General features: G+C 68.8%; 79 protein-coding genes (1 of these 79 cut by a window edge). 31 read left to right on the top strand and 48 right to left on the bottom strand.

All coding sequences use genetic code 11. The features are described 5' to 3' along the window. The 7 genes from AB0F17_RS34535 to AB0F17_RS34505 form a co-directional block, all read right to left on the bottom strand. Positions 1-419, bottom strand: the 5' end (the start) of a protein-coding gene (locus AB0F17_RS34535) for a hypothetical protein (protein ID WP_358031509.1). Its footprint begins 688 nt before the window's first position; the window shows 419 of its 1,107 coding nt (coding positions 1-419); its start codon is at positions 417-419; its stop codon lies off the left edge, out of view. Positions 420-553: 134 nt separating this feature from the next. Then, a complete protein-coding gene (locus tag AB0F17_RS34530) occupies positions 554-853 on the bottom strand; it encodes a WhiB family transcriptional regulator (protein WP_358031507.1) in 300 nt (99 codons plus the stop codon). Then, on the bottom strand, positions 850-1,215 hold the full coding sequence (locus tag AB0F17_RS34525; protein WP_358031506.1) for a hypothetical protein: 366 nt from the start codon (positions 1,213-1,215) through the stop codon (positions 850-852). The genes AB0F17_RS34530 and AB0F17_RS34525 overlap by 4 nt, the downstream gene beginning before the upstream one ends. Beyond that, complete coding sequence (locus AB0F17_RS34520; protein WP_358031505.1) at positions 1,212-1,853, bottom strand: hypothetical protein; 642 nt, start codon at positions 1,851-1,853, stop codon at positions 1,212-1,214. The genes AB0F17_RS34525 and AB0F17_RS34520 overlap by 4 nt, the downstream gene beginning before the upstream one ends. After that, positions 1,850-2,293, bottom strand: coding sequence for a hypothetical protein (locus tag AB0F17_RS34515; RefSeq protein WP_358031503.1), 444 nt, complete (start codon positions 2,291-2,293; stop codon positions 1,850-1,852). Before AB0F17_RS34515 ends, AB0F17_RS34520 begins: the two co-directional genes overlap by 4 nt. Then, the gene (locus tag AB0F17_RS34510; protein ID WP_358031501.1) at positions 2,290-2,574 is read right to left on the bottom strand and encodes a hypothetical protein; all 285 of its coding nucleotides are present in this window, start codon (positions 2,572-2,574) and stop codon (positions 2,290-2,292) included. Before AB0F17_RS34510 ends, AB0F17_RS34515 begins: the two co-directional genes overlap by 4 nt. Further along, a complete protein-coding gene (locus AB0F17_RS34505) occupies positions 2,571-3,806 on the bottom strand; it encodes a hypothetical protein (RefSeq protein ID WP_358031499.1) in 1,236 nt (411 codons plus the stop codon). Before AB0F17_RS34505 ends, AB0F17_RS34510 begins: the two co-directional genes overlap by 4 nt. Before the next feature lie 381 nt (positions 3,807-4,187). On the opposite strand from AB0F17_RS34505, the gene AB0F17_RS34500 reads away from it, so the two are divergent. Both AB0F17_RS34500 and AB0F17_RS34495 read left to right on the top strand, forming a co-directional pair. Next, a complete protein-coding gene (locus AB0F17_RS34500) occupies positions 4,188-4,709 on the top strand; it encodes a hypothetical protein (RefSeq protein WP_358031498.1) in 522 nt (173 codons plus the stop codon). A gap of 83 nt (positions 4,710-4,792) precedes the next feature. Next, positions 4,793-5,080 carry a hypothetical protein gene (locus AB0F17_RS34495; protein WP_358031497.1) on the top strand — a complete coding sequence of 96 codons (288 nt, stop codon included), beginning with the start codon at positions 4,793-4,795 and terminating at the stop codon, positions 5,078-5,080. A 214-nt stretch (positions 5,081-5,294) separates the two neighbouring features. Here the strand turns inward: AB0F17_RS34495 and AB0F17_RS34490 are convergent, their stop codons facing one another. The 6 genes from AB0F17_RS34490 to AB0F17_RS34465 form a co-directional block, all read right to left on the bottom strand. Next, positions 5,295-5,726: a hypothetical protein gene (locus AB0F17_RS34490; protein ID WP_358031495.1), complete on the bottom strand. Its 432-nt coding sequence runs from the start codon at positions 5,724-5,726 to the stop codon at positions 5,295-5,297. A gap of 100 nt (positions 5,727-5,826) precedes the next feature. Next, positions 5,827-6,168, bottom strand: a complete 342-nt coding sequence (locus AB0F17_RS34485) for a hypothetical protein (RefSeq protein WP_358031494.1) — start codon at positions 6,166-6,168, stop codon at positions 5,827-5,829. Between the two features lie 99 nt (positions 6,169-6,267). Then, complete coding sequence (locus tag AB0F17_RS34480) at positions 6,268-10,971, bottom strand: hypothetical protein (RefSeq protein ID WP_358031492.1); 4,704 nt, start codon at positions 10,969-10,971, stop codon at positions 6,268-6,270. Between the two features lie 346 nt (positions 10,972-11,317). Beyond that, the gene (locus tag AB0F17_RS34475; RefSeq protein ID WP_358031490.1) at positions 11,318-11,563 is read right to left on the bottom strand and encodes a hypothetical protein; all 246 of its coding nucleotides are present in this window, start codon (positions 11,561-11,563) and stop codon (positions 11,318-11,320) included. A 14-nt stretch (positions 11,564-11,577) separates the two neighbouring features. After that, a complete protein-coding gene (locus AB0F17_RS34470) occupies positions 11,578-12,126 on the bottom strand; it encodes a hypothetical protein (RefSeq protein WP_358031488.1) in 549 nt (182 codons plus the stop codon). Between the two features lie 173 nt (positions 12,127-12,299). Beyond that, positions 12,300-12,890 (bottom strand): hypothetical protein, encoded by a 591-nt coding sequence (locus AB0F17_RS34465; RefSeq protein WP_358031487.1) that lies wholly within the window; start codon positions 12,888-12,890, stop codon positions 12,300-12,302. 216 nt (positions 12,891-13,106) lie between these two features. Here AB0F17_RS34465 and AB0F17_RS34460 point away from each other — a divergent pair, with 216 nt between their 5' ends. From AB0F17_RS34460 to AB0F17_RS34385, 16 genes are all read left to right on the top strand, one after another. Beyond that, entirely contained in the window at positions 13,107-13,256 is a 150-nt protein-coding gene (locus tag AB0F17_RS34460; protein ID WP_358031485.1) for a hypothetical protein, read from the top strand. Beyond that, complete coding sequence (locus AB0F17_RS34455; protein ID WP_358031483.1) at positions 13,256-13,615, top strand: hypothetical protein; 360 nt, start codon at positions 13,256-13,258, stop codon at positions 13,613-13,615. The genes AB0F17_RS34460 and AB0F17_RS34455 overlap by 1 nt, the downstream gene beginning before the upstream one ends. A gap of 86 nt (positions 13,616-13,701) precedes the next feature. Continuing rightward, a complete protein-coding gene (locus tag AB0F17_RS34450; RefSeq protein WP_358031481.1) occupies positions 13,702-14,058 on the top strand; it encodes a hypothetical protein in 357 nt (118 codons plus the stop codon). An 87-nt stretch (positions 14,059-14,145) separates the two neighbouring features. Beyond that, complete coding sequence (locus tag AB0F17_RS34445) at positions 14,146-14,742, top strand: hypothetical protein (RefSeq protein WP_358031480.1); 597 nt, start codon at positions 14,146-14,148, stop codon at positions 14,740-14,742. A 90-nt stretch (positions 14,743-14,832) separates the two neighbouring features. Then, positions 14,833-15,672, top strand: a complete 840-nt coding sequence (locus tag AB0F17_RS34440) for a hypothetical protein (RefSeq protein ID WP_358031478.1) — start codon at positions 14,833-14,835, stop codon at positions 15,670-15,672. A gap of 110 nt (positions 15,673-15,782) precedes the next feature. Beyond that, the gene (locus AB0F17_RS34435; RefSeq protein WP_358031477.1) at positions 15,783-16,031 is read left to right on the top strand and encodes a hypothetical protein; all 249 of its coding nucleotides are present in this window, start codon (positions 15,783-15,785) and stop codon (positions 16,029-16,031) included. Continuing rightward, on the top strand, positions 16,028-16,978 hold the full coding sequence (locus AB0F17_RS34430; RefSeq protein WP_358031476.1) for an SPFH domain-containing protein: 951 nt from the start codon (positions 16,028-16,030) through the stop codon (positions 16,976-16,978). Before AB0F17_RS34435 ends, AB0F17_RS34430 begins: the two co-directional genes overlap by 4 nt. An 81-nt stretch (positions 16,979-17,059) precedes the next feature. Next, positions 17,060-17,878 carry an RNA ligase family protein gene (locus tag AB0F17_RS34425; RefSeq protein WP_358031474.1) on the top strand — a complete coding sequence of 273 codons (819 nt, stop codon included), beginning with the start codon at positions 17,060-17,062 and terminating at the stop codon, positions 17,876-17,878. A gap of 72 nt (positions 17,879-17,950) precedes the next feature. Next, a complete protein-coding gene (locus tag AB0F17_RS34420; RefSeq protein ID WP_358031473.1) occupies positions 17,951-18,223 on the top strand; it encodes a hypothetical protein in 273 nt (90 codons plus the stop codon). Further along, entirely contained in the window at positions 18,216-18,614 is a 399-nt protein-coding gene (locus AB0F17_RS34415; RefSeq protein ID WP_358031471.1) for a hypothetical protein, read from the top strand. Before AB0F17_RS34420 ends, AB0F17_RS34415 begins: the two co-directional genes overlap by 8 nt. Positions 18,615-18,686: 72 nt before the next feature. Then, positions 18,687-19,478, top strand: a complete 792-nt coding sequence (locus tag AB0F17_RS34410) for a tRNA(His) guanylyltransferase Thg1 family protein (protein ID WP_358031470.1) — start codon at positions 18,687-18,689, stop codon at positions 19,476-19,478. Positions 19,479-19,902: 424 nt separating this feature from the next. Further along, entirely contained in the window at positions 19,903-20,463 is a 561-nt protein-coding gene (locus tag AB0F17_RS34405; RefSeq protein WP_358031468.1) for a hypothetical protein, read from the top strand. A gap of 133 nt (positions 20,464-20,596) precedes the next feature. Continuing rightward, a complete protein-coding gene (locus AB0F17_RS34400) occupies positions 20,597-20,890 on the top strand; it encodes a hypothetical protein (RefSeq protein WP_358031466.1) in 294 nt (97 codons plus the stop codon). A 174-nt stretch (positions 20,891-21,064) separates the two neighbouring features. Then, a complete protein-coding gene (locus AB0F17_RS34395; RefSeq protein WP_358031464.1) occupies positions 21,065-21,262 on the top strand; it encodes a hypothetical protein in 198 nt (65 codons plus the stop codon). After that, positions 21,259-22,179: a site-specific DNA-methyltransferase gene (locus tag AB0F17_RS34390; protein WP_358031462.1), complete on the top strand. Its 921-nt coding sequence runs from the start codon at positions 21,259-21,261 to the stop codon at positions 22,177-22,179. The genes AB0F17_RS34395 and AB0F17_RS34390 overlap by 4 nt, the downstream gene beginning before the upstream one ends. Continuing rightward, entirely contained in the window at positions 22,179-22,889 is a 711-nt protein-coding gene (locus tag AB0F17_RS34385) for a DNA methyltransferase (protein WP_358031460.1), read from the top strand. Before AB0F17_RS34390 ends, AB0F17_RS34385 begins: the two co-directional genes overlap by 1 nt. 67 nt (positions 22,890-22,956) lie before the next feature. Here the strand turns inward: AB0F17_RS34385 and AB0F17_RS34380 are convergent, their stop codons facing one another. The 3 genes from AB0F17_RS34380 to AB0F17_RS34370 form a co-directional block, all read right to left on the bottom strand. Next, positions 22,957-23,379 (bottom strand): hypothetical protein, encoded by a 423-nt coding sequence (locus AB0F17_RS34380; protein ID WP_358031459.1) that lies wholly within the window; start codon positions 23,377-23,379, stop codon positions 22,957-22,959. Between the two features lie 288 nt (positions 23,380-23,667). After that, positions 23,668-24,492: a hypothetical protein gene (locus AB0F17_RS34375; RefSeq protein ID WP_358031458.1), complete on the bottom strand. Its 825-nt coding sequence runs from the start codon at positions 24,490-24,492 to the stop codon at positions 23,668-23,670. Between the two features lie 213 nt (positions 24,493-24,705). Beyond that, on the bottom strand, positions 24,706-25,158 hold the full coding sequence (locus AB0F17_RS34370; RefSeq protein ID WP_358031456.1) for a hypothetical protein: 453 nt from the start codon (positions 25,156-25,158) through the stop codon (positions 24,706-24,708). A gap of 156 nt (positions 25,159-25,314) precedes the next feature. Here AB0F17_RS34370 and AB0F17_RS34365 point away from each other — a divergent pair, with 156 nt between their 5' ends. The 4 genes from AB0F17_RS34365 (at position 25,315) to AB0F17_RS34350 (ending at position 27,353) form a co-directional block, all read left to right on the top strand. Beyond that, on the top strand, positions 25,315-25,791 hold the full coding sequence (locus AB0F17_RS34365; RefSeq protein ID WP_358031455.1) for a 6-carboxytetrahydropterin synthase: 477 nt from the start codon (positions 25,315-25,317) through the stop codon (positions 25,789-25,791). A gap of 24 nt (positions 25,792-25,815) precedes the next feature. Beyond that, a complete protein-coding gene (locus tag AB0F17_RS34360) occupies positions 25,816-26,400 on the top strand; it encodes a hypothetical protein (RefSeq protein ID WP_358031454.1) in 585 nt (194 codons plus the stop codon). After that, positions 26,397-27,035, top strand: coding sequence for a hypothetical protein (locus tag AB0F17_RS34355; RefSeq protein WP_358031452.1), 639 nt, complete (start codon positions 26,397-26,399; stop codon positions 27,033-27,035). Before AB0F17_RS34360 ends, AB0F17_RS34355 begins: the two co-directional genes overlap by 4 nt. Positions 27,036-27,173: 138 nt before the next feature. Then, on the top strand, positions 27,174-27,353 hold the full coding sequence (locus tag AB0F17_RS34350; protein ID WP_358031450.1) for a hypothetical protein: 180 nt from the start codon (positions 27,174-27,176) through the stop codon (positions 27,351-27,353). Positions 27,354-27,431: 78 nt separating this feature from the next. Here AB0F17_RS34350 and AB0F17_RS34345 read toward each other — a convergent pair whose 3' ends face one another. The 3 genes from AB0F17_RS34345 to AB0F17_RS34335 all read right to left on the bottom strand — a co-directional run bounded on the left by AB0F17_RS34345 (position 27,432) and on the right by AB0F17_RS34335 (position 28,342). Next, the gene (locus AB0F17_RS34345) at positions 27,432-27,740 is read right to left on the bottom strand and encodes a hypothetical protein (RefSeq protein ID WP_358031448.1); all 309 of its coding nucleotides are present in this window, start codon (positions 27,738-27,740) and stop codon (positions 27,432-27,434) included. Between the two features lie 70 nt (positions 27,741-27,810). Then, the gene (locus AB0F17_RS34340; RefSeq protein ID WP_358031446.1) at positions 27,811-28,104 is read right to left on the bottom strand and encodes a hypothetical protein; all 294 of its coding nucleotides are present in this window, start codon (positions 28,102-28,104) and stop codon (positions 27,811-27,813) included. Positions 28,105-28,120: 16 nt separating this feature from the next. Then, positions 28,121-28,342 carry a hypothetical protein gene (locus AB0F17_RS34335; protein WP_358031444.1) on the bottom strand — a complete coding sequence of 74 codons (222 nt, stop codon included), beginning with the start codon at positions 28,340-28,342 and terminating at the stop codon, positions 28,121-28,123. Positions 28,343-28,551: 209 nt separating this feature from the next. Between AB0F17_RS34335 and AB0F17_RS34330 the strand changes: the two genes are divergently transcribed. The 3 genes from AB0F17_RS34330 to AB0F17_RS34320 are packed head-to-tail and all read left to right on the top strand — an operon-like array spanning position 28,552 to position 32,410. Continuing rightward, on the top strand, positions 28,552-29,670 hold the full coding sequence (locus AB0F17_RS34330) for a tyrosine-type recombinase/integrase (RefSeq protein ID WP_358031442.1): 1,119 nt from the start codon (positions 28,552-28,554) through the stop codon (positions 29,668-29,670). Continuing rightward, positions 29,660-29,983 (top strand): helix-turn-helix transcriptional regulator, encoded by a 324-nt coding sequence (locus tag AB0F17_RS34325; RefSeq protein WP_358031440.1) that lies wholly within the window; start codon positions 29,660-29,662, stop codon positions 29,981-29,983. Before AB0F17_RS34330 ends, AB0F17_RS34325 begins: the two co-directional genes overlap by 11 nt. Before the next feature lie 15 nt (positions 29,984-29,998). Continuing rightward, a complete protein-coding gene (locus AB0F17_RS34320; RefSeq protein WP_358031438.1) occupies positions 29,999-32,410 on the top strand; it encodes a hypothetical protein in 2,412 nt (803 codons plus the stop codon). 61 nt (positions 32,411-32,471) lie between these two features. Here the strand turns inward: AB0F17_RS34320 and AB0F17_RS34315 are convergent, their stop codons facing one another. The 15 genes from AB0F17_RS34315 to AB0F17_RS34245 form a co-directional block, all read right to left on the bottom strand. Then, a complete protein-coding gene (locus AB0F17_RS34315; RefSeq protein ID WP_358031436.1) occupies positions 32,472-33,260 on the bottom strand; it encodes a hypothetical protein in 789 nt (262 codons plus the stop codon). Positions 33,261-33,526: 266 nt separating this feature from the next. Beyond that, positions 33,527-33,721: a hypothetical protein gene (locus AB0F17_RS34310; protein WP_358031434.1), complete on the bottom strand. Its 195-nt coding sequence runs from the start codon at positions 33,719-33,721 to the stop codon at positions 33,527-33,529. Positions 33,722-33,773: 52 nt separating this feature from the next. Next, a complete protein-coding gene (locus AB0F17_RS34305; RefSeq protein ID WP_358031432.1) occupies positions 33,774-34,175 on the bottom strand; it encodes a hypothetical protein in 402 nt (133 codons plus the stop codon). 48 nt (positions 34,176-34,223) lie between these two features. Further along, the gene (locus tag AB0F17_RS34300) at positions 34,224-34,610 is read right to left on the bottom strand and encodes a hypothetical protein (RefSeq protein WP_358031430.1); all 387 of its coding nucleotides are present in this window, start codon (positions 34,608-34,610) and stop codon (positions 34,224-34,226) included. Between the two features lie 39 nt (positions 34,611-34,649). Next, a complete protein-coding gene (locus AB0F17_RS34295) occupies positions 34,650-34,967 on the bottom strand; it encodes a hypothetical protein (RefSeq protein WP_358031428.1) in 318 nt (105 codons plus the stop codon). A 153-nt stretch (positions 34,968-35,120) separates the two neighbouring features. Further along, entirely contained in the window at positions 35,121-35,513 is a 393-nt protein-coding gene (locus AB0F17_RS34290; RefSeq protein ID WP_358031427.1) for a hypothetical protein, read from the bottom strand. A 94-nt stretch (positions 35,514-35,607) separates the two neighbouring features. Beyond that, positions 35,608-35,736, bottom strand: coding sequence for a hypothetical protein (locus AB0F17_RS34285; protein ID WP_358031425.1), 129 nt, complete (start codon positions 35,734-35,736; stop codon positions 35,608-35,610). A gap of 107 nt (positions 35,737-35,843) precedes the next feature. Next, complete coding sequence (locus AB0F17_RS34280; RefSeq protein WP_358031423.1) at positions 35,844-36,032, bottom strand: hypothetical protein; 189 nt, start codon at positions 36,030-36,032, stop codon at positions 35,844-35,846. A 76-nt stretch (positions 36,033-36,108) separates the two neighbouring features. Beyond that, positions 36,109-36,414, bottom strand: coding sequence for a hypothetical protein (locus tag AB0F17_RS34275; RefSeq protein WP_358031421.1), 306 nt, complete (start codon positions 36,412-36,414; stop codon positions 36,109-36,111). A gap of 130 nt (positions 36,415-36,544) precedes the next feature. Then, positions 36,545-36,787, bottom strand: a complete 243-nt coding sequence (locus AB0F17_RS34270) for a hypothetical protein (protein ID WP_358031419.1) — start codon at positions 36,785-36,787, stop codon at positions 36,545-36,547. Positions 36,788-37,684: 897 nt separating this feature from the next. Beyond that, positions 37,685-38,617 (bottom strand): hypothetical protein, encoded by a 933-nt coding sequence (locus tag AB0F17_RS34265; protein WP_358031418.1) that lies wholly within the window; start codon positions 38,615-38,617, stop codon positions 37,685-37,687. 482 nt (positions 38,618-39,099) lie between these two features. Further along, positions 39,100-39,423 carry a hypothetical protein gene (locus AB0F17_RS34260; protein WP_358031417.1) on the bottom strand — a complete coding sequence of 108 codons (324 nt, stop codon included), beginning with the start codon at positions 39,421-39,423 and terminating at the stop codon, positions 39,100-39,102. 181 nt (positions 39,424-39,604) lie between these two features. Continuing rightward, on the bottom strand, positions 39,605-39,874 hold the full coding sequence (locus AB0F17_RS34255; RefSeq protein ID WP_358031416.1) for a hypothetical protein: 270 nt from the start codon (positions 39,872-39,874) through the stop codon (positions 39,605-39,607). Positions 39,875-39,940: 66 nt separating this feature from the next. Next, positions 39,941-40,147, bottom strand: a complete 207-nt coding sequence (locus tag AB0F17_RS34250) for a hypothetical protein (protein WP_358031414.1) — start codon at positions 40,145-40,147, stop codon at positions 39,941-39,943. Positions 40,148-40,214: 67 nt separating this feature from the next. Beyond that, positions 40,215-40,595, bottom strand: a complete 381-nt coding sequence (locus tag AB0F17_RS34245) for a hypothetical protein (RefSeq protein ID WP_358031412.1) — start codon at positions 40,593-40,595, stop codon at positions 40,215-40,217. A gap of 163 nt (positions 40,596-40,758) precedes the next feature. Between AB0F17_RS34245 and AB0F17_RS34240 the strand changes: the two genes are divergently transcribed. Continuing rightward, positions 40,759-41,100, top strand: coding sequence for a PadR family transcriptional regulator (locus tag AB0F17_RS34240; RefSeq protein ID WP_358031411.1), 342 nt, complete (start codon positions 40,759-40,761; stop codon positions 41,098-41,100). Further along, complete coding sequence (locus tag AB0F17_RS34235) at positions 41,097-41,990, top strand: hypothetical protein (protein ID WP_358031410.1); 894 nt, start codon at positions 41,097-41,099, stop codon at positions 41,988-41,990. Before AB0F17_RS34240 ends, AB0F17_RS34235 begins: the two co-directional genes overlap by 4 nt. A 61-nt stretch (positions 41,991-42,051) precedes the next feature. On the opposite strand, the gene AB0F17_RS34230 is transcribed toward AB0F17_RS34235, so the two are convergent. Both AB0F17_RS34230 and AB0F17_RS34225 read right to left on the bottom strand, forming a co-directional pair. Next, complete coding sequence (locus AB0F17_RS34230) at positions 42,052-42,831, bottom strand: hypothetical protein (protein ID WP_358031409.1); 780 nt, start codon at positions 42,829-42,831, stop codon at positions 42,052-42,054. Between the two features lie 118 nt (positions 42,832-42,949). Beyond that, a complete protein-coding gene (locus AB0F17_RS34225; RefSeq protein ID WP_358031407.1) occupies positions 42,950-43,306 on the bottom strand; it encodes a hypothetical protein in 357 nt (118 codons plus the stop codon). On the opposite strand from AB0F17_RS34225, the gene AB0F17_RS34220 reads away from it, so the two are divergent. Then, positions 43,296-43,436 (top strand): hypothetical protein, encoded by a 141-nt coding sequence (locus AB0F17_RS34220; RefSeq protein ID WP_358031406.1) that lies wholly within the window; start codon positions 43,296-43,298, stop codon positions 43,434-43,436. The genes AB0F17_RS34225 and AB0F17_RS34220 overlap by 11 nt on opposite strands. Before the next feature lie 326 nt (positions 43,437-43,762). Here AB0F17_RS34220 and AB0F17_RS34215 read toward each other — a convergent pair whose 3' ends face one another. The 12 genes from AB0F17_RS34215 to AB0F17_RS34160 all read right to left on the bottom strand — a co-directional run bounded on the left by AB0F17_RS34215 (position 43,763) and on the right by AB0F17_RS34160 (position 49,882). Next, the gene (locus AB0F17_RS34215; RefSeq protein WP_358031404.1) at positions 43,763-44,137 is read right to left on the bottom strand and encodes a hypothetical protein; all 375 of its coding nucleotides are present in this window, start codon (positions 44,135-44,137) and stop codon (positions 43,763-43,765) included. A 19-nt stretch (positions 44,138-44,156) separates the two neighbouring features. Next, positions 44,157-44,612 carry a hypothetical protein gene (locus tag AB0F17_RS34210; protein ID WP_358031403.1) on the bottom strand — a complete coding sequence of 152 codons (456 nt, stop codon included), beginning with the start codon at positions 44,610-44,612 and terminating at the stop codon, positions 44,157-44,159. An 88-nt stretch (positions 44,613-44,700) separates the two neighbouring features. After that, positions 44,701-45,225, bottom strand: coding sequence for a hypothetical protein (locus tag AB0F17_RS34205; protein ID WP_358031402.1), 525 nt, complete (start codon positions 45,223-45,225; stop codon positions 44,701-44,703). A gap of 79 nt (positions 45,226-45,304) precedes the next feature. Then, a complete protein-coding gene (locus tag AB0F17_RS34200; protein WP_358031400.1) occupies positions 45,305-45,688 on the bottom strand; it encodes a hypothetical protein in 384 nt (127 codons plus the stop codon). An 84-nt stretch (positions 45,689-45,772) separates the two neighbouring features. Then, positions 45,773-46,048, bottom strand: coding sequence for a hypothetical protein (locus tag AB0F17_RS34195; RefSeq protein WP_358031399.1), 276 nt, complete (start codon positions 46,046-46,048; stop codon positions 45,773-45,775). A gap of 199 nt (positions 46,049-46,247) precedes the next feature. Further along, positions 46,248-46,976: a hypothetical protein gene (locus tag AB0F17_RS34190; RefSeq protein ID WP_358031397.1), complete on the bottom strand. Its 729-nt coding sequence runs from the start codon at positions 46,974-46,976 to the stop codon at positions 46,248-46,250. An 84-nt stretch (positions 46,977-47,060) separates the two neighbouring features. Then, positions 47,061-47,435 (bottom strand): hypothetical protein, encoded by a 375-nt coding sequence (locus AB0F17_RS34185; RefSeq protein ID WP_358031396.1) that lies wholly within the window; start codon positions 47,433-47,435, stop codon positions 47,061-47,063. 112 nt (positions 47,436-47,547) lie between these two features. After that, a complete protein-coding gene (locus AB0F17_RS34180; RefSeq protein WP_358031394.1) occupies positions 47,548-48,246 on the bottom strand; it encodes a hypothetical protein in 699 nt (232 codons plus the stop codon). 46 nt (positions 48,247-48,292) lie between these two features. After that, positions 48,293-48,670 (bottom strand): hypothetical protein, encoded by a 378-nt coding sequence (locus tag AB0F17_RS34175; RefSeq protein WP_358031393.1) that lies wholly within the window; start codon positions 48,668-48,670, stop codon positions 48,293-48,295. 84 nt (positions 48,671-48,754) lie between these two features. Further along, complete coding sequence (locus AB0F17_RS34170; RefSeq protein WP_358031391.1) at positions 48,755-49,045, bottom strand: hypothetical protein; 291 nt, start codon at positions 49,043-49,045, stop codon at positions 48,755-48,757. Between the two features lie 142 nt (positions 49,046-49,187). After that, on the bottom strand, positions 49,188-49,346 hold the full coding sequence (locus tag AB0F17_RS34165) for a hypothetical protein (protein ID WP_358031389.1): 159 nt from the start codon (positions 49,344-49,346) through the stop codon (positions 49,188-49,190). A gap of 89 nt (positions 49,347-49,435) precedes the next feature. Next, positions 49,436-49,882 (bottom strand): hypothetical protein, encoded by a 447-nt coding sequence (locus AB0F17_RS34160; protein WP_358031387.1) that lies wholly within the window; start codon positions 49,880-49,882, stop codon positions 49,436-49,438. Between the two features lie 165 nt (positions 49,883-50,047). On the opposite strand from AB0F17_RS34160, the gene AB0F17_RS34155 reads away from it, so the two are divergent. The 3 genes from AB0F17_RS34155 (at position 50,048) to AB0F17_RS34145 (ending at position 50,991) form a co-directional block, all read left to right on the top strand. Continuing rightward, positions 50,048-50,341 carry a hypothetical protein gene (locus tag AB0F17_RS34155; RefSeq protein WP_358031385.1) on the top strand — a complete coding sequence of 98 codons (294 nt, stop codon included), beginning with the start codon at positions 50,048-50,050 and terminating at the stop codon, positions 50,339-50,341. Beyond that, a complete protein-coding gene (locus tag AB0F17_RS34150) occupies positions 50,338-50,628 on the top strand; it encodes a hypothetical protein (protein ID WP_358031383.1) in 291 nt (96 codons plus the stop codon). The genes AB0F17_RS34155 and AB0F17_RS34150 overlap by 4 nt, the downstream gene beginning before the upstream one ends. A gap of 120 nt (positions 50,629-50,748) precedes the next feature. Then, positions 50,749-50,991: a hypothetical protein gene (locus AB0F17_RS34145; RefSeq protein ID WP_358031382.1), complete on the top strand. Its 243-nt coding sequence runs from the start codon at positions 50,749-50,751 to the stop codon at positions 50,989-50,991. Positions 50,992-51,157 lie beyond the last annotated feature (166 nt).

Here is a 51,157-nt window from a genome sequence, read left to right as displayed (position 1 = left end):
GCCGCCGCCTCTTCATACGAGGTATCGCCCGGCGCCGGCCGCGCCGAGCCGGGCGGACGCCCGTCGGCATCCATGAAAACACGCGCCATGCTGGTGGGCTCGCCGAGGCGCGCCTGTCCCTGAAGCGTCTCCACATCGATGCTGGCCTGCGACGGAGCGCCGTTCGGGTGTACGGCGACCACGCGCCCGTACTCACCGTTGCCGAGCACCACCACGGAGCCGACGCTGATCGACCGCCCGTCCGCGTCGGCCGCTGGATGCAGCTTCCCGGTGGCCGACGCCTGGCCGGGCCCGTCCACCGGAATCCACCCGTGCCAGTACCGCTGGCCCGGCTTCGGCACCCGGCCGGCGCTTTTGGCCTCCGGCCCGGCCGTCGCCGTGAACCAGATACCGTGTCGCCGCCACTGCACAGTCCGCATGACGGTGCGGTGTAGCCGTTCTTGAAGCTAACGTCCTGGCGGGTCGCCGGCGGAGGGTGGAAGCCGTACGACTCGCGCCCCCGGGCGTTCGGCCCTCCGGGCCGCCTTAGCGTGCTCCGGCGAGGGAAAACGTCTCAACTGGCCCAGGCCAGCCCGTAACCCTTGCGGCGGGTCAGGTCCCGCCGTTCGCGAGGGTTAAGACCGCCCCACACCCCCCAGTGCTCCTTGTGGTGCAGCGCCCAGCGCAGGCACTCTTCGCGCACGGGGCAGTTAGCGCAGATCGCCTTGGCGAGGTCCTCACCAGCCAGCAGGAACACCCCGCCGTCGCCGTCGTCGGTGAGGTCGGTGTCGGCGTAGAACAGATCGGCGTCCTCGTCGTCGCATGCGCTGAAGTGCCACCAGTTTCGCCGCTGCTCCACAGGCAACTCGGTCACGACGCAGCACCGCCCTCTTCAGAGGCAACCTGTGGCCACGTCACCGCATCCGACGTGACCACCTCCGCGTCCGCACCCCATGAGCGCAGCAGCACCGCCCTGCGTTCCGCCGCCCGCTTGGACAGGAACTGGCGCGCCTTCGGCCACAGAAAGCAGCCCTGGCCGTCGATCTGGCCCATGCCATGCTCTCGTTCTTCCTCTTCCACGTCGCAGCAGTTCTCGGCCGGATCCCACACACACGGCGTCGACGTGACCCAGTTGGTGCAGTGCTTGTCGTGCCAGCCGGGAGGCCGCCAGCCGGGCTGGCCGGATCCCTCCGGGTAGGTCACGTTGAGGCGGTGGACACGCGTCGGGCGGGTCACCTCTCACTCTCCTCGTTCTCGTTCGTGGCGCCCGCGTCCACTGCGGGCAACGTCAACATGCGGCCGAACAGCGCTGCCAGAGCGCCCCGGGCGTGCGCGTCAGCCAGGACCTGCTCGGCGTCGACCGACGGCGTGAACGTCGGCGCGAGCACCGCGACGTTCACCTGCACGCCGGGCACGTTCATGAGCTCACCCGTGCGCGGGTGCACCAGCTTCAGCTCTCGCCGGGCCGCGCCGGACGACTCAGCCGCCTTGCGCAGCATCGAGAAGAACGCCGGCCGCACCCGCTGCTTGGTCTCCACCTCGGTCGCGAACCCCTCAGCGAGCGCCCACGCGGCGAACCGGTCCGGGTCGCTGATCGTGATCGACAGCCGCCGCGCCGGTAGCGACACGTCCCCGAACTTGCGACCGCCCACGTAGGCGCCCATCCGATCGCCTTCGCCCATGACCGGCCGTCCGTCCGGCCGCGTGGAGACGAGCGCTCGCTTGGTGAGCTGGTCGCGGCGGGTGATCGGCCCGTGCTTGCTGTTGAGCCAACGCATGATCCCGAACTCGTCAACCGCCTGCGACGCATCCAACGGCGCAGGCGACGCGCCCGCGCGGCCGCTCGCGTCGTCCACGTCGGCGGCCTCGCTCATGTTCCGCTCGCGGCCACGCGCACGACCGTGATCGGATACCTGTCCTCGGCCAGAACGACCAAGCGCCCGGCCTCGTCGTCCCAGCCGATCTGCCGGTCGATGGCCACCCGGTCGTCGCGGCCCGGATGCCACGGCCGGGTGACTGTCGCGCACGTCAGCCGCCGCATCAGCTGGTACAGGTTGGTGAGCGCCTCCTCCTGCGTCAGACCGTGGCCGGCAAGGTCATCCATGGCGTGAGCCGGATCATTGATGGGAAGGTCGGCGGCATCACAGCCGTCGAACTGCGCGGTGTCCACATCGGCCAGATGGACGCTCCACCTGGCGATGCCGCTGTCGAGCGGCACCGTTGCGGTGATTGTCAATGTGGTGAAGCCGGCAAGCGCGTCAGCGGCGGCCGCGACCACGGCGGCCTGGGTCGGTGCTGGCGGTGACGTCGTCATCGCTTTCTCCTTCGAGGTGGGGTGAGGCGGCGCAGCAGCGTGCACGGCGTGCTGGCCGGATAGGTGCGTTCGATGCCCTGGAAGGGGCGGTCGCCGACGTTGGAGTCCGTCAGGGCGACCATCGGCGTCCCCTCGTACGTCCACGAGCGGACGCCGATGAGGGCGACGTCGCGGGAGCCGATCACGCCGTCGCTGTCGGCGACGCGCACCTCGAAGCCGAGATGCGCGTCGGTGAGTTCCCTAACCGAGGCGGGAGGCGGTTCACCGGTGGGCGAGGTCAACTGCCGACCTCCTCGGCCCGATGCTGCTGCTGGTCGGCCTGCTCTTGCGCCCTCAGCTCCGCCATGCGCGTCTTGTACGCCTTCTCCAAGCGCACCCGATCGGCCAGGGACACCTGTCCCTGCTGGCGGGCAGAGCGCACCCGCTCGGCCACGGTCTGGAGGGCGCCGACGGTGTCGGCGGCCTCGATCCCCGCGCCCAGTTCGTCGATGACGTGCGGGTCGCTGATGGCGCGATCCTCGGCCAGCCGTGCCAGCAGCCTTCCGAACTCTTCCTCGCGGCGGTGCTCGTTGGTGACGAGCAGGCCATGAAGTGGCGCGGCCTCCTGGTACAGCTCCGACAGCCGCTCCCATGAGGTGTCCTCGTGCAGGGCTTCGGCGATGATCTCGTCTGGGCTGCGGTCCGGATGCGGCGCCACCACCATCGGCACCGCCGCAGTCGTGGTGTCCAGCCGTAGCAGGTCGAACACGAGCTGCTCGAGCGACCAATTCTCGTCCAGCGGCGGCAACGCATTTGGACGCGCGGCGACGGGGGAGTTCAGCGCGATGATCTGGGGGAAGCCGTCAGCGGTCAGACGGAGCCACAGCGTGGCGACCGACCCGAGGCCCCAGTGGGTGTCGAGGACGTATTCACGGGGGCCGCTGACGGGCTGGCCCGTTTTGTCGGTGGGGGAGACCCAGTGGCCGCGGCCCGTCATGACGACGATGCCGGGGATGCGGCGGAGAGCCGCGACGAGGGCGGCATGCACGTCGTAGGCGTCGTTGCGATGGTGTCGGCTCACCTCGATGTCGGCGTCGCGATCCTGCGCCAGCTTCGCCTGGGCGGCCTTGTTCCGCACCGAGCGCGCTCGCGCCCAGTCCGACAACAGCCGCCAGATGCCGACCATCGTGATGATGAGGACCACGGGGCGTTCGCCAGCGGCGTTGGCGTCTTCGGCGACCTGCCGGATGCCGTCCAGCGCGGCCATGATGGAACGCACGCTTCCGTCATGCACGACGACCTCGTAGTCGGCGCTGTCGACGGCCGCGTAGTCGTCCTGGCGGCCATCACCGACGTCCAGCCAGAAGGAGTGCCCAACGCGAGGACTCGCGGTGAGCTGGGCGCACGCGTGGTTGATGGCGCCTCCGTCTTCGTTGCCTCCTTCTACGAACAGCACGGGCCACGAGGGGCGGCCAGTGGGACGGCGCGTGGCGAGGCCACCGGGCCACCGCGCAGCGCTGGTCGCGATCGTCATGGGGACTCCGTTCAACGAGGGGGAGCCGGGTGCGCTACCGCAAAACCCCGCCACCAAAGGAGGCGGCGGGGCGCAGCAGAGCCTAAAGATTTCCCGGATTTGCATCTCAAAAGGTGCAAGATGGTTAGTTTGAGAACCGTAGCTTGGTGTTGCGTACACGGTCAACCGCCGGAGTTCGGACGCAGCGGCCGAAAGTGAAGGAGATGTGCAGGGCATGTGCGGCTTTCGTCTCAAGTGGGCTTACCAAACCACCGGCAACAGCTCTACGCTGTGGATCAGCTACTAACCGGCATCCATATCAACGCCGTCCGCAACCCAATGGCATTACCCCGACTCTGCTGGCGCCACTTCCCCCCAGACGCCACAAGGAGACCAGGCTTCATGCATCATCAGCCAGACGACCACGACTGGTTCGAACTCCACTCCACTCCTGCGCACGCCGGCGATGCCGGCGGCGAACTGACCGCCGCGCAGGTGGCTCGCCTGGGTTACGCGGCCGCGCTGGCCAGACTCGGCGACGAGCTCCTGCCGTTGATCGAGACCACCGGCGACAGTCGCCGCAGTGACGAGGACTTCGTCAGGGAGAGCATGCACCTGGTGCGGCTGGCCAGGCGGGCGGTTGAACACTCCATCACTCTGGCGCGTCTGCGCGGTGCCACCTGGGATGCGGTCGCTGATGGGCTGGGCACCGGCCACGACGCCGAAAGCGCCGCCGGCGAGTTCGGCGACCTCGACCTGAGCAACCTGGCCGACAGCCCGGCGGCGGTATGGCAGCGCATGCGGCCTCGCTGGTCTCCAGAGGACCCGCGGACGGGCGCACACGAGCTGGACGCATGGGCGCGCCGTCATGCCGACCCTCATGAAGTCGTCCGGGTGGACCAGCCCGTCTCGGCGGGCCTGTAATCCACACATTTGCTCAAATAATGCCGCTGTACTAATTATTCGGCATACGGGGTAGCGGTTCCGCCTGCTGAAAGGAACGCGCTGTGAACGACACCATCGCGCCCGACGTCCTCACCTCGACGGTGCCGCCGCCCCGCAAGAAGCGCCTTGACGTCATCGCCCGAGCCCTCACCCACATAGGCAGCACGCCGACCGCCGACCTGATCGCGCAGCTGGCAGACACCTCCATGCATGATCACCTGCGCGAGAATTCCGCCGCCCTGGCCGACTTCCTCCGCTCGATCACGATCTACAGCCACCCTGGACACGTGTTCGGCGGGTGGAAGGCCGCGCAGAAAGTCCTGCGCCCCGCCGGACTCCCGCACGACTGAACATCGGCACAAAGCAAAGACCCCGCTGGACGTCGCTTCCAGCGGGGTCTTCGTCGTGAAAGGGATGTGCGCGGACCGCCGTCGGATCATCGGGGGCAGCCTCGAGAGGCTGTTTGCGATCCCTACCTCAAGCGTCCGCGCACGGTGTCCTTCGCCCGGCCCATCCAGGAAAGTCAGGGACACGAAAAGGAACGGTGACCACTATATGCGACGATCAGCCGCCAGCGGAATCGCCGCCGTCGTTACCGCTCGGCGTGAGCGGACGCACGGCGTTGTACAGGCCCGACAGCACCGCGGCCGCGCCAGTCTGAAGCGCCAGCAGCCCCAGCGTCTGCAGATCGGCCGAACCGGCAGCCGCCACCGCTACCCCAGCGGCCACGATCGCGGCCGACAGAAGGTTCTGCCAGAGACTGCGATTGGCGCGCAGCGCCACGTCGCCCACACGGCCCCCACCAGCCGGGCGGACCAAGTTGTGCAGGTAGGCCAGGACAGCGGCCAGCGCGGCCGTGCCACCAGACATTCCCAGCGTCTTCAGGTCGGCTCCGTCGCCAGCCGCGGCCAGCGCGGGGCCACCGGCCACAACTGCGGCCGCCACGACGTTCTGAACCAGCGACCGGCCCATGCGCAGCCACGCCTGCGGGTCCATTGGACTACGGTGCATCATTGCGATCCCCTCCCACATCGGATGTCGCGACGGCACGCACCGTGACGTAAAACCGGCCTAACGTCGCGCCGCCCCGGCATGGTCAGCTGCGGCCGAGATACTGCAGCCCCCACCCGAGGACGGCCAAGGCGATGCTGATCCCCATCGAGATCCACACCGCCTTACGCTTCGACCACTCCACCAGCGCGGCCGCCGCCGCTCGCTCCTTCTCCCCGTCGGCGATGCGCTCGGCGTGCTTGTCGAGCTCGGCGCGCATCTCCCGGAACTGCATCGCCACCGAATCGGCCAGCTCGGCATGCCGCTGCTCGCCGGTTTCCGTACGCAGCAGCAGCAGCGCCAGCTGCCCCTTCGTCTCGGTGAACCCGACCTCGAGCAGGCGCCGCACCTCTGCGATCTGCTCCGCCAGGTTGCTGCCATCGCTCACGAACGCTCCCCGCGTTGCACCAGCCCTTGTCAGCGCGGCATCGTGGCCGGTCAGACGCCTAACGTCCAAGCGCGCAGCCAGAATCGTCGCGTCAGACGGTCACCTAATGTAGGAGCCGACCTTGCGGGCGGCGATGGTGGCGATCTCCTGCTCCGACTGACCGCGCTGAGGGTAGACGTTGATGGTGATCGGAGGCTTCTGCGCGACGGCGCCCTCGCGGGCGGGCTGCGGCCGGGCTGCCCGCCGCGCTGACGCGTACAAGGAGCCAGCGCCGCTGGACGTCCCGACCCGGGTACCGTCGACGACGCCGCCCGCGGCGAACCGGGCCAAAGAGCCACGCCGGGCGGCGGAGTTCACGCCGTTGATCCAGCCTTCACCCAGCCAGGAGGCGGCCTCAGGGCGCAGCCACGCTTCGCCCGGGGACACCGCAGCGATGGTGCCGCCCGCCACCAAGCCGCCGCTGGCCTTCTTCTGATCCGCTGGGGGAGCGGCGCGGTTGAGCCCCAGCCAGGAGATGATGCTGTCGATCACCGTGGCCGGGATCCGGCCGATGAGCCGGTTGAACCCGTTGCCGTTGCCGATCGCCTTCGCAGCAGTTGTCTTGAGCGGGTCCAGCACCTTGTGGGCGACCGCGGCGGCGCCCTTCTTCAGCCAGTCAGTCCAGCTGTCACCTTCGCCCTTGCCGACCTGGCCGCCGTTCGCGAAGCGGGGCAGCTGGCCGCGGCGGGCGGCTTCGTTCACCCAACTCACCCAGTCGGCGCCGAGCCAGCGGGTCGCCTCTGGACGCAGCCACGCTTCGCCTGGCGAAACCGCCGCGAGCATGCTGTCCCGGCCAGGGGCATACCCGGGCAGGACGCCGTAGGAGCCGCCCGGCACGATGCCGCCGCGCGCGAACCCCAAGCGAATCTTCGGCAGCGCCCCGAGGCCCACCTTCTCGGCGAGCCAGTTCCACATGGGCACGATTCCTTCGTTGTAGACCGTGTTGATCACGAAGCGGACCGGCGCCTTCGCGATCTCCTGCAGGCCGTCCCAGATCTTCTTCACAGCGGCGATGCCCCTGGTGAAACCGTCCGGGAGGGTCTTCGTGATGAAGTCCCACAGGAACGACAGGGCCGGCTTGATGACCTTGTTCCACGCGAAGGAGATGGCCGAGCCGATCGCGTCCATGGCCGGCTTCACGATCGTGTTGTGGAACCACATGAACTTCGGGCCGAGATCGTTGACGATGAAGTTCCGCAACGCCTGCAGGGCTGGCTGGATGTAGGTGATCCAGGCGGTCTGCACGGCCTTGGTGATGTTGTCCCACGCGGGCTTGATCACTGTGTTCCACAGCCAGGTGAAGACGGGGCCGAGGGTGTTCTTCAGGAAGCCCCAAATGGCGTCCCACGCCGGTTTGATCACGTTGTTCCACGCCCATTGGATGGCCGTGGATATCGCCTTCCACGCCGTGTCGACGGCGTTACGAAACCAATCCACGTTGTTGTACGCCCAGATCACGCCGGCGACGAGAGCGGCGATGGCGAGGACGATCAAGCCGATCGGGTTGGCGTTCAGGGCCACGTTGAGCAGCCACTGCACGGCCGTCCACGCCACGGTGGCGACCTTGATCACGCCGGTCGCGGCGGCCATCAGGAGCTGCTTGCCCTGCGCCAGCCCCGCCTGGAGCGCCACCCTGCCGTACGACACCGCCAGGCTGCCGAGCTTCACAGCACCCTGCACGGCGGCGCCTCCCACCGTGGACAGCACAGTGGACGCCTTCGACACGCCCGTCATCAGCGCGCCGCTGCCGGCCTTGGCCAACGCCACGGTGTACTGGCCGAGAGCGGTCACGCCAGTTTTGGCGGCGCTGGCGACCTTCCCGATGACGCCGCTGCTGTCGGCGACCTTGCCGACGCCCTGGGCCACCTTTTTGCCCGTGCTGCTCTTGGTGCTCGTTTTGCGGTGCTTGCCGACGCTGCTGGTCCGGCCGTCGCGGTCAGGCACATCGACGTCGACGTCGCCGCCGGTGCCGCCCCTCGTGCTCTTGGTCTTCTTCGTCGTCTTCTTCGACGTCTTGTCTGAGCCGCCATCGCACCCGCACCCGCAGCCGCCGCCGTGATCGGAGCCCCCGCCCTGCCGGGACGAGCCGCCGCGTGTCCGCCTCTTGCCGTCGCCATCGTCGCCGTCATCGCTGTTCGAGCTGCCGCCGCCGAACGACTTCGACGCGCCGGTCAGCTTCACGATCGCCTTGCCCGTCGCCAGCAGCGGCTTCAGCAGAAACCCCAAGCCCTTCTGCAGGAAGGACAGCTTGCCGACGAGCGTCGCGACGGCCAGGGCGAGGCCGCCGATCAGCAGGGTCCACTTGAGGATCTCGCCGATCACGGGCGTGTCGGCCCACTCGGTGAGCTTGGTGACGATCGCCTGCAGAACCCCGACGAACCAGTTCAGAGTGCCGCTGTTGACGATCTTCTCAACGAGGGCGCCGACGAACTTGACGACGCTGACCAGCAGCGTCCCGGCCTGCCGCAGCAGCGGCACCAGATTCGCGAAGAACTCGGCGAATCTGGCCTGCGTCTCCGGCTTGTTGATCCAGGTCTGGAACTGCTCGGCCGCGACCGCCAGGTCCTCCAGCAGCGTCCCTCCCGAGGGGGCCGCGAGCTTGATGATGCCGAGCAGGCCACCGCCGACGCCCTTGACGATCCGCCACAGTCGCGAGGCCGCTTCCCACGCGGCGTCGAAGTAGCCGGCCAGCTCACTGTCCTTGCCGCCCGCGCTGACGCGTTTCGTCCACTTCTCGAACCGTTCGGCCAACTTGTCGACGCCGTCCGCGAACCGGACCACGTACGGCGTGCTCACCCGGACGATCTTGAGGAGTCCGCCGAAGCCGGACACGGCGGCCCGTCCGAACGAGCCGGTCGCCTTGGCGTTGCCGTCCATGATGGCGGCGATGTCCAGCTTGGTCTGCGGGTCCGACACCAGGGCGGCGAAGTCCTCGCGGAAGACTCGGCCGATGGCGGCACCGGTCTTGGCCATGCCTTTCTCGACGGTCTCCGCCAGGCCAAGGGCCGCCTTCAGACCTGCCTGAATGCCGGGCAGCATGTTCCGCTGCACTGCGTCGCGGATCCCCTCGCCGGCGGGCTTCAGCTGGTTGACCACGAACAGGGCGAAATCGCGGCCCTCCTTGGTCAGCTTGCCCATGGCGGTGGCCGCGGCCGACGTAGTCGCGCCCTGCTGCTTGGTTGAGTCCCTGGCCGCTTTCTGTGCCTTGATCAACTCGGCTTGGGCGTCGGTGAGCCGTTCGGCTGCGTTACGCGCCTCACGTCGCGCCTGAATTACATCCTTTTCTGCCTCTCTAACCGATTCTCGTGCGGCTTGTTCCGCCTTGGCCGCGTCGACGGCCGCTCGCGCGGCCTGCTCGCGTGCTTCCCCCAGGGCGTACTCGGCGTCAGCGGCGGCTCGCTGGGTGTCCTTGATCCTTTCAAGGGCTGCCTGGACCTCGTCGCTGCCTTCGACGCCCTTCGCATCTGCCTCGGCCTTCTCTTCGGCGAGGTCCGCATTGCGTTCGCGTACCTCCTCCAGCCGCTGAATCGCCTGCCTGTACGCAAGATCAGCTTCTTGTTTGTCCAGGTCAGAGCTGTCGCCGTCCGCGAGGACCTTCTCGAGCCGCTCCTTGGCCCGCTTGATGGCGATCTCCGCGCCTTCTTCGTCCAGCGCCGCACCCTTTGTCGCCAGAGCAAGATCTTCAAGTCGCTCCTGGGCAGCGCGGCGTGCTTCGGTCAGCGCTTCCACGGCCCGCTGGCTCTCTCGATGCGCCTCCGCCACCCGCCGCTCGGCCAGCTCCACCGAGCGTGCCGCGTCCCGAAGTCGCTCGGCTGACTCCTCGGCGATCGCAGCGACCCGCTGGCGTGCCTCGCTGACGCGGTCCTGCGCCTGCTTGATCCGGTCCTGGCTGGCGGCCTCTGCCTCGGCGGCATCGCGGACGGCGCGGCGCGCGTTCTTGATTCGCTCGGCCGCTGCTTCCTGGGCCGCCGCGTACGCGCTGGCCGTCTGCCCGCCAGCGGCCTGCTTAGCGCCAAGCGCGGTGACCGCCTCGCCGATTCCGGAGAAGCCCAACATCAACGCGCCCAGCCCTTGCCCGGCCGCCGCGGCGATCCCCGGAAAAACTCCGATCAGGCCGATGGCCTGCCCGGCGCTGGCGGCCAAAGCGAGCAGGCCGCCGCCCGCGGCCGCTGCGGCCGCTGCGAGCAGGCCAAGCCCGGCGCCCTTGGCCGCCACCCCGGCGAGGCTGGTGATGATCGACAGAGCGGCACGAGCTTCGCTGCTATCCCGCACCGGGATGGTGATCGGGTTACGCCGGGTGTTCTGCCGCAGGTCGTCGATCTGCTTGCGCAGCGCGGCGATCTGGGCGTGCGCCTGCTCCAGACGCGCCTCAACCTCGACCGTCACCCGCGCCTTCGCGTCACGCGCGGCCGCTTCCACCTCCGCCCGCATGCGGCTGGCGTCCACGTCCGGCGTGACGCCGAGTCGGATCTCGCGGCCGGAGGACTCACGCAGCGTCCGCTCCAGATCGGAGCGCACTCTTTCGGTATCCAGCGTGGCCCGCAGCCGGATGTCATCGATGCGCGACGTCAGGTCCTCGGCCGCTTCGATATCGGCCAGCAGCCGCTTGGTGTCCAGCTTCGCCAGGACGTTCGCCTGGACCGCCTTCAGCCGGGTATCGATCTCCTGCTGGAGCTTCTTCGGCTTGAGCGTCGAGGTGTCCGCGACGACGCCCATGCTGATGACGCCGCCGTCGATCCCCTCGACATCGCCTGCATCGGCCATTGCACCCTCGCCCCCCGGAGGAAATCCGCAGGTGAGAGTGACCTATTCGGGGCCTTACGTCCCGCAGGGCCACGTTGCGTCGGGACGATGCGTCCCGCTGGAGCCGCCCCCGGCAGCAACGCCGAACGGATCTACTTTGTACAGGCGCCCAGCCAGGGCATTTAAGCCTGCAGACTTAAATGCCGTCAACCACGGCGACAACGACGCGGCAGTGACACAACGGTGATCATCAGCGCCGAAAGGCACACCGTCGTCCAGGCTGACGAACGCACGACCGGTTGTCCGTGAGACCGGTGTATTCAAGCCTGCAGGTTTGAATACACCGGTGAGGGCTCGCTCCCAAGGCTCAGGTGATCGTTTGCGCGCTTGCCGCCATGACGGCGAAAGCCCGATCCATGCCGGCCTGGCTCGATCCGGCGCGGGAGGCTTTCTTCACCCAGTCCGGCCGGCGGAACGTGCGCGGCTTCTTCCTGCGGTGATCCGCAGCCAGGACGCCGATCTCCTCGCCCAGCTGGGCGAGCAGCTCGTCCTTGCGGTCCCACGGGTCGGCCCGCTGATCGGGCGTTTGGTGGACGAGCGCGTCGTGCGGCAACCGGTTGACGAGAGCTAGGAAGCGGCGGACTCCGAGGAAACCAGGCTGGGCGGGAGCTCGCCAGAGTCCGCGGAGGTCAACGCTGGGGTAGTGGTGGGCGAAGTCGCTGTCGATGTCGTCCCACCGCTGGAGATGGCGGAGGACTTCGGGGATTCCCCCAGGCGGAGCCCATAGATGCTCATCAGGCCCTTGCCGAAGGCGATCACGTCCGGCAACGACGGGCGCGCCGCCAGAAATGCTTCGTATCCTTCGTCGCCCATGAGGCGGCGGCCGATCTTCTTGACGGCCTCCAGGACCTCGTCGGGCAGGCGCTTGTTCATCACCAGCAGGTCGATGACGGTATCCAGGACGGACACGGTGGCCGCGTCGGCGTCCTGGCCTTTGAACGCGTCGATCGCGGTGCGGAAGATGAGCGCGATGTCCACGTCAATCTCCGTCAGCGGCTCCAGCGCGTCCAGCGGCAGTTCCGGCGGCAGTGTGCAGATGATCTGGCCGCGGAATCGCAGCGGGAAGGGGTCGCCGGCGGCGGTGCGTTCGGCTCGGGCGGCATCCAGGTCGAGCATCCCCGTGAGCTCCTCATGTGCAGGCGGGAAGGTGGCATGTGCCGCTGGAAGGTAGAGATCGGCTGGGCTTACGTCGCTTCACCGCTTGGAGCCCACGCCAGGGGCCGTGACAAGGCGCCGCGGGCGTGAACCATCAGCGTTCACGCCCGCGATGTCGTGCTGCGGCCCCGGGGTTACGGAGCCGTGGGCGTCGGGTTGAACGCTGCCCACGACTCCGAGATGACGTCGTAGTACGGGGCACCGACATCCGAGCCCAGCACGCTGAGCCGCAGCGGCAGCGTGGAGGAGCTCGTCTTTTCAAAGGTCTGCTCCACGCCTTCGGCCTGCTCCGCGCGCGGGATCATGCGCCGCATCCGGCGCAGAGGGCCGTCACCAAGTTCCAGACAGGCAGCGACCTCGACGCGCTGGCCAATGGCGGGTGGGGTGAACTTGTAATAGGCGGTGCCGCCGCCGCTCGGCGTGACCTTCTCCACCGCTCCGCCGCCGTAGACCGCCTGAAACGACTGCAGCGTCCACTCCAAAAGATCAACTTCGAGTGTGGCGTTGTCTTCGGTCTGCCAGCGCTTCACCGGAAAGTTGCTCTGGTGGGCTCGGGTCTCCTCAAACTGCGGATCCGTTGACCAATTCAACGAATCCGGCGTAAACATTCCGATGTTGTACCAGCCGGTGGGCATCGCCACCGTCGGGCCGTCCGGAGCGACGGTGCCCACCGGCGCCAGCCACAGCCTGGCCACCTGCGCGGTAAAGACGTTCTCGGCGCCCACAGGGGTCCTCCCAGCCACTTGTCACGCCCGCCCCGCGAAGGGACTCGGCGTGTCGGGTTGGGGACCCGGCGTGCACAGTACGTAGCCGGCCGGTTTACGTCGCGGCTGCTCACTCAGGGGCGCGACGGGCCGGCCACCGGACCAGACGAACGGCAGCCGCAATGCTCTGACCTGGGTAATGCGACGTAAGCCGATGTTTCGGCTACATGTCCGGGCATGGTCACGACCATCGCCCTCGCTGCGCCGCCGCCTCGCTCCGCCCGGTGGCGCTGCATGCTGTCGTGCGTGTTGCGACGAAGCCGGCAGCCGGCCGCGCTCGCCGCCTGGCGACGCCACTACCTGACCAAGCACTGGGAGCGGCTGTGATGGCGGACCTGCCGGGCACGGACACCGCCGTCGCGCTGGTCCAGTGGGCCGTCGCGGTCATGCCGGTCGTCGGGGCCGTGGCCACGCTGACGTACCTGATCGGTGTACGCGTCGGACGGAGCCGTCAGGAGCGTGAGGTCAAGCGGCTCAAGGCGCGGCTGGCTACGTTCGCTACCGTGCTGGCTCCGCTTCCGGCGGCGATGCGGTCAGGGCAAGGTGGCGCATTCATCCGGCGCGACCAACTCGCGACGCTGGCGCTGCTGGTCGAACACGAAGGTCCCGACGGCGAACAGCTGGTTGAACTGGAGCGGTCGCTCGCTGATCCGCCTGCGCTACCGCCGAATGGACATGAGAAATAACTCTCCTGTACTGTCAGTCTCGTTGAACGGGGGATGCGATCCCTGATTCGACATTCGCCCCCTCCCCGCCATCGAAAGGGATCCTCGTGGTCTTCGAGCGCCTGCCGTTTCACGGCTACCTCGCGGTCGAGCTGAAAAGCCTCGGCTTCGACGACGGCGTCCGCGACATCCGCGCACGCGGCGATCTTTCGTCGCTGCACGTGGTCACGTACCAGATGCGGCACATCGAGATCGCCGTCAACGAAGACGACGGCAACGCCACGATGCGCCTGCACGACGAGAGCGACGTCGCCTACGAACGCGGCAGCGTCCCCGTCGCCACCTTCGACGTCATGCTCCCGCCGAAGGCGATCGCCGCCGTGGTCGCCATCGTCCGCGACTGCGAGGAAACCCGCGACCGCCACGAGTGGCTCATGGGACGACGCAGGGCCGCGCTCATGTAGCCCCGCCCCCACGTGTCGAACGGGCGGGCTGATCCCCGCCCCTTCCCGCAACGCCTTCCCTTTCGCCCTTCCCAAGGAGTCCCCCTCTTGAGCACCATCACAACCGACTGGATCAGCTGGCTGCAGGCAGACGCATGGGCCTACCCGTTCGGGTCGAACACCGCGCCCACGAAGATCTCCGACCTGCACCCTTCGGAGGCAGCCTCAGCCCTCCAGTGGATGACATGGAACGCCCAGCGCGCCGCCCGCGAATTCGCCTCCCTCACAATCCGTACCCCCGTCCCCGACGGAGTCGGCGAGTGGTGGCCGCGCTCGCCGAAGGACCGCACCCGCATCCGCAAGGCGTACGGGGAGTGGATCACCACCACGCCGCTCGCGGTGAAGCTGAAGAAGCGCACGACCTTCAAGGGCGACGCGTCCAAAACGTTCGAACTGAGGGACTCCGACGGCACGCCCGTAAGGATGACGTGGGGTGATCTGCGGCGCATCGCCACCAGTCAGCCCCCCGACGCCCTCGTCGTCCTCTCCAGCGACAGAGAAGGCAACAGCTTCCATCCGCTGATCGCGGTTGAGGTGTTCGCCCACTTCGTCGAAAGCAAGTACGCCACCGACAACGAGGTGCACGGCAAGGCTCAGCCCAAGAGCGGCAGCAAGCCCTGCATCGTGCTGTGGCCTTTCCACTAGCGCCGCCTTTCAGTCGCGCCGCCGTCGGCGGCGCGGCCACCCTTCCCCCCGCACCTCACTTCCGCACGCCTGAAAGGTCCCCTCCCTCCCATGAACTTCCTGTCGCTGCTCGGCCAAGCCAACGTGTGGCTCAACCGCCACGGCGACGCCGTCCCCATCGACGACCTGCCGACGGACGACGCCTGGGCAGCTTTCGGCTGGCTGCGCGACCACGCCGTCAGCCTCGCCGCGCACGTCCTCGATGAGTTGCTCGACCTGCCCGAGTGGCCGCAATCCGACTGGCTCCCCGCCTCGCCCGACGACATGATCGCGCTGGGCGGCAATGCGCAGCCGTGGCTGAAGGCCACGCCACTGGCCCAGAAGCTGATCAAGCACGGCAGCAGCCGCACCGAGACCATCGACGGCGAAACGGTGACCTTCCGCGCCCTCAGCATCGGCGGCATCCGCCGCTGGATCTTCACAGGCTGCATCACCGCTGGCGGCTACGCCTCCTGGCAGGACGCCGCCGTTGAAGCCAAGCTGCAGCTCACAGGCCAAACGCAAGGCAGGCTCGCCGCCCAGCGCGGCCACCACGTCGAGCGGAAGGTGCACCGCGCCAACTGGACCAAGCACCTGACGCCGCTGACGGAGAAGGGCTACAGCGGAGAGGTCGTCATGTTCTCCTACGATCTGCTAGCTGACGATTGGCCCCCGCGCCCGCCGCGCCGCGCCGCGACCCTGCTCGCCGCATCTCCCGACTGGGCCGCAGCACTAACCCAGAGCGACCACGACCCGTTCGGCGACATCCGCGACCTTCTCCAGCAGCGCGCCGAAGCCCAGCAGCGCGCCGACCGCTCCAAGCGGAAGGCCGACACCGCCGCCGTCGACCGCCTGTCGGGTGAGATCGCCGACGCCGTCGCCGTCGTCCTCGACGGATTCACCGAGCTGTAACGCCCCGCAGGCGGGAGCCCCGCGCTCCCGCCTGCCCTTCCCTCCCCTCATGAAAGGACCCTCATGCCCGACCCATGGGCCCGTACGGCGCGCCACCCCAGGCGAACCCGATGAGGGCGCAACTGCTCGTCGCCCTGATCGCGATCGCCATCGCCGCCGTCGCCGCCGTCGCGATCGTGTGGATCACCAACCGCGCCCGCAACGCCAGCGACACCCGCCGCACCCTCAAGCACGCCCAGAGCACGCTCGACGAGGTCTACAAGATCGCGCTGGCTGCGCTCGGCCTCGACAACACCGCCGCCCTCATCGAGGAGCGGATCCGCACCTACTACGACTCCCAGATCAAGGACAGCCGTTGAACCGCAAGCCCCTCCCGATCCTCGCCCTCGCCGCCCTCGCAGTCACCGCGACCGCCTGTGCCAGCGTCAACACCGAACCCGACGAGGTCGCCGTCGTCTACAACGGCGGCATGGGCTCAGCCACCAAGTCCAAGGGCTGCGCCGCGGTGTCCTCACGCAAATCCGTGGACCCGACGGACAACACCTGGACGTACCCGGCCGGCCAGCGCACCTTCAGCTTCACCGGTGAGAAGGACGCCGAGTCCAGCCCGATCCAGGTCGTCTCGAAGAACCACGTCCCGCTCACTATCAGCGGCTTCGCCACCTTCGCCCTCAACACCGAGTGCAAGACGCTGACGCAGTTTCACGACAAGATCGGCCGCAGCAAGAAGGCGTACCTGTACGGCACCGACACCCCCGCGAACTCCGACGCGCCCGACTACAGCGGCTGGCGGACGACGCTGAGCGTCTACTTCAAGGAGCCGCTGCGGCGCGCCATGGATGCCGCCGCCCAGGAGTTCGACGGCGAGCCGCTCTACAACGACCCCACCACCAAGGAGAAGTACGAAGAACGCGTCGGCATCCTGTTCTCCCAGTTCATGACGAAGGCCGGCGGCAACTACTTCTGCAACCCGAACTTTGCGGGGGCGGGCGAGTGCGGCCAGGTCGTGCTCACGCTGCAGAAGCCCATCCCGCCGCAGCGCTTCGCCGACGCGATGGCCAGCAAAGAGGCCGCCAAGCTGGAGAAGGCCGCCCAGGAGGAGATCAACGCCAAGGTCGACACCGAGGCGAAGGCCATTCAGCGGCTCGTTGACCTGCTCGGCAAGGACGGCGCCGTCGCCTGGCGTCAGGCCGACCTGGCAGAGAAGCAGAACGACCTGCTGAGCAAGGCCGTCGAGAAGGGCCGGGTCCCGGTGTACCCAGTCCCGCAGAACAACGCGCTCACCCTGCCCACGGTCAAGCCGTAACCTCCGCCCGGCCCGCCGCCCCGCGCGGCGGGCCGGGCCTCCGCCCAGTTCCCGTACGTACCAGCAGCGAAGGATGCGTCCTTGCCTTTCCCCCTCGACGAAGCCAACCAGGACAAGCTGAACACCCTCACCAAGTACCCGAGCATCCCCACCCACCACGTGATGGATCGCAGCAGCCGATCCGGTCAGCTCACCGAGACACCTACCGTCTACGACGGGCCTGCCCTCCTCAGTGAGAAGGCCGACGGCGTCAACGTCCGCATGACCCGCCTGCCCGACGACGACTGGCTCATCGGCCTGCGGGAAGAGTGGCTGACCGCACGCGGCGACCGGGTGCCCAGCCGCGACTTCGGCGCCGTCAAGGCCGTCAAGGACCTGGCGGCCCGGATCGAACCGCAGCCCGGTGTGATCGTCACGCTGTACGTGGAAGTGTTCGGCAGCAAGGACATGAACGCGTGGCAGAACTACGGCGACGGCACCACCCCATTCGTTCGCCTGTTCGACGTCTCCGTTATCGACATGGGCATGCTGGAGCTCGACCGGGAACAGCTGTCGCGCTGGCGGAAGAAGGGCGGCCAGCCGTTCCTGCCCGAGGATGACCTGCAGGCGATGGCGGCCCGCGTCGGCGTGGAACTCACCCCGCGCCTGGCAGAGATCGACGGCGCCGACCTGCCCGGCAGCGTGGACGGCATGCGCGCCTTCCTGGAGCCGTACCGAACCACCCGCCTGGCCGCGTCCGGCATTTCCGGATTCAGCGAGGGGGTCGTGATCCGGACCCCCGATCGCGCCGTCATCAGCAAGGCGCGCTTCCAGGACTACGACAAGACCATCCGCATCCGGGCCGAAAGTGACCGGCTCGCCCGCAAGCAGGATCGCACCGCCGCTCACGCCGCCTTCTGACCCGACTTCGCGCCCGCCCCTCGCCAGCGGGCGCGAACGCCATACACGTCCCACATTCGGGAGGAAACACACATGTCCGGGTTCAAGACACGCCAGCAGCTCGCCGACGCCTCCGCCGGCTGGGGAGCGCGCCTTCTGGTGCTCGACGGCATCTCCGCCGAGCACATGCCGAGCGACGACCCGGAACTTCGCCAGGCGTGGCAGAACCTCGAGGCGGCCGTGGCAGCCGAGCAGGAGGCGGCCGCCGCCGTGAGCCGTCTCCTGTCAGCCGCGAAGGCGCTGTCGCCAGCGGACGTAGACACGGCAGCTGAGCCGGAACCCGCCCGAGCGGCCGCCCGTGCCTGACCTGCCGGGCGGTGGGCCCGCGTCGCCGCTGGAGTTGGTGGCCGAACTACGCCGCCAGGTCAGCGGCCTCGTTGCCCACATCGACACTGCCAGCAAGCCGTCGCCGGATCACGCTGCGGGGCATCGCCTGCCGGGTCCCGTCTGGCATCCAGTGCCCGGGTGGACGGTGCGCCTTATCCACGACGAAGGCATGCCGGACTCGGTGTATGTGACGACCCCGCACATGTACGGCAGCAGCGACTTCGACGCCTACCGCGCGGCCGCTGTCCGCCGGATCGCGATGGCGATGCTCGCGGCCTGCGACGCCGCGGATGCCCGCATGGCCGGCGTGGCCGTGCTCGGCCGCGACCTTCCCGAACATGGCGACTGCCGCGAAGTCTGCCACGACTGAGACGGCCTGCGCCGCCGAGCTCTGTCTCTGCCCACGCCCCAGATCGACCCCCTTTTTTTGGAGAGCACCCCTGTGAGTGACACCACCGCCCTAGGCGACCGCATGAAAGCCTACGAGCAGGTCACCCGCACGATGCTGCCGAGACGGACGTACACGATCGTCCGCGTTGACGGCCGCGCCTTTCACACGTTCCTCAGGCATGCCGACCGCCCCTTCGACGACGCCGTGGTCGCCGCCATGGACGCCGTGGGGCAGACGCTATGCAAGCAGATGGCCGGCGCCGTGCTCGCGTACACCCAGTCGGACGAGTGCTCCGTGCTGATCACCGATTTCGCCACCCCGCGGACGCAGCCGTGGTTCGGCGGAGTGGTGCAGAAGATCGCCTCCGTGGCCGCGTCGATCGCGGCCGTGGCGTTCAACGAGCAGTACGGCCTCGACTACGACGACGCCATCGCGACCTTCGACGGCCGCGTCTTCACCATCCCGGACGTCGAAGAGGTCGCAGCGTACTTCCAATGGAGGCAGCGTGACTGCGTCCGCAATTCGATCACCATGGCCGCGCAGGCGAAGTTCTCCCACCAGCAGCTCCACGGCAAGAGAACGGGCGACATGCAGGAGATGCTGTGGTCGCAGCACGGCATCAACTGGAACGACTACCCAGCCGGAGTCAAGAGGGGCCGCGTGTGCGTCCGCCGCGCCGAGCCGGCGGACATCACCTACACCGACCAGCGCACTCAGCGGGAGACGACGAAACAGGTGACGCGCTCCAGGTGGGAGATCGAGGCCGCGCCATCGTTCACCGCAGATCCGACCGGGTGGCTTGCCGCGGCGATCCCAGCGCGTGCGCGTACCCCGGCTGCCTGAACGGCCGCACTAGGGTTTCGACGGCCGCGTCTTCACCATCCCGGACGTTGAGGGAAGGGCGCGATCTTGTCGGCGCCTCGGGATGCGCTCTGTTTCACTGGCTCGGCCCCTCTCCTTGCTGCCGCTTGGTCTGCAAACCGGACCAGATCCAGGCGGCTCCTCTGAGGCAACAGGGGAGCCGCCTGCAAGAGCGGTCACAAGCATTGCCCAGCTCGACAAGGCGATCCCCGAACGTCAGCGCAACCCTGGCCGGAACAACCGGGAGGCTTCTGAGGACTGCGGCCGCCGGCGTAGGGGAAAGGTGGCCTGCGCCTGCCAGAGAACGACGACCAATTCCTCGACAAAGTAACGCTCTTGCACTATTTTACAAGAAATAACGGGGGAGCGATCCCCGGCACCTCCGCCCATCCAGGAAGGACACGCCATGGTCCAGTCCTATCGTTGGCTCCTGCAAGACGCCGAAACCCCCGACGCCCGCGGCGAGATCGCCGTCATCCACCTGTCGGGATGCACGTGCACCCTCGATCCGTTCGCGCGGTCCGGCACCGTCCAGGCCGACACTGCCGCAGCGGCGGCCGGCCTCGCGGACCCTGCCATCCACGAGGCTGGCGCGGACGACTACGAGTACGCCGACTGCGTTCTGGCCGCCCTCGACGCGGTCGTCCCCGCCTATGCCGCGGACCTGGTGTCGGCCCTCGACGCTGTGCCCATGAACGCCAACGAGAAGGCGTCGGTGTTCCGGCTGTCACGTCACAGCCCCGACAGTGGCGCCCTGGCCACTCTCATCCGGCGCGCCCGCGGCCAGGACGATCAGCTGCGGAAGGAGTTCGCCGACATGGTGGCCGAATGGGACGAGCACGGCGATAAGGCCGCCGCGGCCGACGGGCGCAACGACCGGCAGGAAACCGTGAAGCACCTGTTCGCCTACGACCAGGCGGCCGAGCGCATCGTCCAGCGCCTCCAGCAATGGCTGGGCGCCGCCTGATCCGCGTTCCGCCTCCCGGCGAGCCCCGCATCCGTTCTCCGATGCGGGGCTTCGTCATGCAGGGGCCACCAGCTCACTTTCGAACACATGTACGCACAGCATCGCGCCGAATGCGGTGTGCGACCATAGTGTTATGGTCGCGCTCAACGTCACACTCGTCGTCCCTCCTGGCTGTACAGAAGACGAGGTACGGCAATGGTCGATGGCGTGCGCCACCGGTAAACACACCCCGTGTCAAGGCCGGGTGATCAACCCGGACCCGGACGCCACCGGCGAGAACACCACGCTGCCCTGCGGGTGCGTCGTCTGCCAGGACAAGCCGTCCCATAAGGACAACGGCAAGGGCGGCCGGCCCTTCAAAGACCCAGCGGAGGCCGCACGGCGGCGCGAGGAAGAATCCGGCACCGCCCCGGTGTACGCCGACTAACTGCTGAAGAACTGCGCCGCTGATGGCCAGCCCTGACGTCGACGCGACCTAAGCCGACCTGGCTGATACCTCTCCCGGCGTGAACACCCCGAACCCAAAGCCGCCGGGCACCGCCACAGCTTCCACACGCGCGCGACGGCGAGCCCACGCCACCAACGCCGCGCCGGTGACCGCATGAACAGCTCGCCCCTCACTGGCTGCGCGCTCGTCATTGACCAGATGGTCCGCCTGCTCGCCATCATCGCCCTGATCTGGTCAGCGCTGACCACCAGCAGCGCCCCGCTCGCGTTTCTGTGCTGGGCACTGACCAGCGTGTTCGTCCTGGCCGTGCTCCTCGGCCCGCTCGCCCGTCTGGCCGGGAGCAGCCGATGACCGAGCCCGCACCCAGCACCGCCACCCCGTTCACGGCCCCGGCGCCCACCGCTGTTGAACCGTACTGGTCCAGCGACACCGCCACCCTGTACAAGGGCGACATCCTGACCGTTCTGCCCGCCCTGCCGACCGACAGCATCGACGCCGTCGTCGCCGACCCGCCCTACTCCTCCGGCGGCGTCTCCGTCGCCGAACGCAAACGCTCCACCCGCACCAAATACGTGTCCGGCAGCGTCGGCGACATCGCCCACGAAAACCCCGACTTTCCCGGCGACCAGCGCGACCAGCGCAGTTGGACGTTCTGGTCCACGCTGTGGATGAGCGAAGCGCTGCGGCTGACCAAGCCCGGCGGCTCCCTCCTCGTCTTCACCGACTGGAGGCAACTTCCGTCGACGTCGGACGCCGTGCAGGCCGCTGGCTGGACGTGGCGCGGAGTCGTCAACTGGGTCAAGCCCCGCGGCCGATCCCGACCGATCCGCGGCGGCTTCTGGAACCAAGCCGAGTACTGCGTGTGGGCCGTGAACGGCTCCATCCAGCGCGACTACGAGGTGTACCTGCCGGGCGCGATCGAGGCCCGCGCACCCGTCGGCGCAAACCGCCTCCACCAGACCGAAAAGCCCGTCGACCCGCTGCTGACCACGCTCGTGCGCGTCGCCCCGCCCGGCGGCGCCATCCTCGACCCGTTCGCTGGCTCCGGCTCCACCGGCGTGGCCGCCCAGATGCAAGGCCGCCGTTTCACCGGCATCGAGATCACCGACCACTACGCCCGCGTCGCCGCTGAACGGCTGTCACGGCCCGCTCTCGCCCCCGGCGGAAGCGTGGGCGTCGAACCGGCCCACGAGGAGGGCGCGGCCGCCGAACCGGAGCCCGCCGAACCTGCGCAGCTATTCGCGCCCGAGCACACGGAGAACGGCTGATGTTGCCCGCGCCCTACTACGAAGACGAGCTGGTGCAGCTGTACCAGGGCGACGCGCTGGACATCCTCGCTGAGCTCGGCCCGGGCGACGTCGACCACGTGGTCACCGACCCGCCCTACCAGACCACCGGCACGTCCTGGGCGACGAAAGCGTCCTCGTGGGCGGACACGATGAACACGGCACACTGGTTCACCACCTGGTACCGGCATGTAGCCCGCATCCTGCCCGAACACGGCAGCTTCTGGTCCTGCTGCAACTGGCGCACCTTACCGATCGTGCAGCGCGCCGCACACGACGCCCGCCTCGACATCACCTCAGTGGCCGTCTGGCACAAGGACGCCATCCGCACCGGCAGCCCGCGCGGCCTTCGCGCCGACCACGAGCTCATCGCCATCATGGCCAAGGCAGGGTTTCGCATCACTGATCGGTCCGCCGGCGACGTGTGGACGATCAAAACCGGCACGCGTAAACCACACGGCCACCCGGCGGAGAAGCCGGTCGCGCTGCCGGCCCGCATCCTCGAACTCATCCAGGCCGTGCCCGGGCAGACGATCCTCGACCCGTTCGCCGGATCCGGCACCACCGCCGAAGCGGCCAAACGACGCGGCCACAGGGTGATCGCGATCGAGGCCGACGCCACCTGGTGTCAGACCATCGCCACCCGCCTGGCCGCCGTTCCGGCGCCCGCACACGATCGCGATTCCCCCTGACAGCTCCGTCGTCGTTGCCTCCACCTGCGATGGGCCGCGAACGCGGCCCATGCGGCCCGCTGGAGGCTCAGCCTTCGATGGGGCGCAGCTCCCATCCTGTGAGGATGTCGTCGCCCTCGTGGATCAGGCGGTAGCCGGGATGGTGCGAGGTGGCGAGCTCTGGGCGGGCGCGGATCGTGGCTAGGAACACAGCCTGGTCGCCGTTGCGGGGGCCGCCGACGAATGCGGCGGTGAAGTTCCGCTGCTCCATGGGGCGCTCAAACGTGCCGATGTGGACGAACGCCCACCCGTCGGGGCGATGCTCCGGCTGGTACCGCTCGATGACGTCGTCGGCCTCGCTATGAAGAGTGCCTGGGGTGAAGTCCCAGGTCTTCCCGCTGTCGGCCATCTCCCGCAGCTCGTGGTCGGCGTAGTCCAGCCCGTTGACCTCGCCATCGAGGGTGCCGCCCACATAGCGCACGGGAACGATGCGGTGCTCCTGCCAAACCATGACGGCATCCTGCCACGAACAAGCCCGCCTGGACGCGGAAAAGCGACCAGCCCGTCGAAGGGCTGGGGACTGGCCACGCAAGATCTATCGTTCACAGCTACAGGAGTTCGCACACCTCTTCGTGCCGGTGAGTTTCCGAGTCGCCGGACTCGACATGGTCGTAGCACGTCACGCCGCATACGACCTGGCCGGACGCACTCCACCACTCGTCCCCTTTCTGCTCAGGGGAGCGGCGGCCGCAGCACACGCAGTGATCCACGTCCGGACCGGGGCAGGCCATCATCTGCTTCACTGGGCGCCGCCCTCGTGCACGAGCAGCCACCCAGCGACCTGGGCGACATGTTCTTCGTCGAGGGTGCCGTCAACGGCGACGAGCAGGGTCGGCGCCCTGTCCTCGTGACGCTGGTGCGCCGCGTCGGCGGCTCGGGCCGTCAGCGAGTTTGACGTGGCGAGACGGGCGTAGGTGACAGGCGGCTCGGGAGCGTTGGTGATGTGGTCGATCGCGCTGCGTACAACGCCGTTGACGTATCGGGAGTCTCTGTCGGCGCCAGCTTTTACCGGGAGGACGCCGATCGCCGGCAGGCCGATCGTCTGCTCCAGCCAGCGCACCGCCTCGGGCTCCCACGCGGTCGCCCACCGCACATCTGAGCCGAGAACCGGCATGACAACCACCGGCTCCGGGTGAAGCCACACATGCTGGCCCGCCGTGAGGGCACGAGTGTACGGCCCGTCGTAGACGGCCTCGCGCCAGCCAACGACCTTCGTTCGACAGACGAACAGCGCCGTGTCGAGGAACACCATCGGCCGATCAGCCGGTTGCTGGGCCAACTCCCGGACTGCCTCAGCCACTGCGCGGTTGAGACCGGCGTACGTTCCAGGGTGCATGTCGTGGATGTCGAGCCACCACCGTGCGGAGGTGTGCCTGGCGATGCTGCGGATGAGCGCCGCCTCCGCGACGGCGGCCTGCTTGGCCGGCCAGCGGGCCGACCAGTCGCCGACCGTACGGAGAAACTCGTTTCGGCGGGTCGTGGCCTGGGCGATCTGCTCTTCCGAGCCGGTCAGGGGCGGAAGCGTACGGAGCTGTTCCTCCAGGCTGGAAGGCTCGCAGGTCATGTCTCTCCTCAGGGCCGTGACGTATCGCCCGGCTGCCGTGGGCCGGGTCACGACCCCGCAAAGGCGGGGAGAGGCATGCCTACGTGCGCGAGAGCGGGGCGGTTCACAGCACTGCCGCGATTCATTTCCGCGGGTGCGGGATCAGCCGCGATTTAGATGCGCACGCTAGGCACGTCGAGCCTACTCCAGGCGCAACCCTCGCTGCGGCCCCGCTCAGAGCCCGATGCGGTCGTACATCTGTACCGCCATCTCGCGTGCCAGCCAGCCGAGTCGCTCGCCGGCGAACCGCGCGGCCAGCTCGTCCAGCAGCGAGGCCACCACGTGCGTCTCGTCGTAGTCCAGAACGGGAAGGCGCTCGCCGCGCTGGTCACCCATCATCCTCCGTAGGAACGCCTCGAAGTCATCGCGGCTCATCGCCTCCCCTGACGGCTGCTTCACCGACAGCATGACCGGCTCATCGGCATCGAACGGGAACAGCCCAGCGCGCCGGCCTGCCCGCAAGTACAGGGCCGCGGTTGCTGCCGCTTCGAGCCGCTCCTGCTCGGCCAGTTCCGACCATGGTGGAAGGCCGCTGAGGGGGTGCTCGACAGCGATCGCGTGACGTGCCTGGGCCAGACGGCTCGCGTGCTCGCGCTCGGTGTCGTCGGCGTACTCCCTGTCGGTCACGCGCAGCTCCTTCACATCTCGGTGAACGCGCCTCATTCTGCCGAGCGGTGTCCGCTCAGGTCTGCTGAATGAGCCGAAGCGACGTTAACTCGCAGATGTGTCACACTCCGCCCGCATTGCCCGGTCATGCCAGTACGAGGGGAGCAGACCACTCACGTGTTCACCACCGTGTTCACCCACCAATTCAACGCATCCCACCAGGTGCCGTACCTGCCCGGCGAACTCGCCGAGCTGCACGGCCACACGTGGCGCGTCTCCCTCACGGTTGCCGGGCCGTCGCTGAACGCCCACGGGCTGCTCATGGACGAGGTCGCGTTCGCGACGCCCATGCGCGACTTCATCTCCGCCCGCCTGGACAACGCCGTCATGGTTGGCGCTGGCGACCCGTTCGCCCCCATCTTGGACGCCCACGGCAAGAAGCTGTTCGTGTTCGGCAGCGACTACGACGGCGCCGCCTGGCCCACTAGTCAGGCCCTGGCGCTCATGCTCGCCCAGCACGGGCACGGCTGGCTCGCCGCCGCCTCCGACCGGAAGGACGTCCACCTGGCGTCCGTAACCGTCCACACCGCCGAGGACGTCACAGCGACATGGCGCAACCCGACGCTGCTGCCCGCCCTCACCTTTACCCGATAACCCCCTTGCAAGGAGATCCCCACCATGACCACCACCACCCCGAACGACATGGTCACCATCACGCTGCCGCGCCCCCAGGCGGTCGCACTCGCTCACCTGGCCGACGCCACAGCCACCCTCAAGCAGGCCCTGTCCGGCAACGCCGAGCAGACCACCCTGCCGGTCCCCGCCCTCGCTGCTCGCACCGTTCAAGACCGCGCCAGCGCGGCCGCCACGCGCGAGCGGATCCTGACGATGCTCAACCGGGCCGGAACCAGCGGGCTGCTCACCGCCGACATCGCCGCAAGCATCGGCAGCGTCGGACGCGCCACGTACGCGCTCGGCGTCCTCGAAGGCAACGGCCTCATCTACCGCGTTGGCGTCGGCCTGGCCACCTGGTATTCCAGCACCCACCGCCTGGCCCTCATCGCCGAACTGCTCAACCGGCTCCCCAACCACGACCTGACGATGCAGGAAGCCGGCGAGGTCCTCGGGCTGGGTGCCACCACCATCCGCACCCTTCTGGACAGCCGCAGGCTCTCCGCTCGCCGCGTCGGCAACACCACGATGCTGTACCACGATTCCGTGGCCGACTTCATCCGCCGCATAGGGAGCAACGAAGACGCATGACCGAACACCCGCCCGCCGGCGAACCCGCACCGAACCCCGGCAACAACGTACAGACCAGCGGCCCGGCCGAAGACACCAGCAAGCCGGCAGGCCGCCCCACCAAGCTCACCCCCGAAATAGCCGAGGCCCTGTGCGAAGCCCGCCAGAAGGGCCACAGCATCACCGGGGCGGCAGCCCTGTGCGGAGTGGGCAAATCCACCCTCATGCGCTGGCTCGCGGACGGAGAACCCGACGCCGCCCCGGGGGAGTTTCGGGACTTTCGGGACCGCTTTACGCGCGCGGGCGCGCGCGCGATTGGGTCGTTGATCAATGCGGCGTTCGAGGATGCGCTGGGTGGCGTGGTGGTGAAGACGGTGGAGCGGACGTTGCCGGATGGGTCGTCGGTGCGGGAGGAGCAGGTGACGCCGCCGAACGGGAAGGTGGCGTTGGAGATTGCGTCGCGGTTGGCGCCGGAGGATTGGCGGCAGGTGAAGGCGGTGGAGTTGACCGGTGCTGATGGTGGGCCGGTGGAGGTCGCTCATCAGGCGGGGATTGTGGAGGGTGTTGTTGCTCGGGTGGCGGCGGTGAAGGCGCGGAAGGCTGCCGAAGCTGCTGAAGTGGTCGAGGTTGTTGCCAGTGGCGATGACGGTGGGTGAGGTGCGACCTGCGGCGATGCTGCCATTTGCGTGACGGTGTGTGATCGTTTTGGTGGTGTTGATGGGTGCTTGTGTGTGGGGGAGGGGGGTTGGGTGGTTGCGCGTCGTCGGCGGCGGCCAGCGGGTGATGGCTGGCTGATGTGGTTGGGGCGTTGCTGGCGGGCCGCGCTCGCTGTGGTGGTGGGGGTGGCGTTGGGTGCGGCGTGGGCGGCGGCGGTGCACGCGGATGAGGTGATGACGCTGGTGTTCGTCGGTGTGGCCGGGTGCGCGGCGGTGTTGTGTCTGGCGTCGGCGGTGCTGGCGGCGGTGCGTAGGTGATGGCTGGGGAGCGGGTTAGCCCTGTGCGGAGTGCCGTGATCACAGTGGCGTGAGCGCCCCCCGGGGGTAGCCGTTTGGTCAAGCGGGCAACAGGGGCCGGATGTCCACGCTCGGGTCCAGGTCGGCGAGGTCGATCATCGCGCCGAAGTAGGCGGCGCAGGCGTTGTGGTGAGCCGCTCGGAGGGCGGCGATGGCGGGGCTGGCCTCGGCCTTGAGGTCGGCCAGGCCGAGTACGAAAGCGGTCTGCGCGCTGTCGGGGACGTCGAGCGCGTGGCGAAGGCGCTTGGCGGCGGCAAGGAGGTCGCGGCCGGTGATGCGGGCGGCGAGCCTGGCCTCCCAGAGGAGAAACTCTCGGGTGTAGGTGCCGTCGGGATTCGTGGCAGGCATCGGTCTCCTTGGTGCGTGGCGGGCCGGGGAGGGCGGCGGGTGTTGCCGCCCCCCTTTCTGCGTTGGGGTGTCAGCGGTGGGTGCGCTCGCAGTCGAGGGCGAGGTCGTACAGCCGGTCGACCTCGTTCTCTCCGAGGAGGTCGACCGCGTCGTCGGTGCCGTTGGTGAAGAGGGATTCGGCGTGGTCGCTGGCGGCTTGCTTGTCGAGCGCCTTCAGGGCGGGATCGATGAGGTAGCGGGCGGGGTAGTGCTCGCGGGCGTAGGCGCGGCCTTCGGTTTCCATCTTGGCCAGGTGGACGAGCGCGGCGCCCTTGTCGGCGTCGGGCATGTCGTCCCAGGTGGGTAGGGGGCTGGTGTCGGGCATGTGTTCTCCGGGTTGGTCAGGCTGTGGTGGGTGGGGTGACTTCGGTGAAGCCGCCGAAGGCGTGGACGATGCGGATGCCGGCGGAGTCGCGGCCGTGGATGTCGTAGAAGCCGCGGCAGACGGCCTGGCGGGCTGCGGGGGTGCCGCCGTACGGGAGCGTCTTGTGGCAGATGATCCACGAGTTGTTCGCGAGGGCTTCGGCGACCATGGCGTTGCGGCGGCTGGGTTCCAGGTGCATGAGGTTGCCCGGACGGAAGATGCAGGTGTTGCATTTGGACGCGCGACCGGGCGGAATTGCATCTGATGCAAGATCGGCGGGGATGTTCCTGCAGGAGCGGTTGTGAGCCTAGAAAGTAAAGTTCCTCGGATCAACCCGTTGTGACCAGCGGGTTCGCACTACCGTCTGCATCTGATGCAAGGAATCTGCACCTGAGGGACGGTGATGCGGTGCCTCGGAACCCTTCGGAGCCGATCGGTTCGGCTCGGCTGGAGCTCGTCGAGGGCGTCCATCTGCTGCATCCGGAGGATGCTGTCTTCGAGGCGATGCTGCGGGGCTGGGAGCGCCAGCAGCGGGGTGGGCGCAACCTTCAGGCCAAGACGATCAACGACCGGATCGGTCGCGTACGACAGTTCATGGCGTTCACCAACGAGTACCCGTGGACATGGACAGCCGGGCACATGGACGAGTGGATGACGACCTTGGTCTCCGAGGAGGACAAGGCCGAGTCGACCATCCGTAACTACCAGCAGGCCATCCGGCTGTTCTGCGACTTCTTGATCGACCCCAACTACAGCTGGGGTGAAGAGTGCGTCGGCCGGTTCGGAACACATCCGGTCCAGATCTGCCACGAGTTCAACACCGTCGCCCACCTGGTGGCCTACGAGGGCAAGGCCGGGCGGCGGCCCTTCACCCGCAAGGAACTGCAGCGCTTCTTCGACTACGCCGATGAGCAGGTCGATCGGGCGGTGAAGCTCAAGCGCAAGGGCGCGCTGGCCGCCTATCGAGACGCCACTTTGTTCAAGGTCATGTACGCCTGGGGATTACGGCGCACCGAGACGGCGCGGCTGGACATCGTCGACTTCCGCCGCAACGCGCACGCGCCGGAGCTCGGCGACTTCGGGTTGTTGCACGTTCGCTACGGCAAGCGCACCAGCGGGTCGCCATGGCGGCGGCGGACGATCCCGACCGTCATGCCCTGGGCGGTGCCCGTCGTCGAGGACTATCTGACCAATGTCCGCCCCAAGTTCGGCCTGGAGGAGCACCCCGCGGTCTGGGTGACCGAGCGCGGGGGCCGGTTGAGAGGCCGGGAGATCAACGATCGCTTCGCCGCCTATCGGGATGCGCTCAACCTGCCCGCGGACTTGGTGCCGCACTGTCTGCGGCATTCGTTCATCACACACCTCATCGAGGACGGCGCGGATGCCAAGTTCGTGCAGGCCTTGGCCGGCCACGAGTACGCGTCCAGCACCGCGATCTACACCTCGGTCAGCGAGGACTTCATGAACACCATGATGCGCAAGGCGCTCGACCGGGCCCTTGCCCTGGAGGACGATCATGACAGCTAAGCTCGACTACCGCTGGCGGCTGCGGCAGGTCATGGCCAGCCAGGAGATGTTCAGCACTGCGGCGCTGCGCCCGCTCCTGGCCGAACGCGGCATCGAGTTGTCCGGCAGCCAGGTCTATCGGCTGGTCACCGAGCGGCCCGAACGCCTCAGCCTCAAGGTGCTCATGGCGCTGCTCGACATCTTGGACTGCTCGATGGAGGACTTGATCGAGCCCATCGAGGCGGGCGCCGCAGCGCAACCGCGCAGGAAGGCGGCGGGCGCCGAGGCCGGAATCGGAGACCTGCGTCCCAAGCGGGCCAACATCGTCAGCTGACCGAGGCCGAACGCCATGCGCGAAAGTGATGCCCCGCCCACCCCGATCGCTCAAGCCCTGCACGAAGCGGTCGACGTCGTGATGCGGGTTGAACCAGATCTGGGCCGCACCGACATCGACCACGCCGTGCGCCGCGCGGCGAGCACCAGGGCGATGCAGCGCCGCCTGGCCCAGGCGGTCACCTCTCAGCCGGAACTGCTGACCTGCGGCCGCCCCGACGGGCCCATCGTCGTCGACAAGCTCATCCACCAGCTGCTCGCCGCCGGCGGCCGCCGGGTGGTCGCTCCGCTCTGTCCACGCTGCGGCAAGCCCACGCCCTTGGGAGCACGCGACGGGACCACCCGCATCTGCTATCCCTGCGACACCAAGCGCCGCCTGGAGGGAACCACCTGCGCGGAGTGCGGCCGCCCGGGCTTCCTCGGCCACCGCAACCGTCAAGGCGCGCTGGTCTGCCGAAGCTGCCGGCCACGTCTCGACGGCGACCCGGTGGACCTGGTCTGCGCGAACCTGAAGAACCACCCCTTGGGCCTGTCCGGCGAGGTGCTGCGCGAGGCCGTGATGAAGGTGTCCAAACAGCCCTACCACCTGCTGCAGCTGGCTTGGGAGCTGGAGGATCGGCCCAGCCTGCTGACCGGTGAGGCCGCGCACGGCTCACCCCGCCTCATCCGACTGATCGCCGAGCTGCTCATACGAGGGGCCGCGCGCGTCGTCATGCCGCCCTGTCCCCGCTGCGCCGGGGATCGCCCGCTGGCGCACAACAAGGACGGCCTGCGCATCTGCGCCGCCTGCTACAAAAGGGCGGCAGGTCCGCGGACATGCTCGGCCTGCGGGAAGCAGGACCGGCCCGCCGGCCGGGACGCGGCCGGCCAGCCGCTCTGTGACCGCTGTTGGCGGCAGGATCCGCTGCTGCAGGAGGAGTGCGTCCGCTGTCACGAGATGCGCTACGTCGCTCAGCGCACCCCGGAGGGTCCGCTCTGCAAGGCGTGTCACCGCCCGGGGATGGCGATCTGTGTCCTTTGCGGCAAGCTGCGGCCCTGCATCGCGGCATCGACGGGGATGCCGAGATGCCAGGCATGCAGCCAGAAGAAGTGGCCCTGCGTCCGCTGCGGAAAGACCCTCCACACCGTTGCCAGAACCCCTGAGGGGCGCCTCTGCAAGACCTGCTACGAACGGGACCCGATCTCCTTCAAGACCTGCTCGAGATGTGGTGCCGTCGAACGGCTGCACCACTTCGGGCTTTGTGCTTGCTGCGTGGTGGACGAGCGCACCCGTGACCTTCTGACCGGTCCTGACGGAACGCTCCGGCCCGAGCTCGAGCCTCTTCAGCAGGCTCTGGTCAACGCGCGTTCAGACGCGATGCTGGCCTGGCTGGACAAGTCGGCTGGCGCCACGATCCTGCGCGAGATCGCCGCCGGAACCTGCCCGCTGAGCCACGAAGCGCTGGAACAGCGGCTCTCCAGCCGGGCGGGCCTTCACCTGCGCGAGATCCTGGTCAAGGTCGGGCTCCTGCCCGCGCGTGATGAGCACCTCGCGGCGCTTGACAGGTGGATCAACGCCAAGCTGGAACATGCCCTCCCCGGGCGCAGGAAGATGCTCCGCACGTTCATGACCTGGAACCAGACCGGGCCGTTGCGACGACGGCTCGGCGGCCGCCCGGCGAACTACACCCAGGTCGTCGCCATCAGGTCCGTGCTCAACGCGACGCTCGCGCTGCTTGGATGGCTCGATGAGCAGGAGATCGCGCTGGACGCCTGCCGCCAGTCCGACATCGATCGCTGGCTTGCCGCAGGCAACAGCACGCGTCATCGAGCCCGCGCCTTCGTGCAGTGGGCCGTGAAGCACCAGCACGCGCACCGCATCGTGATTCCGGACTGGAAGAAGAGGACCCTGCGCGATCCCCTCGGGGCAGAGACCCGGTGGGCGCTGGCCCGTCAACTGCTCGGGGACGACACCATCCCGGTTCGGGAGCGCATCGCCGGGCTGTTCGTCCTGCTCTATGCTCAGCCGCTGACCACCGACCATCTCATCGTCCACGACCACGAGATTCACGTCCGCTTCGGGCAAGCTCCGCTCCTGTTGCCCGGCCCGCTCGCCGATCTCGTCCGCCGGCACCTCGGCACGCGCCGCAGCCACGTGGTGGTCGGGCGAGACGACACCTCGCCATGGCTCTTCCCCGGCGCCCACAGCGCCCGGCCGATCAGTCCCACTCACCTCGGCAAGCTCCTCCGCGACCTGGGCATCTACTCGGTCCCCGGCCGACAGGCTGCCCTGCTCGACCTCACCACCCAGATCCCCGCGGGCGTCCTGCAGCGGCTGCTCGGCCTCAGCGCGAAGACCGCCGAACGCTGGAGCTCCCGCACGGGCACCTCCTGGGCCGCCTACGCGGCAGAAGTTCAGCGGCGAGGAACCACGTGGTCCAGCGGCTGAGTGCCTATGAACATTCGCTCACGGCTCGTCACACCGTCACCGGCGGCGTCGACCACCTCCACTATGAGGCGGTCACGATGCTGCGCGGCCCGGGGCGCAGGGACCTCTTAGTCTCGGTGAAAGACAGCAAGCCGCGCTCGCCCAGGTGGTGGATGGCCGCATTGACCCTAGGGCCGGACCACCCGAAGGTCGCCCCGACTTCTTGCCAGGTGGGGCCGATCTTGCGTCGGGCGACAAACTTCGCGACGAACGCGACGACCTCGTCTTCCCGATCAGCGAGATCGTCAGGCACTTGAGATCCCTGAACCATGGCCTCCTGCTCGACGGCCTCCAGAGTGGGCAGCTCACCGCGGCTGACCACCGCCTGCCAGGCCAGTACTTCCCGGCGGGTGACGTGGCCGATGCGCTGAACCCACGGCGCTAGTCGATCGATCTGAAGCAGGGTCACCGGCTGCCCCAGAATGTCCAGCCAAGCCATCGCCACGGCCAGACGCGGCAGCTTGATCACGCGCTGGCCGCGGCCACGTCCAATCTGCATGACCTTGGCAGCCCACTCCTCCGGCTGGGCTTCCCCCGCGCGTCGCGCATATTCGGTCAGGCACGCTGTCCAAGCGGCCAACTTGTCGTCGATGGTCTCGGGAGTGGGCATGATCCCCTTGCGGACCAGGCACTCGACGGCCAAGGACTTCCAGGAACCGCCCGGACAACTGCCCGCGTGCTCAACCACGGCCGCCACCAGCTTCGGCGTCGGGTTGGTCACCCCCGCGCAACGCAACCAGTATCGGGCATATCGCCGTCGCTCAGCAGGAGATTCCGAGCGCCGCTGATCGTCCGAACGCAAGTTCATCATGAGCCTCACACCTATCGAACCGGGGCTGCTCCTTCACAGCGACACGCCGTCCATGGGCGCCCATCAGGGGACTGTGACACGGGCTTTCCGCATCTTTGGATAGCCGATCCTGCCAGTCACAGGCGGGGCTGGCCGGTCGCGGGGTCGATGATGCCAGCGGGGTCGTCGTCGATGTCGTCGGTGTGGGGCATGAGGGGTGGGTTCTCCGTCGAGGGCAAAGAGAGGGACGGCGGGGGCGGTGGCAGCCCCCGCCGTTGTTCGGCTGGTCAGGAGCGCGTGGGGCGAATCCTGCGGGTGAGGCGCAGGGTGACCGTGGCGAGTGCCTTGGCTCCTTCGACGAGGGCGGCGGTCAGCGCGAGAAGCAGGTAGCCGATCCAGTAGAGGACGTACGCGCCGAAGCCGAGGATGAACGCGCCGCAGAAGATCATGTAGAACCAGTGGCCGAATGTTTCGGGGGTCATGTCGTCGTCCCTTCCGATCCCCATCGCTTACAAAGAAAATAGTACAGGATAGTTAATTGAATGGGAAGTGGGTGGTGGTTGCGGGCGCGGTGTGGCGGTTGTCGCCGTTAATCTCCCATGACTTGCACCCCCAGCGGCACGGCTTGCCGCGGTCGGCCCGGCAGTACCGGCAGCTGAGCGGGTAGGCGATGACCGGCTCGGCGCCTGGGTTGTCGCGCAGCGCTTCCTCCTGGTAGCGCTCGTACGCCCCCTGGAGGATGGCGCCGGGGTGGACGCGGCCGCGCGCTAGCCGGTGGAGGAGGTCGGTGATGGTGTCGCGGGCGATCTCGTCGAGGTTGCCACCGTCGAGGCCGCGGTCTTCGGGGTCTCGGGCGATGACGGCGTATGCGGCGAGGGCGGTTTCGCCGCGCTGGCTGCGGTCGGTGTTGGTGGGGTTGTTCGGTGAGATGCGCACGATGGTCCTTGTGTGGCGGCGGGTGTGACGGCGTGGGCCGGGTTGTCGTCAGTTTCCGAAGCTGAAGTCGAACGCCTCGTGCTCCTCGTCGGTGAAGCGGTCGAAGTCGTCGCGCCAGCGGGCGTGCTTGGCGGTTTCGTCGGTGGCGCCGAGCTCGTCGAGGATGCGGGCGACGTCGTCGAGGGTGGCGGTGTCGTTGCTGGCGAGATCGGCGAACAGTTCCGGTAGCTGGGCCCAGGCCGTGAAGTTGCTGCTGGTCATTTCGAGATTGAGCGGCGGCCCCCAGCCGCCGGTGCGGTTGGTGAAGCGGAGGTGCCACAGCCGCCCTGTGGTGGCGTGGTGGGCGCTGATGATGAGCGCCTCGGTTCCGCCGTTGCGCTTGTGGGACGGGGCGCGATGGTAGGTGAGGGTGGCGTTGTCGGGCAGGGCGGGCATGCTGGTCGCTTTCGATGGGGGAGAGGTGGGCGGTTGCCGTCAGCTGCTGGTGGGGGTGCTGGCAAGGGCGGCCACCTGTTCGAGACGTTCGAGGGTGAGGCGGTGGCCGGTGTCGAGCCGGATGCCGTGCTTGCGGAGTGTTGCGGCGGCGGCGCTGCGCCGTGCGTTGTGGCCGGCTGTCTCGGCCGTCTCGATCCACTGGCGGCGGAAGGCTTCGCTGGCGCGGCCGTTGTCTCGCCGGAACGTCTGCCTGAACATGAGGTATTCGACGGTGAGGTGCTCGTCGCCGGCTTTGGTCACTTTCCCCGGCCAGCCGTCTTGCGGCTGCTCCATCCAGGCGCCGTCGGTGTCGAACACGCGGACGTCATCGCCGATTTTGAGGTTCTGCGTCGGCGTCGTGTCTTGGCGTGTCGCGGTTCTCCTTGAGCCTGCTGGGGGCTGGTTGGAAGGCGGCGCTGGGCGGCGGGTGCGTCGCCGCCCAGCGGGGTGCGCGCCGCGCGGGGCGCGGTGTCAGCCGTTCCAGGTGAAGGTGCCGACGAGCGCGGCCATCTGCTCGAGGTGCTCGTCCGTGAGGCGGTGTCCGAAGGCGAGGTTGATGCCGTGCCCGCGAAGGGTCGCGTGGATCTCGCCGTTGCGTACCCTGCGGGCGGCCTGCTCGGGCGTCTCGATCCGCTGGTGGCCGTACTTGTCGTTGACGGAGCCGTCTTCCCGCCGAAACACCTGCGTGTACCCGTCGTAATTGCCATATCTGACGGTGATCAGCTTTCTGCCGACCTTGACAACCTTGCCGACCCAGCCGTCCTTCGGCTGCCCCATCCGCGCGCCGTTGACGTCGATGACGCGCACTTCGTCGTCAACCTTGAGGCTCATCGTCGGCGTGTCGGGGGTGGCGTTCTTCGGCATGGTGCTTGATCTCCTTCAGGTGTTGAGCGGGTCGGCTTGTGCTGGTCGGGGTGAGGGCTGGGGCGGCGGGTGCGTCGCCGCCCCAGCGGGCGGGCTATCGGCTCTCGCGGCGCAGGATGAGGGCGGTCGCGGTGATGGTGGCGAAGGTGAAGAGGGCGGCTCCGATGACGTAGGCGGGGGTGGTGTAGAAGGTCACGGCGGCGTTCATCAGCAGGTCAAACATGGTTTCTCCTGGATTGACAGAGAAGGGATCGCATCCCCTTCTCTCTCTATAAATAGTACAGGATAGTTAATTTCATGTCGATTCTGCGTTGACGAGGGCGGGCGGGGTCAGCCGTCCTCGTCGGCGATGAGCCGGGCGAGGTCGCGCTTGCCGCGCCGCCGCTGGAGTCGGACCCACTTGCGCCGGTAGCGGCGGCCGGTGGGGGACCGGCTGAACATGGGGTCGTGGCCGGGGCAGCAGACCTCGTGGTCGCGCACGCGGCCGGCCATCGGCGCGTTGTTCAGGCTGCTGTTCACGGGTGTTCGCTCCTGTCTCTCTCGGTGGGTGCGATGTGACGGGCGCGGCAGGGCTTCCCCCGCCGCGCCCGCTCGATTACGTGGTGGCGGGGGCGGGGATGTTGCAGACCCGCGTGAGCAGGCCGAGCGTCGGCCGCGAGTGGAAGCCGTCCGTCACGCTCGGCCTGGCGAGCATCCACAAGATCAGCGCGTCCGCCTCGCCGGGGCTGATCGTGCCGCTGGAGGCGTCGGCGAGCCGCGCGGCGGCGGCGGCGTGGTCGGCGCGGCGCTCGCCGACGGCGGCGGCGTGCTCGGCGAGCAGTCGCATGCCGGGAAGTTGTGACCGCTTCTCGCCTACCTCGTTGCGGAGGTAGGCGGTCATGACGGTGACGGTGTCGCTCACGGTTTCTCTCCCTGGTCATCTGCGGGGATCGCGCCCCCCGTCTCCATGCAGAAAATAGTGCAGGATAGTTAGTTAAGTGTCGAGTTTGGAGTGGGTGCCCCGCCCCTATCGCGGGGCGGGGGTGGCGGGGTCAGGCGCGGCGGCGGTTGCGGTGGCTGGTGGGGTCGAGTGTGGCGGCTATGCCGAACAGCGCGGCGGCGGCGGCGAAGGTGAGCAGGACGACGGGGACGACTGCGCGGCTGAAGGTGGCGGCGGCCATGGCGGCGGTTCCGCCGTCGGTGCCGCCGCTGGTGGCGAGGTCGGGGAGATAGCGGGCGGCGGCGAGCGCGGCGAGCGCGAGGGTCAGGGAGATGAAGAACGAGCGGAAGGCCACGGTGGCCCCTTTCCTGGATCGGGGCGGGAGGATCGCACCCCTCCCGCCTGAGCACAAGAAAACAGTACAGGACTGTTAAAAACAGAGGCAAATCTACTCACCGACCCGCAAAGCCGCAGGCCAGACGGTACACCCGCGCCCGCATCAGACGCCGCGCGAGCGCGCCCAGCAACTGGCGCGAGCAGTCCGGCACCGCGCCGGGCGTCCGGCCGGGCACCGGGACCGGCCGGCGGCAGCTCGCCGGTGGGCGGCGCCCAGCTGGCGCCGGGGTCCTGGCCGTCCGCCCGGCTGCGCCAGCCGTGACCAGCGCAGCCCCCCAGCTCGCGAACCCTGCCGGTGCGCAACCGACCTCGAGGGCGCGCCCCGCGCAGCATGTCCGCCGCGCGGTGGGATGCGCGGGACGGCGGGCATGGCGGGCGCGTGCCGAGCGGGCGCGCCGCCACGGTGGCGGGGGCAGTGCGCGTCGCTGCGCGCTGTCCCTGCCGTCTCGGCTGCCCATCGGCGCGCCCTTGTGTACGAGCGACAGCGGGGCAGCCGAACCGCGCGGGGTCCCTCCCCCCGCGCCCCCGCTCGTCGCTGCCCTGTGGTCTGCCTCCGCATGGGCAACCTGAACGCCGCGCGACCCAACGACCGCGCCACCATGGCGGCGCTGTACGCGCCCGTGCGCGCCGCTGCCGCGCCCGTTCATGATCACCCTGCGCCCGCGCGGTGCCCGCTTCACAGACGCGTACAGCGCGCCCGACGCACCAGCGGCGGCCGACACGGCAAAGCCGCGAGCCTCGCCCGTGATGTCAGGCGCGAGGCTCGCGGCGGGAGGCAACAGGATGCCCCCGCGCCTGCGTGGGTGCGGGGGCTTGGGGTGGGTGCCCCCGCCCTGTGGGGCGGGGGCGGGGCGGGTTAGAGGGTTGCGGTGGGGGCGTCCTCGTCGCGGTCCTCCTTCTTGGTCTCCTTGTTCTTGTCCTCCTTGTTGTCCTGCTTGGTCTTGTGGTTGCGGTAGTGGGTGGCTGCTTTCTGGGCGATGAGGAGGAGGAGCGCGCCCGCCATGGTGTAGGCGATGAGGTTAAGGGCGTTGAGGGGGGCGGGGGTGGTGGCCATGGCGGCGGGGTCGAGGGCGGGGGCGGGGGCGGGGGCGGTGGTTTCTGGTGCGGCGACGACGACGGCGGGCGGCATGGTCGCGGTGTTGTCGCTGGTGGCGGGGGTGTTGTTGACGGCGGGGGCGTAGCCGTACGGGTTGGGGTTGGTGGTGGTGGTGGTCTCGGTGACGGTGGGGGCGGGCTTGGCGCTCGCCTTCGTGGTCGCCTTCGTGGTCGCCTTCGGCTTGGGGGTGGCGGTGACGGTGCGGGTGGTCGTCGGGGTTGCGGTCGGGGTGGCGGTGACGGTGGCGGTGGGGGTGCTGGTCGGGGTCGCGGTGGTGGTGACGGTCGCGGTGGGGTTGGGGGTGGGGTTGGCCGTCGCGTTCGGGGTGGCGGTGACGGTGGCGGTGTCGAGTTTCGCGCCGTCGCTGGTCAGGCGGACGGTGTAGGTGCCCGCCTGCTCGGCGGTGAAGGAGACGGCGAACGTTACCCCGCTGCACAGGGGGTCGGCGGGGCTGGTGCCGAGCGGGGCGCTGTCGCCGTTGGGGGCGATGGCGGAGATTTCGGCGGTGCAGGTGCCGACGGTGACGGCTACGGCTTCGACGGTGCCGCCCTGCTTGAGGGTGGCGGTGTTGAGGGTGAGGGTGCCGCTCGGCGTGGTCGCGGCGGCGGCGGTGGTGGCCGTGATCGCGAGCGCGAGGGTCAAGGTGACCAGCAGCGCGAGGAGCGCGGCGGCGGTGGTGCGGAAAGCCTTCACAGTGTGGCCCTTCCTGGATCTGGCGGGAGGATCGCACCCCTCCCGTTCGGACACATCAAACAGTACAGGAATGTTAATTGAAGAGGCAAATCCACACACGAGCAGGGGAAACGCCACACGCCCGCCCCGCCCGCGCCCCCACGCCGCTCATGCGTCCGCGTCCGCACCTGGCGAGTGCCGGGCGGTCGCCGCCCAGCTCGCCGCTCGGCATCTCTCCCCCTTCCCCCACGCGCGCTCGCGCGAAGGGAGCAGTCTCATCCCCTACAGAGGGCCCGCCGGGATAGGGGGTCCGACTTACGTCCACAGCCCGCCCGGCCAGGCCCGGCGTTGCGGCCGCACGCACCGGCCGGTACCGTCCACGCCCGTAGGGCACACAAGACTGGCCACTGAAGCGTCCCGGTCGAACAGGGCCTGCGCCGTTCCAGCGGCCAGCCCGAACGCGAAAGGCCTCCGGCGGATTTCCTGCCGCCGGCCTTTCGCTGTCACCAGGCCGGATCAGCCCGGCGCGACCAGCTCGCCCGCGGCCGGGGAACCGCCGGTACGAACGCGGCCCCGAGCGCGTGCACATGCGCTCTGATCGCCCGCTCGGCGCTGGCGCGCAGCTCGTTCGCGTCCTCGTGAACGTCCGGTTCGAGGATGACGGCGGGCAGCAGCGTCACCAGCAGCCACCGGCTCCTGCCGGGCGCTATCGCGAACAGCTTGACGCCGTTCACCCGGCCCTCCCAGATGTCGTACTTGCCGGGCGTCCACACGATGCGCTCGACGTCCTCAGACTCCGGCGCCGCACCTTCGGCGGTCATGGTCATGAACGGTTCGCTCCTTGTCAGATCGTGGTCATTCGTGAGGGCCGGAGATTCGGCCTGGCTTCGGGGAAGCATTGCTGGCTCCGTTTGGTGGGCCAAGACTCACTCCCGATCAAGTCCGCCAAAACCAGCACAGGTGGGGCCAGAAGACTCTCCCGGCCGGGTCCAACTCTCGTTCCTGAAATCACTCCGGCCAGAACAGGCGGTGGCACATGCAGTCGCACCGGTAGGTGTCGAACGGCGGAGTGAACCCGCTGCAGGTGTCATGGCTGCCGGACCGGCAGCCGTACCCGCGCTCCTCCCGATGCCGGAGCTCGCACACGAGCTCATGGCAGAGGTGGCACAGGAGTCGTCGACAGCCGTGACCGCACTCCACCGCGCCGGCGTCCAGCCCGAGGCGGCTGATGTCCGGCTCGGCCTGTTCGCCCGGCACGCGGGCAGAACGGACAGGCACCAAGGTTCCCTTCGAACGAACGAAGCCCGGCGGGCACCGCCACGAGCACGGCGCCCGCCGGGCGGGTTACATGACGGTCGCGGGCAGTCCCTGCACCTCGTCCGGCGGCGGGTTCTGCTCGACGTAGACGGCAACGACGGCGCCCGGGTAGCGGTCGGACAGCTCCGCCTCGCGCGCCCAGGCGTACACGGTCGCAAGGGAGTGGAAGGCGTTCGGGTCGTACCACTCCAGCAGGACGCGGACGCGCTGCCCAGTAGGTGGCGGGTGGGTCACTGGTCTTCCTCCCAGGTCGGCCCGTGCGAGTCCCACGCTGCGCATGGGGCAGCTCGCGGGCGGGAAGTCAGCACGAGAGACCGACGTTCCACAGCGGACCGGCCGGGGCGTCGAGGATGCCGCCGAGCCGGTTGAACGGGTTGCCGGCGTGGCCGAGTTGCCAGTCGCCGAGGGCGACGAAGCGGCGCACCACCGGCCAGACGTCGCCGAGACGGCGCGGGCCGCCGGTGTTGTGCAGAGGCCGCGGACCGGCCAGCCGGTAGCCGCGCTCGCCGGCGTCCCAGAGGGCGAAGTTCAGGTGCACGCGGCCGTTGTCCTCGTTCCACACCAGTTCGTACTGGTCGGCGGTGTCGCCGTGTGTCCCCGGATCAGTCCAGGTGAACAGCGCGTCGCCGCTGGTTTGCTCGAACTCCACATCGACGGTGGGGATGGCTGCGGCAACTTGCATGCGTTCCTCCTGTGGATGGGCCGACACGAGAACATCCCTCGTGTCACGAGAAAATCATATAGGACAGTTAATAGCGTGCCAAAGGGGGCGGGCTGCGGCTACGCCAGGGCGCCCGAAATAGCCGCGAAGATCGTAAACGCGCACGTCGCCCCAGCATGTGGTCGTGATGCCAACGGACGGGGCCGGCCTGGCCCCCAGGACTGCACAGGTCTTCCGTCTCTTCTACGAAGATCCCAACCGGGCCCGCTACGGCTACGACCTCATGAAGGTCACCGGCATGAAGAGCGGCACCATGTACCCGATCCTCGCTTTCCTCGAAAGCCAGGGCTGGATCGACGGACACCTCGAAGACATCGACCCGGTCAAAGCTGGCCGGCCACGCCGCCGCGGCTTCGTCCTCACGCCCGAGGGCTACCTTCAGGCACGCGACCGATTCCAGGTGCGCACCGACGCCTGCCCGCCGCAGGCCCCCTCCACCCGGCCCAGCCACGGCGGCCGCGCGTGATCAACGAGCTTCTCCTGACCGGCTTCGTTTACCTGCTCGGCGCCGTCACGTTCGCCGTCGTCGCCGTCTTCACCGTCGTGTGCACCACCTGCAGCGACCTCATCAAGCAGGAGGCGGCCACCCGCCTCGAACGCCTTCCCCTGTGGCTGCTGCACCGCATGGCCCGCGACCTCCCCGACTACACCCGCCAGCGAATCCTCGACGAGCAGTTGATCCCGGACCTGCTGTACGAGCTGCGCAGCACCGAGGGGCTGCCCCTCACCCGGCTCGTCCGCGGCACCATGTTCGCCGTCCATCTGTCGGGCGGGCCCGCCGTCGCCGTCGGCAAGATGCTCAAGCGTTCGCCGGCACCTGCGCTGGCCACCACCAACAACGAACCCGCGCCGGCCTCGGCCGACCTCACGCCCAGCCCCGTGCTTCCCGGCAGGACGTACCCTGGTCAGCAGTCCGTCTACATGAGTCACCACACGCCGGACGCCAGGTGCGGATGCCTGCCGTGCAAGGTGGGGTCCACCCTCATCTCTGCGCTTCTCGGAAAGTACGACGCCCGAGCGCGATGCCCGCTGTGCCTCGTAGATGCCACACCGCCGCTGGACACGGATGGCAGGCCAGCCCCTGTCGTCATTGCTGTGCAGGTAGCCACGCACAAGAGGCACAACGCGACCTTGAGCGTGACTCGCCGCCGGTCGGAGCGCGAACTGCTGCGCCGGAGCGGCGTGGGCGCTGTTGCTGGACTTCCGCAAGCTTGGTACCACGGGCCAAAGCTTTGCACGATGGCCGAGGTCACCCCCGAATGGGACGACATGACCCCTGAGGAGTGGAAACTCCTCGCGCGGGAGCACGTCTTCGTCGCCTACGCGACCTGCCCCGTCTGCCGCCGCCCGGCCTGATCAGATCAAACGCGCGATGGGCCGCCGACCATTGCCGTCGACGGCCCATCGCGCTGCCTGCCTACGCGCCGCGGGGAAGCCAGCCGGTCGGCCACGGGTGATCGCCGATCCCCATGATGGCCATGACCTTTCGTGCGAACAGCTCGGCCCCGCGAGCGCGTGCCGTATCCCTCGCCGCACGCGCGGGCCCGCCACTTGAGCGCTGGGCCATGGTGGCGCGCAAGTGCACGTCGTTCGCGTGCCCGTTCGTCTCCTGCAGCGCCGCTTCGAACACGTCCTTGCTGGCCCGGGCCGCGTCCAGAACCCGGTGCGCGTGCATGGCGGTGTACTGCCGGACGGCGATCTTCGCCCAGCCGCGGACTACGCGATCGGCCATCGCCACGCCGCGGGCCGACGTCACCAGGGCGACCATGTCCGCATCGGCGGCGTCGCCGTCGTCGAGGAACGCGTTCATCGCGGCGGCCAGCTCCACTTCGATGCGCGCGGACCGCTCCATGCCGCCGAGCCGGATCGTCACGCCGGACAGACGCACCAGCAGATCGCGCAGCGCCTCCATGGCGGCGTCGCGGTCCGCGTCGTCCAGCACGGACGCCGCGGCGTCCAACGAGCGGATGGCCTCCCTCAGCTGTTCCGCAGTCATGCCGTCGGCGTCGGCGTCGGCGCGCTGGTGAATGGCGGCGATCGCCTCCGCCACCCGCGGGCGTTCGGCGTCGACTTCCCTTCTCATGTACGACCACGCCTCGGGCGTGTCCAGGTTGAACCGGCGCGGCTTGCGCGCCCCGACGGGCAGCGCTCGGCGGGTCAGCGGGCCCGGCGGGCGGCGAGATCGGCCAGTGGGCATGTCGGTGATCCTTCCTCGAGGAGATCGGGGGAGAGAGGAACGGGGTCGGCGGTGCCGCAAGCGGCGGCGGGCGAGGCCGCCCCCGCTTGCGGACGGGGGGCGGCCGACGCGGGGGAGGTCAGGCGACGTTGTAGAAGCGGTGCGGAGCAATACGCGTCGGCGGCTTCGGATACCGCCACGGGCAGGACAGGTCCTCCATCGCGAAGATCTGCCACACCGCGACCTCTGCCTTCGCCCACCGCCGCATCGCGAAGCGGTCGCGATCCTCCAGCGCCTCGCCGACGACGCGAATGACAACGCGGGCGGCGGCGGCCTCGCAGGGCTCCCCCTCGTCCGCGACCGTTTCGGCGGCGACGATCAGGTCGCACAACTGCCGCGTCGGCACCAGATGCGCACGCGACGGCTGGACGGTCGTGGCGGCCAGGCGCTGCCGCGCCACGGGCAGGTCGACCATGTGGGCGTAGATGTCGTACACAGCGAACTCCAAGAACGTCGGGTCACACGATGTCGGGGGCTACTGGGCGGCGGCGCGGGCGCGCCGCTCCGCCCAACGGGCGGCCGCCCACGAGCGGATCTGGTCGAGGCTGCGCGGCTCCCACGTGTGATAGCCGCGCTCGGGCGACCACCTGGAGAAATGGGGCCAGTCGCCGCGCCGCACGCCGTGCTTCTGAGCGCCGCACCAGCGGCATCCGCCAGGCGGCGGAAACGGCGTGATAGCGGCCGGAAGGCGGCTGTCGATCATGGAGGCTCCTTGGGAGGCATCGCAAGAGAATCCCTCTTGCTCACAAGAAAACAGTACAGGAAAGTTAATTAATGATGCAAGGAGAAGAGGGGCGAACGCTCATACAACCCGGCCGTCCGGGCGGTGACGGCAAAGCAGAGGGGGTGCTGCAGGTGGGACTCCCGCCTGCAGCACCCCCTCTCGCCTGCGTCAGTTCTGCCCGGGGATGTGCCGCTGCTCCCAGTCGTCATCCCTTACGACCGCCTCATCGATCGCTCGCAGTACGGCGCTTGCGCGCTCCGACGGGCGTGGCCTCCATGTCCTCACCTGTTGCGCCTTCACCCGCGGCGCGCGCCGTACCGGAAATGGCGCCGGCATGGGCGCGGCCCGGGCGCGGAGGCGCTCGTTGGCCGCGTTCAGCGCCATCACGCCGGCGTCGGCCGGTTTGGGCAGGTCGGCGAACAGATGGGCGTTGCCCACCCGCCTCACATACCCCTGCGAGACCAGCTCGCCGAGCGCGGCCACCAGCGCCTCCTCCTTCACGGAGACAAGGTCGGCCAGCAGCTGGATCCACTCCTTGTTCATCAACGGGCTCCAATCAAAGTCAATCACCCAGCCGCGTGCACATGCTCCACGTTGGCGATGCCTGCTCCGGCGTGATCCCCAGCGCGTGCAAGGCGGCCTGCAGCAGCTCGTCCCACTGCCCGTCTTGCGGCGCCCGCGCCATCCACGCCGCATCGAGGGCGATCGGGTCGAGGTCCCATTCGTGCCGGAGCACGTACGTGGCCACGAACGCGGACAACCCGGCTGGTGCGCCGTACGTGCCGAACTCGACGCCGTACCGGCGGCGCACGAACGCTTTCGAGTCCGGAACCGGCGCGGCCTGGTCGGCGAGCTCGGCAAGGCGGGCCTCGGCCTGGCAGGCGAATGAGTTGTCGTCGACGTCGTCCTCCGGCACGATCTCGACGCCGTCGCGCAGCCAGCGCGGCGCGGGAGCGGTGAAGCGCCAGCGGTGAGGGTCGCCCAGGTGGATGCCGTAATACATGACGGATCGGGCCATCGTTGCGTTCATACCTTCGTTCGTGGCTTTGCGAGGGGCGGCCCGCCCCGCACGTTGGTGGTAGCGGGCCATGGGCGGGCGTGGACGGTCAGCCCGGCATGTAGGCGTGCAGGACCCACGACGGCAGCGCCTGCGTCGGCGTGATCTGGAGGGCGTCGAGGACAACGCGCAGCTTGTCGTCCCACCGTTCGGTTTCCGGCCGCATGACCATCCCCTTTGCGCTTACCAGCCAGGGCTTGTGGTCGCCGGTTATCTCGACCACGTGGGTTGCGAGGTAGTACGTGCGGTCGGAGTAGTAGTCGTAGTAGGTGAGGCTGACGCCGTAGTGCTCGCGCAGGACGGCGTCAGGGTCGGTGTTCGCGTACTCGGGTGGGGCCAGGGCGACGAGGCGCGCCTTCGCCTGGGTGATGAAGTCAGCCGCGTCTCCGTCGTCGTCGTCACCGTCGTCGTCTTCGGGGATGTCCGGGCGTTCGCGCTCATCGGCGGACTCGTCGCCGGTGCGCATCCATGGCAAGACGAGGTCGCCGTACTCGCCGGCCTCCTCGAGCGCCCATGCGATGCCGTCACTGAGGTTGAAGCCGTAGTAGAGGATGGCGTGCGGATGGTGGGACACAGCGCGGGGGAGCCTTTCGGGTCGTTCTCGGAGGGGTGATGTGCCGGGGCGGGTGCGTCGCTGCCTGCCCCCGGGCCGGTCAGGTGACCAGCCGGTCGGTGAACCGCAGGAAGTCACGCCGCGCCTGGTCGCGCACGCGCGAGAGCCCGTCGGCCAGGCCGGACGCGACGTTGTCGTGGCCGGCCAGGACGTTGCGCAGCTGCTTCGCGCGAACTTCGCGCATGGCCGCCACCAGGTCGCCGTCCCGCCCCTTGCTCATCTCGGCGACGTCCGCCCAGATCATGTGCCTGGCCTGCGCGACCAGCGCGTTCTTGAGAAGCACGTAGTCGAGTAGCACGCCGTCGTCGAGCGCTTCGGCCATCTGCCCGCGCGTGATGCGGAAGTGCTTGCCCGCACGTTCGATCTCGCGAGCGGCGGCGGCGGCGGCCGCAGCCGGGGTTATAGGGGAAATCTGCTCGGTCATGGGGGTGCCTCCGGGAGGGCTCGAAACGGGGGAGCGGTGCGAGACGGCGGGTGCGTCGCCGCCTCGCACCGCTCAGGGGGAGGGCTAGTTGAAGGCGGCCTTCAGGGCGTCCGCGACGATCCGCGCGATCTCCTCGCCCTCCTTCAGAAGGGCCTCGTCCGTCTGAAGGGCGATGCCGCGCAGCAGCGGCGCGATCATGTGCGGGCTGACGCGCAGGTAGGAGTCGAGCGCGGTGTCCGCCAGAAGCTTGCGCTGCGTCTCCAGCGGCAGTGGGGCGAGCGCCTGAATGGCGTCGGTCATCAGCGCCCTGCCCGTGCCCGCGCCCCATTCCGTCACGGAGCCGTACGCGGTGCTGCTCATGATGCGTTCCCTTCAACGTCTTCCCGGTCTGACAAGTAAAAAGGTGCAGGATGGTTATTTGGATCGCAAGTGCGGGGTCCAGGGGCAGGTGGGCGCTCACCGCGCCCGGCTCGTTGAAGCTGGACGTATGACGGGCCTGCCTTCACCTGTGGCTCCTCCGCGTGCGCCCGAACTCGCGACCCAAGTCATCAGCCGGCCGCTACAGGTCGGTCCACCGCATCGGCAGCGCCTCCAGCTCCAGCGCCGCCATCACCGCCTGGCAGAACGCCAGCGCACCCTTCGCTCGCGCGGCCTCCCGCGCGATGACGCCGCGCTGCTGCCCGTCGGCGTACACCAGGTGAACCAGCGCCTTGGCCGCTGGCCGCAGCTGCGCCCGGGCCGCCGCGGCGATGTCGGCGCCGTGCTCGACGTGCGCGGTCGCGACACGGGCCGCCCACGCTCCGGCGAGCTGCCGGGGCAGCAACTGCTCCAGCTCCCGCATGAGGTCCTCGGCCATGGCGAAGCCCTGCTTGAGAATGGCCCTCATGTGCCGGTCGGCGCCCTCGCCGTCGTCCAGCAGCGCGTTCAGGCGCTCGGCCAGCCGCTGCTCTCGCGCGGCGGCTTCCTGTAAGGCGGCGAGCGTCTCCGGGATGTCCGTACGGTCGGCGACCATCGCGCGATAGGCCGCCACGACCGTCTCCCGGTCAGGGACATCCGCGGGATGGCCCTCGTGGGCGAGCATGGCCGCCAGCGTCGCCGTCTCATACAGCGCCGCGGTGGCGTCTGCCTGGGCGTGAACGGAGGCAAGGCCGGCCAGCAGCGTCTCCTCGTGCTCGGCGAGCGTACGCGCGGCCTTGGACCAGCGGGGGGCGTCGTCCAGAGGGAAGCGCCAGTCCGTCGGAGCCGACGGGGTGCACTGCTGGTCAGTGAACAGGAGCGGGACGGCCATGATGATGTCCTTTCGAGAACGGAGGAATGAAGCGGGCGGAGTGTCCGCCGGTGTTGCGGGCCATCTCGGGGAGCGACGCGGCGGTCATGACCCGCTGGTCCCGCGGCCGCCGAAGCCGCCGCGCTGGATGAGGGTGCCGGACTTGGTGATGACGCGAACGCTGGTCGGGGGCCGGTTGATGGTGCCGCCGCGGGCATAGCCGCCGGTCGCGCTGCCGCCGTAGTAGTAGTGGTAGGCGCCGTGGGAGCCGCAGTAGTTGTCCTGGACGACCTGGTAGGAGCCGTCGGCCGCAGGGCTGGCCGCGACGCAGACCGCGGTGACCTCTTCGACGTGGTCGCAGTCCGTCGAGTAGCCGTAGGCGATGAGTGCGGCGACGGACATCAAGCCGAGGGTCACCACGAGGGAGTCGGTTCTCTTGCGGCGGCGTTCCAGTTGCCTGCGCTGCTCGAGGTAGCTCACGGGTTCCCTTCCAGGTGGGGTTGCGATAGCCGGATGGCTGTGCGGCTCCCGCAACCGGGGGTGGATTCAGGTGCAGCCGGCCGGGCTGCTCGGCAGTTCGAGCGGGCGGGCGTCAGGCGACGTGTTCTATGTGCGCCCAGATCACGTCGTCCTTCGACTCAGGCTCGAATACGCGCTCGGCGCCGTGGTAGGTGACCTTGTATGCACCGGCCGGCACGTTTACGACGGTGTCGGACCAGTCGAGCGTGGACGGGTCGCCGCCGCGCGAACGCCAGTCGTCGAAGTCCGCCATGCAAAACGCCCACAACTCCGTGCAGATGTTTGCCAGGTCGGCGCTGTCCGGGAACCGCGGGTGGTCGTCTTCGGTGTAGGCCGGGGTGGCGATGACGTACGTGCCGTCGCCGGTCGGGTACAGGCCCAGGTGACAGTTGAGAGCGGGTCCGTACGCGCAGCCGAGTTCCGCCATCGCCTTGACCGCCTGGCTCTTGCCGAGGGCGGTGTTCAGGCTGGCCATGCCGGTGTCGTCATACTTGTACACGCCGCGAAGGTCATCGGCGATGAGGAGCTTGCCGGACGGGACCTGCAGCGTGATCGTCATGGTGACCCCATCGGGGAAGGGGCACGGGTCCTGCACGTGGACGGCGTCCGCGGCGATCCGGTACTCGGGTCGGCGGGCGCAGACGGCGCAGGAAAAGTAGGTGCTGATGACGAAAGGGGTGATGTCCCCGTCGACGAACACCTCGATCTCGTCTTTGCCGGATGGTAGGAGCAGATGGCCGTTGGCCTTCAGGGGCAGCGTCTCGATGCTCATGCGGTGTCCTTCGGAAAGCGGGGGCGGGTTGCCCAGGTGCGGGCGTTCAGCGGGCGAGAGAGCGCCAACCGGCGAGGCATCCGGCGATGGCGCCGGCGAACTTCTCGTATCGGCCCGGCTTCTCGGTCAGCGTGATCTTGCAGATGGGCGAGGTCAGGCAGAAGCGCAGCTCGGAGGTGTAACCGGGGCGTCCCAGCCGGAAGAACGCCACGGCCCTCCAGTTCGGGGAGGGCATCTGCACGGTGACGTAGACACCGCCAGTCTCGCGTTCGACGGACAGGCCGACCTCTTCGAGCGCGGCGGCGATCGCGGTCTGTGCCTCCTGGCAGATGTCGGCGATCGCGGCGGGCACGGCGAGCACGACGCCGGGCGGCGGCGGGCTGGGCACGTAGAAGGCGGGCTTGGCAGGCGAGGCTGACGTCACAGCGAGGTCCTTCGAGCGAGGGCGGCGAACGGTTGCGGTGCTGGGGAAGAGGTGGCGGCACGGACGCCGTGCCGCCACCGTCAGTTACGGGCGGGCGATCTCGACCAGGTGGCGCAGCGTCTCGGGGCTGCTGTAGCGGCGTACACCGGTGTTGCCTTCAAGTTCCGCGCCCGACACGGCGTCGACGAGAAGGTCGATCGTTTCCCGGAAAGTCGGCGTCCATGTGGGCGTCGTCAGCGCCTTCTGCAGCCGCTCGGCGTGGGCGAGTCGGTCGGGGATGGTGGATTGGAGACAGCGCGTCGCAGCCTCTTCGAGGAGCGCGATGCCGTGGCTGGTGGCGGCGGTGTGGCCCTGGAAGGTGAGAGGCGCGTACATGGCGGGGGCTCCTGACGAACGGCAAGCGGGGAACTCTTCGATACATAGAAAATAGTACAGGATGATTAATAAAAGGTGAGTTTGCGGTGGGCGGAGCGGCGTTCGTGCGGCTGCCCCGCCCAGGCTGTTGCGCGTCGGTGCGTCACAGGCCCATATCGGCGTCGCTGTGGACGTTGCCGAAGCCGTCCACGGCCCCGCCGACGTCCCGCATATTCATGTCGTGGGCGTACTCGTCGAAGGCGTCGCCGAACTCGTCGTCGAAGTCGTCGTCGTGAGGGTGCTGGCCGCCGATGAAGGGCATGGTTACCGCTCCTGAGGGGTGCCGATAAATGGGGGATGGGTCGGGCGCGAACCGCCGCTCCCTGACTACAAGAAAATCATACAGGATGGTTAATAAGAAGGCGAGTCGCAGTCCGGCGTGACGCCGCCCCCGGCGCGAGCGGCCAGGGCCAGCAACGTCTCGTCGGCCAGCGCCAACACCTCCATGACGACGAACCGGCCCAGATGATCCACGCCGGGCCCGCCGACCGGCCGAAGCCGGACGGCCAGCCCGGCCGCCTCCAGCCGCGCGGCCGCCGCCACGGCGAGCCGCTCGTCCCGGAACTGCCCAGTGCGGGCCGCCACCCAGCTCGTCACCGCCGTGTTCGCGCTGCCGTGCGCTTCGTAGATCACGTAGGCGGGCCCGGCGTGCGGCGCCGACGCGCCGGGCTGCCACGCGTGCTCACCGGCGGCGAGCTGGAGCCCGTACACGGCGACCACGCTGCGGCGTTCCCGGACCGTCCCCGCGGCGCAGGGGTGGGCGCGCAGACGCTCCCTGATGTGCTGCTCTGTCAGCATGGGCTTCCTCCTGGTCGTCATGGCGCTACCAGCTGCCGATGCGCGGCAGCGGGCATGAAATCGTCACGTATCGTTACCGATCGGATAGACGATGAAATAACTATCATGTACTATTTAAAGAAGCGCAAGGGGAAGCTTGTGCAGCCCCTGAAAGGACGAGGTCCCATGCATGCCGCCCCAGCTCCGAGCGCGCCGGCAGTTGCCAGCCGCCTGCTGGCGGCCACCGCGAAACTCCCGACAGCCTTCATGCCCTACCGCGACCCCGCCTGCCCGACATGCGGTACCGCCGACCCTGGCCTGCTCGACGGCGGAACCTTCATCGAGGACCCCCCGTACACGTCCTGCTGCGGCGACAACCCGGTCGCCTTCACCTGCCGTACCTACGGCGTGCACGTCTACGTCGCGCCCGACGGCTCCGAGCCCGAGCAGTGCCCGCACTGCGACACGATGTGCCCATGACCTCCAGCGACGCCATGCCGGCGGCGCCCGCGACCGTGACACTCGATGCCACCGCCCTGCAGCCCGGCCACCTGCTCGATCTCGACAACGTCTACGTGCAGGTGCTCGACGTGCAGCGCAGGCGAGGCAAGCCCATCAGCGCCCAATGGGTGGTGCTCACCGGCAGAAACGAACCCGCCGGGCCGCCCTGCATCGGCCGCCTCGCCATCGGCTACAACCTCACCCTGCAGGCGATCCGCCGCGCAGACTGGCGCGCCTTCACCGGCCAGCGCGGCCCACTCATCTGAGCGAAACCCTCGGCCCACCGAGATCGACATAAAAATAACTATCCTGTACTATGAAAAGTGTAAGCAAGGGGGAGCGATCCCCTTGCAAACCCCGCATCGCCTCACTCCAGGAGCACGCGCTTGACCACCAACGTCCACGAAATGACCCGCCAGGACATGGCCGCCGTCAACGAACTCGTCCGCGACCTGGCCGTTGAAGCGCTCAACGACCACCACGGCACCTCACAGGCCGGACTGCACCTGCACACCGCCCGACCCCACGACAACCCCGAGATCCTCACCGCCGTGATCGTCCACCCCGACGGCCGCAAGTCCACCGCCATGTTCACCGTGGAGTTCGTCGACTGGGACGCCGCGCTGTAAGCCCCGCCGCGGGGGGGGGGGGGGGCGCCCCCCCCCCCCCCCCCCCCCGCAACCCCCCCCCCCCCCCCCCCCCCCCCCCCCCCCCCCCCCCCCCCCCCCCCCCCCCCCCCACCCCCCCCCCCCCCCCCCCCCCCCCCCCCCCCCCCCACCACCCACGAAGAGAAAA

The organism is Nonomuraea sp. NPDC026600, assembly GCF_040638335.1.
Classification (GTDB): Bacteria; Actinomycetota; Actinomycetes; order Streptosporangiales; family Streptosporangiaceae; genus Nonomuraea.
The sequence above is the reverse complement of the archived record's forward strand: the minus strand, read 5'-3'. Positions and strand labels throughout refer to the sequence as shown.

Excerpts from the sequence above, each read along its gene's own strand:
- AB0F17_RS34345 (WP_358031448.1), bottom strand. The coding sequence starts at position 27,740 with ATGCCTGCCACGAATCCCGACGGCACCTACACCCGAGAGTTTCTCCTC.
- AB0F17_RS34325 (WP_358031440.1), top strand. The coding sequence starts at position 29,660 with ATGACAGCTAAGCTCGACTACCGCTGGCGGCTGCGGCAGGTCATGGCC.
- AB0F17_RS34340 (WP_358031446.1), bottom strand. The coding sequence starts at position 28,104 with ATGCCCGACACCAGCCCCCTACCCACCTGGGACGACATGCCCGACGCC.
- AB0F17_RS34215 (WP_358031404.1), bottom strand. The coding sequence starts at position 44,137 with ATGAACAAGGAGTGGATCCAGCTGCTGGCCGACCTTGTCTCCGTGAAG.
- AB0F17_RS34230 (WP_358031409.1), bottom strand. The coding sequence starts at position 42,831 with ATGCCCACTGGCCGATCTCGCCGCCCGCCGGGCCCGCTGACCCGCCGA.
- AB0F17_RS34315 (WP_358031436.1), bottom strand. The coding sequence starts at position 33,260 with ATGATGAACTTGCGTTCGGACGATCAGCGGCGCTCGGAATCTCCTGCT.
- AB0F17_RS34490 (WP_358031495.1), bottom strand. The coding sequence starts at position 5,726 with ATGGACCCGCAGGCGTGGCTGCGCATGGGCCGGTCGCTGGTTCAGAAC.
- AB0F17_RS34190 (WP_358031397.1), bottom strand. The coding sequence starts at position 46,976 with ATGGCCGTCCCGCTCCTGTTCACTGACCAGCAGTGCACCCCGTCGGCT.
- AB0F17_RS34245 (WP_358031412.1), bottom strand. The coding sequence starts at position 40,595 with ATGCAAGTTGCCGCAGCCATCCCCACCGTCGATGTGGAGTTCGAGCAA.
- AB0F17_RS34400 (WP_358031466.1), top strand. The coding sequence starts at position 20,597 with ATGGTCGCGCTCAACGTCACACTCGTCGTCCCTCCTGGCTGTACAGAA.
- AB0F17_RS34380 (WP_358031459.1), bottom strand. The coding sequence starts at position 23,379 with ATGGTTTGGCAGGAGCACCGCATCGTTCCCGTGCGCTATGTGGGCGGC.
- AB0F17_RS34150 (WP_358031383.1), top strand. The coding sequence starts at position 50,338 with ATGACCTCCAGCGACGCCATGCCGGCGGCGCCCGCGACCGTGACACTC.
- AB0F17_RS34260 (WP_358031417.1), bottom strand. The coding sequence starts at position 39,423 with ATGACCATGACCGCCGAAGGTGCGGCGCCGGAGTCTGAGGACGTCGAG.
- AB0F17_RS34440 (WP_358031478.1), top strand. The coding sequence starts at position 14,833 with ATGAACTTCCTGTCGCTGCTCGGCCAAGCCAACGTGTGGCTCAACCGC.
- AB0F17_RS34310 (WP_358031434.1), bottom strand. The coding sequence starts at position 33,721 with ATGACCCCCGAAACATTCGGCCACTGGTTCTACATGATCTTCTGCGGC.
- AB0F17_RS34390 (WP_358031462.1), top strand. The coding sequence starts at position 21,259 with ATGACCGAGCCCGCACCCAGCACCGCCACCCCGTTCACGGCCCCGGCG.
- AB0F17_RS34500 (WP_358031498.1), top strand. The coding sequence starts at position 4,188 with ATGCATCATCAGCCAGACGACCACGACTGGTTCGAACTCCACTCCACT.
- AB0F17_RS34220 (WP_358031406.1), top strand. The coding sequence starts at position 43,296 with ATGTCGTACACAGCGAACTCCAAGAACGTCGGGTCACACGATGTCGGG.
- AB0F17_RS34195 (WP_358031399.1), bottom strand. The coding sequence starts at position 46,048 with ATGAGCAGCACCGCGTACGGCTCCGTGACGGAATGGGGCGCGGGCACG.
- AB0F17_RS34405 (WP_358031468.1), top strand. The coding sequence starts at position 19,903 with ATGGTCCAGTCCTATCGTTGGCTCCTGCAAGACGCCGAAACCCCCGAC.
- AB0F17_RS34460 (WP_358031485.1), top strand. The coding sequence starts at position 13,107 with ATGGTCACGACCATCGCCCTCGCTGCGCCGCCGCCTCGCTCCGCCCGG.
- AB0F17_RS34520 (WP_358031505.1), bottom strand. The coding sequence starts at position 1,853 with ATGAGCGAGGCCGCCGACGTGGACGACGCGAGCGGCCGCGCGGGCGCG.
- AB0F17_RS34320 (WP_358031438.1), top strand. The coding sequence starts at position 29,999 with ATGCGCGAAAGTGATGCCCCGCCCACCCCGATCGCTCAAGCCCTGCAC.
- AB0F17_RS34170 (WP_358031391.1), bottom strand. The coding sequence starts at position 49,045 with ATGTACGCGCCTCTCACCTTCCAGGGCCACACCGCCGCCACCAGCCAC.
- AB0F17_RS34395 (WP_358031464.1), top strand. The coding sequence starts at position 21,065 with ATGAACAGCTCGCCCCTCACTGGCTGCGCGCTCGTCATTGACCAGATG.
- AB0F17_RS34335 (WP_358031444.1), bottom strand. The coding sequence starts at position 28,342 with ATGCACCTGGAACCCAGCCGCCGCAACGCCATGGTCGCCGAAGCCCTC.
- AB0F17_RS34285 (WP_358031425.1), bottom strand. The coding sequence starts at position 35,736 with ATGTTTGACCTGCTGATGAACGCCGCCGTGACCTTCTACACCACCCCC.
- AB0F17_RS34180 (WP_358031394.1), bottom strand. The coding sequence starts at position 48,246 with ATGAGCATCGAGACGCTGCCCCTGAAGGCCAACGGCCATCTGCTCCTA.
- AB0F17_RS34210 (WP_358031403.1), bottom strand. The coding sequence starts at position 44,612 with ATGGCCCGATCCGTCATGTATTACGGCATCCACCTGGGCGACCCTCAC.
- AB0F17_RS34375 (WP_358031458.1), bottom strand. The coding sequence starts at position 24,492 with ATGACCTGCGAGCCTTCCAGCCTGGAGGAACAGCTCCGTACGCTTCCG.
- AB0F17_RS34455 (WP_358031483.1), top strand. The coding sequence starts at position 13,256 with ATGGCGGACCTGCCGGGCACGGACACCGCCGTCGCGCTGGTCCAGTGG.
- AB0F17_RS34165 (WP_358031389.1), bottom strand. The coding sequence starts at position 49,346 with ATGCCCTTCATCGGCGGCCAGCACCCTCACGACGACGACTTCGACGAC.
- AB0F17_RS34420 (WP_358031473.1), top strand. The coding sequence starts at position 17,951 with ATGTCCGGGTTCAAGACACGCCAGCAGCTCGCCGACGCCTCCGCCGGC.
- AB0F17_RS34200 (WP_358031400.1), bottom strand. The coding sequence starts at position 45,688 with ATGACCGAGCAGATTTCCCCTATAACCCCGGCTGCGGCCGCCGCCGCC.
- AB0F17_RS34160 (WP_358031387.1), bottom strand. The coding sequence starts at position 49,882 with ATGCTGACAGAGCAGCACATCAGGGAGCGTCTGCGCGCCCACCCCTGC.
- AB0F17_RS34480 (WP_358031492.1), bottom strand. The coding sequence starts at position 10,971 with ATGGCCGATGCAGGCGATGTCGAGGGGATCGACGGCGGCGTCATCAGC.
- AB0F17_RS34385 (WP_358031460.1), top strand. The coding sequence starts at position 22,179 with ATGTTGCCCGCGCCCTACTACGAAGACGAGCTGGTGCAGCTGTACCAG.
- AB0F17_RS34360 (WP_358031454.1), top strand. The coding sequence starts at position 25,816 with ATGACCACCACCACCCCGAACGACATGGTCACCATCACGCTGCCGCGC.
- AB0F17_RS34515 (WP_358031503.1), bottom strand. The coding sequence starts at position 2,293 with ATGACGACGTCACCGCCAGCACCGACCCAGGCCGCCGTGGTCGCGGCC.
- AB0F17_RS34350 (WP_358031450.1), top strand. The coding sequence starts at position 27,174 with ATGTGGTTGGGGCGTTGCTGGCGGGCCGCGCTCGCTGTGGTGGTGGGG.
- AB0F17_RS34155 (WP_358031385.1), top strand. The coding sequence starts at position 50,048 with ATGCATGCCGCCCCAGCTCCGAGCGCGCCGGCAGTTGCCAGCCGCCTG.
- AB0F17_RS34355 (WP_358031452.1), top strand. The coding sequence starts at position 26,397 with ATGACCGAACACCCGCCCGCCGGCGAACCCGCACCGAACCCCGGCAAC.
- AB0F17_RS34300 (WP_358031430.1), bottom strand. The coding sequence starts at position 34,610 with ATGCCCGCCCTGCCCGACAACGCCACCCTCACCTACCATCGCGCCCCG.
- AB0F17_RS34435 (WP_358031477.1), top strand. The coding sequence starts at position 15,783 with ATGAGGGCGCAACTGCTCGTCGCCCTGATCGCGATCGCCATCGCCGCC.
- AB0F17_RS34470 (WP_358031488.1), bottom strand. The coding sequence starts at position 12,126 with ATGCTCGACCTGGATGCCGCCCGAGCCGAACGCACCGCCGCCGGCGAC.
- AB0F17_RS34505 (WP_358031499.1), bottom strand. The coding sequence starts at position 3,806 with ATGACGATCGCGACCAGCGCTGCGCGGTGGCCCGGTGGCCTCGCCACG.
- AB0F17_RS34290 (WP_358031427.1), bottom strand. The coding sequence starts at position 35,513 with ATGCCGAAGAACGCCACCCCCGACACGCCGACGATGAGCCTCAAGGTT.